Annotated in this window: 48 protein-coding genes and 1 other RNA gene (1 of these 49 running past the window's edge); 22 read left to right on the top strand and 27 right to left on the bottom strand. The window is 66.1% G+C overall.

From position 1 onward, the window contains the following. The 14 genes from HV681_RS09195 to gyrA all read right to left on the bottom strand — a co-directional run. Positions 1-463, bottom strand: a 463-nt coding sequence (locus HV681_RS09195; RefSeq protein WP_175122829.1) for a ComEA family DNA-binding protein, incomplete at its 3' end; no start/stop codon positions are given. A 222-nt stretch (positions 464-685) separates the two neighbouring features. After that, complete coding sequence (gene rfaD, locus HV681_RS09200; RefSeq protein WP_056567633.1) at positions 686-1,675, bottom strand: ADP-glyceromanno-heptose 6-epimerase; 990 nt, start codon at positions 1,673-1,675, stop codon at positions 686-688. Beyond that, entirely contained in the window at positions 1,672-2,613 is a 942-nt protein-coding gene (gene rfaE1 / locus HV681_RS09205) for a D-glycero-beta-D-manno-heptose-7-phosphate kinase (protein WP_175122830.1), read from the bottom strand. Before rfaE1 ends, rfaD begins: the two co-directional genes overlap by 4 nt. Beyond that, the gene (gene lapB, locus HV681_RS09210; protein ID WP_175122831.1) at positions 2,610-3,824 is read right to left on the bottom strand and encodes a lipopolysaccharide assembly protein LapB; all 1,215 of its coding nucleotides are present in this window, start codon (positions 3,822-3,824) and stop codon (positions 2,610-2,612) included. The genes rfaE1 and lapB overlap by 4 nt, the downstream gene beginning before the upstream one ends. A 45-nt stretch (positions 3,825-3,869) precedes the next feature. After that, complete coding sequence (locus HV681_RS09215; protein WP_062838607.1) at positions 3,870-4,184, bottom strand: LapA family protein; 315 nt, start codon at positions 4,182-4,184, stop codon at positions 3,870-3,872. A gap of 209 nt (positions 4,185-4,393) precedes the next feature. Then, positions 4,394-4,756: an integration host factor subunit beta gene (locus HV681_RS09220; protein WP_056322254.1), complete on the bottom strand. Its 363-nt coding sequence runs from the start codon at positions 4,754-4,756 to the stop codon at positions 4,394-4,396. A gap of 3 nt (positions 4,757-4,759) precedes the next feature. Continuing rightward, positions 4,760-6,472 (bottom strand): 30S ribosomal protein S1, encoded by a 1,713-nt coding sequence (gene rpsA, locus HV681_RS09225; protein WP_175122832.1) that lies wholly within the window; start codon positions 6,470-6,472, stop codon positions 4,760-4,762. 223 nt (positions 6,473-6,695) lie between these two features. Next, positions 6,696-7,376, bottom strand: a complete 681-nt coding sequence (gene cmk, locus HV681_RS09230) for a (d)CMP kinase (protein ID WP_370633081.1) — start codon at positions 7,374-7,376, stop codon at positions 6,696-6,698. Between the two features lie 21 nt (positions 7,377-7,397). Continuing rightward, complete coding sequence (gene aroA, locus HV681_RS09235) at positions 7,398-8,720, bottom strand: 3-phosphoshikimate 1-carboxyvinyltransferase (RefSeq protein WP_175122834.1); 1,323 nt, start codon at positions 8,718-8,720, stop codon at positions 7,398-7,400. 4 nt (positions 8,721-8,724) lie between these two features. Next, positions 8,725-9,627 carry a prephenate dehydrogenase gene (locus HV681_RS09240; protein ID WP_175122835.1) on the bottom strand — a complete coding sequence of 301 codons (903 nt, stop codon included), beginning with the start codon at positions 9,625-9,627 and terminating at the stop codon, positions 8,725-8,727. Continuing rightward, a complete protein-coding gene (gene hisC / locus HV681_RS09245) occupies positions 9,624-10,745 on the bottom strand; it encodes a histidinol-phosphate transaminase (protein WP_175122836.1) in 1,122 nt (373 codons plus the stop codon). The genes HV681_RS09240 and hisC overlap by 4 nt, the downstream gene beginning before the upstream one ends. A 10-nt stretch (positions 10,746-10,755) precedes the next feature. Next, the gene (gene pheA / locus HV681_RS09250) at positions 10,756-11,841 is read right to left on the bottom strand and encodes a prephenate dehydratase (protein ID WP_175122837.1); all 1,086 of its coding nucleotides are present in this window, start codon (positions 11,839-11,841) and stop codon (positions 10,756-10,758) included. Next, a complete protein-coding gene (gene serC, locus HV681_RS09255) occupies positions 11,834-12,964 on the bottom strand; it encodes a 3-phosphoserine/phosphohydroxythreonine transaminase (RefSeq protein ID WP_175122838.1) in 1,131 nt (376 codons plus the stop codon). Before serC ends, pheA begins: the two co-directional genes overlap by 8 nt. Continuing rightward, positions 12,964-15,624: a DNA gyrase subunit A gene (gene gyrA, locus HV681_RS09260; RefSeq protein WP_175122839.1), complete on the bottom strand. Its 2,661-nt coding sequence runs from the start codon at positions 15,622-15,624 to the stop codon at positions 12,964-12,966. The genes serC and gyrA overlap by 1 nt, the downstream gene beginning before the upstream one ends. Positions 15,625-16,036: 412 nt before the next feature. Between gyrA and ompA the strand changes: the two genes are divergently transcribed. The 5 genes from ompA (at position 16,037) to ssrA (ending at position 20,242) form a co-directional block, all read left to right on the top strand. After that, on the top strand, positions 16,037-16,618 hold the full coding sequence (ompA, locus tag HV681_RS09265) for an outer membrane protein OmpA (protein ID WP_056322232.1): 582 nt from the start codon (positions 16,037-16,039) through the stop codon (positions 16,616-16,618). Positions 16,619-16,766: 148 nt separating this feature from the next. Further along, positions 16,767-17,495 carry a bifunctional 2-polyprenyl-6-hydroxyphenol methylase/3-demethylubiquinol 3-O-methyltransferase UbiG gene (ubiG, locus tag HV681_RS09270; RefSeq protein ID WP_105237922.1) on the top strand — a complete coding sequence of 243 codons (729 nt, stop codon included), beginning with the start codon at positions 16,767-16,769 and terminating at the stop codon, positions 17,493-17,495. After that, a complete protein-coding gene (locus HV681_RS09275; RefSeq protein ID WP_175122840.1) occupies positions 17,492-18,166 on the top strand; it encodes an HAD-IA family hydrolase in 675 nt (224 codons plus the stop codon). Before ubiG ends, HV681_RS09275 begins: the two co-directional genes overlap by 4 nt. 418 nt (positions 18,167-18,584) lie before the next feature. Further along, positions 18,585-19,763, top strand: a complete 1,179-nt coding sequence (locus HV681_RS09280) for an MFS transporter (protein WP_175122841.1) — start codon at positions 18,585-18,587, stop codon at positions 19,761-19,763. Between the two features lie 90 nt (positions 19,764-19,853). Further along, positions 19,854-20,242: a transfer-messenger RNA gene (ssrA, locus tag HV681_RS09285) on the top strand. A gap of 75 nt (positions 20,243-20,317) precedes the next feature. On the opposite strand, the gene HV681_RS09290 is transcribed toward ssrA, so the two are convergent. The 4 genes from HV681_RS09290 to HV681_RS09305 all read right to left on the bottom strand — a co-directional run bounded on the left by HV681_RS09290 (position 20,318) and on the right by HV681_RS09305 (position 25,104). Next, complete coding sequence (locus tag HV681_RS09290) at positions 20,318-20,572, bottom strand: hypothetical protein (protein ID WP_175122842.1); 255 nt, start codon at positions 20,570-20,572, stop codon at positions 20,318-20,320. Between the two features lie 170 nt (positions 20,573-20,742). Then, a complete protein-coding gene (locus tag HV681_RS09295; RefSeq protein ID WP_254594942.1) occupies positions 20,743-23,196 on the bottom strand; it encodes a TonB-dependent siderophore receptor in 2,454 nt (817 codons plus the stop codon). 269 nt (positions 23,197-23,465) lie between these two features. Next, the gene (locus tag HV681_RS09300) at positions 23,466-24,476 is read right to left on the bottom strand and encodes a FecR domain-containing protein (RefSeq protein WP_175122844.1); all 1,011 of its coding nucleotides are present in this window, start codon (positions 24,474-24,476) and stop codon (positions 23,466-23,468) included. 31 nt (positions 24,477-24,507) lie between these two features. Continuing rightward, on the bottom strand, positions 24,508-25,104 hold the full coding sequence (locus HV681_RS09305; protein WP_414631981.1) for a sigma-70 family RNA polymerase sigma factor: 597 nt from the start codon (positions 25,102-25,104) through the stop codon (positions 24,508-24,510). Positions 25,105-25,449: 345 nt separating this feature from the next. Between HV681_RS09305 and wecB the strand changes: the two genes are divergently transcribed. The 11 genes from wecB to HV681_RS09360 all read left to right on the top strand — a co-directional run bounded on the left by wecB (position 25,450) and on the right by HV681_RS09360 (position 40,706). Then, positions 25,450-26,604 (top strand): non-hydrolyzing UDP-N-acetylglucosamine 2-epimerase, encoded by a 1,155-nt coding sequence (wecB, locus tag HV681_RS09310; RefSeq protein WP_175122845.1) that lies wholly within the window; start codon positions 25,450-25,452, stop codon positions 26,602-26,604. 36 nt (positions 26,605-26,640) lie between these two features. Then, positions 26,641-28,854: a cellulose biosynthesis cyclic di-GMP-binding regulatory protein BcsB gene (locus tag HV681_RS09315; protein WP_175122846.1), complete on the top strand. Its 2,214-nt coding sequence runs from the start codon at positions 26,641-26,643 to the stop codon at positions 28,852-28,854. 12 nt (positions 28,855-28,866) lie between these two features. After that, the gene (locus HV681_RS09320) at positions 28,867-30,561 is read left to right on the top strand and encodes a glycosyl transferase family protein (RefSeq protein WP_175122847.1); all 1,695 of its coding nucleotides are present in this window, start codon (positions 28,867-28,869) and stop codon (positions 30,559-30,561) included. Next, a complete protein-coding gene (locus tag HV681_RS09325) occupies positions 30,558-33,326 on the top strand; it encodes an NfrA family protein (protein ID WP_175122848.1) in 2,769 nt (922 codons plus the stop codon). Before HV681_RS09320 ends, HV681_RS09325 begins: the two co-directional genes overlap by 4 nt. A 34-nt stretch (positions 33,327-33,360) precedes the next feature. Beyond that, positions 33,361-34,377, top strand: coding sequence for an alginate O-acetyltransferase AlgX-related protein (locus tag HV681_RS09330; RefSeq protein WP_175122849.1), 1,017 nt, complete (start codon positions 33,361-33,363; stop codon positions 34,375-34,377). 88 nt (positions 34,378-34,465) lie between these two features. Further along, positions 34,466-35,521 carry an alginate O-acetyltransferase AlgX-related protein gene (locus HV681_RS09335; RefSeq protein ID WP_254594950.1) on the top strand — a complete coding sequence of 352 codons (1,056 nt, stop codon included), beginning with the start codon at positions 34,466-34,468 and terminating at the stop codon, positions 35,519-35,521. Between the two features lie 9 nt (positions 35,522-35,530). After that, positions 35,531-37,111 (top strand): MBOAT family O-acyltransferase, encoded by a 1,581-nt coding sequence (locus HV681_RS09340; protein ID WP_175122850.1) that lies wholly within the window; start codon positions 35,531-35,533, stop codon positions 37,109-37,111. Positions 37,112-37,135: 24 nt separating this feature from the next. Next, positions 37,136-37,375 carry an acyl carrier protein gene (locus tag HV681_RS09345; protein ID WP_175122851.1) on the top strand — a complete coding sequence of 80 codons (240 nt, stop codon included), beginning with the start codon at positions 37,136-37,138 and terminating at the stop codon, positions 37,373-37,375. A gap of 25 nt (positions 37,376-37,400) precedes the next feature. Next, complete coding sequence (locus HV681_RS09350; RefSeq protein ID WP_175122852.1) at positions 37,401-38,894, top strand: AMP-binding protein; 1,494 nt, start codon at positions 37,401-37,403, stop codon at positions 38,892-38,894. Continuing rightward, entirely contained in the window at positions 38,891-39,565 is a 675-nt protein-coding gene (locus tag HV681_RS09355; protein WP_175122853.1) for an alginate O-acetyltransferase AlgF, read from the top strand. The genes HV681_RS09350 and HV681_RS09355 overlap by 4 nt, the downstream gene beginning before the upstream one ends. A gap of 10 nt (positions 39,566-39,575) precedes the next feature. Then, the gene (locus HV681_RS09360) at positions 39,576-40,706 is read left to right on the top strand and encodes an acyl-CoA dehydrogenase family protein (RefSeq protein WP_175122854.1); all 1,131 of its coding nucleotides are present in this window, start codon (positions 39,576-39,578) and stop codon (positions 40,704-40,706) included. A gap of 64 nt (positions 40,707-40,770) precedes the next feature. Here HV681_RS09360 and HV681_RS09365 read toward each other — a convergent pair whose 3' ends face one another. The 5 genes from HV681_RS09365 to HV681_RS09385 all read right to left on the bottom strand — a co-directional run bounded on the left by HV681_RS09365 (position 40,771) and on the right by HV681_RS09385 (position 45,137). Beyond that, on the bottom strand, positions 40,771-41,772 hold the full coding sequence (locus tag HV681_RS09365) for a DUF4434 domain-containing protein (protein WP_175123343.1): 1,002 nt from the start codon (positions 41,770-41,772) through the stop codon (positions 40,771-40,773). Positions 41,773-41,775: 3 nt separating this feature from the next. Next, positions 41,776-42,189, bottom strand: coding sequence for a YidB family protein (locus HV681_RS09370; protein WP_175122855.1), 414 nt, complete (start codon positions 42,187-42,189; stop codon positions 41,776-41,778). A 141-nt stretch (positions 42,190-42,330) separates the two neighbouring features. Continuing rightward, a complete protein-coding gene (locus HV681_RS09375) occupies positions 42,331-43,575 on the bottom strand; it encodes a lytic murein transglycosylase (protein WP_414631986.1) in 1,245 nt (414 codons plus the stop codon). A 5-nt stretch (positions 43,576-43,580) separates the two neighbouring features. Beyond that, complete coding sequence (locus tag HV681_RS09380) at positions 43,581-44,297, bottom strand: MOSC domain-containing protein (protein ID WP_175122857.1); 717 nt, start codon at positions 44,295-44,297, stop codon at positions 43,581-43,583. A gap of 15 nt (positions 44,298-44,312) precedes the next feature. Then, positions 44,313-45,137: a ferritin-like domain-containing protein gene (locus HV681_RS09385; protein ID WP_175122858.1), complete on the bottom strand. Its 825-nt coding sequence runs from the start codon at positions 45,135-45,137 to the stop codon at positions 44,313-44,315. Positions 45,138-45,233: 96 nt separating this feature from the next. On the opposite strand from HV681_RS09385, the gene HV681_RS09390 reads away from it, so the two are divergent. Beyond that, entirely contained in the window at positions 45,234-46,367 is a 1,134-nt protein-coding gene (locus HV681_RS09390; protein ID WP_175122859.1) for a GNAT family N-acetyltransferase, read from the top strand. Positions 46,368-46,394: 27 nt separating this feature from the next. On the opposite strand, the gene HV681_RS09395 is transcribed toward HV681_RS09390, so the two are convergent. Together HV681_RS09395 and HV681_RS09400 are read right to left on the bottom strand one after the other, a co-directional pair. Next, positions 46,395-46,865, bottom strand: a complete 471-nt coding sequence (locus HV681_RS09395) for a cyanophycin metabolism-associated DUF1854 family protein (protein ID WP_175122860.1) — start codon at positions 46,863-46,865, stop codon at positions 46,395-46,397. Positions 46,866-46,886: 21 nt separating this feature from the next. Then, the gene (locus HV681_RS09400; RefSeq protein WP_175122861.1) at positions 46,887-49,172 is read right to left on the bottom strand and encodes a cyanophycin metabolism-associated ABC transporter; all 2,286 of its coding nucleotides are present in this window, start codon (positions 49,170-49,172) and stop codon (positions 46,887-46,889) included. Positions 49,173-49,431: 259 nt separating this feature from the next. Between HV681_RS09400 and cphA (HV681_RS09405) the strand changes: the two genes are divergently transcribed. The 5 genes from cphA (HV681_RS09405) to HV681_RS09425 all read left to right on the top strand — a co-directional run bounded on the left by cphA (HV681_RS09405) (position 49,432) and on the right by HV681_RS09425 (position 56,035). Then, complete coding sequence (gene cphA / locus HV681_RS09405) at positions 49,432-52,047, top strand: cyanophycin synthetase (RefSeq protein WP_175122862.1); 2,616 nt, start codon at positions 49,432-49,434, stop codon at positions 52,045-52,047. A gap of 59 nt (positions 52,048-52,106) precedes the next feature. Next, on the top strand, positions 52,107-54,677 hold the full coding sequence (cphA, locus tag HV681_RS09410) for a cyanophycin synthetase (RefSeq protein WP_175122863.1): 2,571 nt from the start codon (positions 52,107-52,109) through the stop codon (positions 54,675-54,677). A gap of 552 nt (positions 54,678-55,229) precedes the next feature. After that, positions 55,230-55,430: a CsbD family protein gene (locus HV681_RS09415; protein WP_006218180.1), complete on the top strand. Its 201-nt coding sequence runs from the start codon at positions 55,230-55,232 to the stop codon at positions 55,428-55,430. Between the two features lie 27 nt (positions 55,431-55,457). Then, a complete protein-coding gene (locus HV681_RS09420; protein WP_006389411.1) occupies positions 55,458-55,622 on the top strand; it encodes a DUF1328 domain-containing protein in 165 nt (54 codons plus the stop codon). 74 nt (positions 55,623-55,696) lie between these two features. Continuing rightward, positions 55,697-56,035, top strand: coding sequence for a BON domain-containing protein (locus tag HV681_RS09425; protein ID WP_056567736.1), 339 nt, complete (start codon positions 55,697-55,699; stop codon positions 56,033-56,035). A 106-nt stretch (positions 56,036-56,141) separates the two neighbouring features. On the opposite strand, the gene HV681_RS09430 is transcribed toward HV681_RS09425, so the two are convergent. Beyond that, on the bottom strand, positions 56,142-57,014 hold the full coding sequence (locus tag HV681_RS09430) for a PhzF family phenazine biosynthesis protein (RefSeq protein WP_175122864.1): 873 nt from the start codon (positions 57,012-57,014) through the stop codon (positions 56,142-56,144). A 74-nt stretch (positions 57,015-57,088) separates the two neighbouring features. Continuing rightward, positions 57,089-57,671, bottom strand: the 3' portion of a protein-coding gene (locus HV681_RS09435; protein WP_175122865.1) for a 4Fe-4S binding protein. It continues 842 nt past the right edge of the window; 583 of the gene's 1,425 nt are visible here — the last part of the coding sequence; its start codon lies off the right edge, out of view — the gene reads right to left on this strand; its stop codon occupies positions 57,089-57,091.

Consider the following 57,671-nt stretch of genomic DNA (forward strand, 5'->3'; position numbering starts at 1 on the left):
CCGGCTTTGGCGCAGCGGCCTTGCCGGGCGCGGGCCGGGCTCCGGGCGCCGCGCCGGACTGGCCTGCCGACGGCTTGGCGGCCGCACCCGCCGCGCCGATTGTCAGCCCGGCCGCCTGCAGCGCCTGAGCCTTTTTCTGGCCGATGCCCCGCACACGTTCGGTCAGGTCGTCCAGCGACTCAAAGCCGCCGCCGCGCTCGCGTTCACGGACGATGATTTCAGCGGTGCGCGGGCCGATGCCTCGCACGCCCTCAAGCTGGGCTGCGGTGGCCTGGTTGATGTCCACCGCATGCGCGGGCGGCGCGGCCACGCCCAGGCCAGCGGACAGCAGCAACGCGCCGAGCGCCCGCCGCAGGATGCGGTGCCGCTCGCGGGGGCATGCGGTCATGGCCGCGGGACGCGCGCGGCGCCACGAGACCAGAGGCAGGTTGCGGGCAACGGTGGGATGGACGAAGGGATTCATGGGGTTCTCCTGACAGTTACGGACGCGACGGTTGCCGCGCCCCGTTGCCATCATCGGGGCGGGCGGCTCGCAGCGCCGGTCCGGTGAACCAAAACATCCACCCCGGCAACTACGCGTGCAGATACCCCGGCAATGTCCCCGGCCATTGGCAGGCAACGTCGCGGGCAAAAAAAAGCCACCGCGTCGCGGTGGCCTTCGTTGTCGCCTTGCCTGCGCGGCGGATTACTTCCGGGCGCGCCAGTAGCGCACGTACTCGGCCACGCCCGTCTGCACATCGCGCATCGGCGCAGCAAAACCGGCGGCCCGAAGCTGCGTGACGTCCGCCTGCGTATAGCTCTGGTAGCGTCCCTTGAGGTCGTCCGGGAACGGGATGTAGCGGATCAGATCCAGCTCGGCCAGTTGAGCCAGCGTCAGCTCGGCTTCGCCCCGCTCGGCGCGCAGCGTGTTCACCACCGCGGCCGCCACGTCGTTGAACGGCTGCGCCTTGCCGGTGCCGCAATTGAAAATGCCCGATTGCTCGGGGTGATCCAGGAAATGCAGATTCACGGCAACCACGTCCTCGACCGAGATGAAGTCACGGCTCTGGCCGCCATCCACGTAGCCGTCCCAGCCCGCAAAGAGGCGCACGTGCCCGTGCTCCAGGAACTGGTTCATGTTGTGGAACGCCACCGAAGCCATGCGGCCCTTGTGCTGCTCGTGCGGACCGTACACGTTGAAGTACCGCAGACCGACGACCTGCGCCGTCAGGCTGTCCATGCGCTTGCGCAGCACCTGGTCGAACAGCAGCTTGGAATAGCCGTAGACGTTCAGCGGGCCTTCGTTGTCGGGATGCTCGACGTAGGTCGTCGAACCGCCGTACACGGCCGCCGAGGACGCATACAGGAACGGCACGCGGCGCGCCTGGCAGAACTCGAAGAGCTCCAGCGTGACGCGGTAGTTGTTGTCCAGCATGTAGCGGCCGTTGCGCTCGGTCGTGTCCGAGCACGCGCCCTGGTGCAGCACCGCGCGGATTTCGGGCAGGCTGCCATCGGCGACGCGCCGGCGGAAGTCGTCCTTGTCCATGTAGTCGGCGATCTTGCAGTCGACCAGATTGACGAACTTGTCGCCTTCGGTCAGGTCATCGACGGCAATGATGTCTTCGATGCCGCGGCGGTTGAGTCCGCGAACCAGGTTGCTGCCAATGAAGCCCGCGGCTCCGGTAACGACGATCATGAGGATTCTCCTGCCAATTCCGCGGCCGTGACGACGGACGTGCCCAGCTTGCCCACGGCGATGCCGCCGGCCTTGTTGGCCCAGCCCATGGCTTCGGCCCACGGCAAGCCGATGGCGCGCGTAACCGCCAGCGTGGCCAGCACGGTGTCGCCCGCACCGGACACATCGAACACCTCATGCGCTTGCGCGTCGGTGTGGTCGCGTCCCGCGTCGGAAAACAAAGTCATGCCCTGCTCGGACCGCGTCACGAGCAAGGCTTCAAGGTCCAGATCGGCGCGCAGGCGCTGCGCACGATCGGTCAATTCGGCTTCGGACGTCCAGCGGCCAACTGCCTGCTGCATTTCCGAGCGGTTGGGCGTGACCAGCGTCGCGCCGCGATAACGCGAATAGTCGTCGCCCTTGGGGTCCACCAGCACCGGGATGCCCGCGCTGCGCGCCAGCGCAATCAGCGACTCGACCCGGGTCAGCACGCCTTTGGCATAGTCCGACAGAACGACGATGTCGTGGTTGGCCAGATGCCGGGCCAGCGCGGCGTCCACCGCGTCAAGCGATGGCTGGGTGGGATGCTGTTCGAAGTCCACACGCAGCAGCTGTTGCTGACGGCCCAGCACGCGCATCTTGAGGGTGGTGTGCAGTTCGTTGTCGGCAATCAGGTCGCCCTGGATGCCGGCCTCAGTGGCCAGGCGCCGCACGCTGTCGCCGGCTTCGTCCTGGCCCAGCACGCCGACTAGGGTCACGTGGCCACCCAGGGCCGCGACGTTGCGCGCGACGTTGGCGGCGCCGCCCAGACGGTCTTCGCGTCGCGCGACCCGCACGACCGGCACCGGCGCTTCGGGCGAGATACGTTCGACTTCTCCGAACCAGTAGCGGTCCAGCATGACGTCGCCAACCACGAGCACGCGGCTACGCGAAATGGCTTCGGCGGGAAAAGAGTTCATTCAAGTTCTTCCAGACGGCGCGGCGCATAGGTTTCCCAGGCGTTGCAGCCGGGACATTGCCAGTAAAAACGACGCGCTTGAAAACCGCAATTGCGGCATGCGTAGCGATCGAGCCGTTGCGTGTGCTTGTGAATCAGGCTGCGCAGCAGCGTCAGATCGGCGCCCGGCACCGGACCGTGATCGCCGTCGCTGTCGCCGTTGGCGAGTTCGGCTTCCAGCAGGCGATCCAGCCCCAACAGCGAAGGATGGCTGCGCAGGGCGCCGCGCGCAAAGGCCCACGCGGTCGCGGCGCCCTGCTGCACCCGCAGCTCCCGGAACACCACATTGAAAAGGTCCAGGGACGCATGGCGGCCATACTGCTTTTGCAGGAAATCCAACCCCTCCGCCACCTGATTGGCATTGCGGTAATTGGCCAGCAACTGTTCGGCCACCAGCCCGGCGTATTCGGACGCGTCAGTCATGACCGACTCGAGATACAGCCGTTCGCGCTTCGGATCCTGTTCGATCAGCGCCAGGCGCGCCCGCAGCATGGCGGTGCGCACCTTGGCGCCCTTGCTCGAGGCGGCTTCGGTGGTGGACAGCGCATGGTCCGCCGCGTCCAGCGCCTTGTGCGCGGCCTCGACGTCGGCGGGCTTGGCCGCCAACGCGGTCTGGGCCTGTTCGCAGTAGTAATGCACGATTTGCGGGACGGGCTCGTCGACCAGGCCCTGCAGAGTCTTCACGGCCTCGATCGCACGCGGCCAATCGTGCTCGGATTCATAAATGCGGATCAGCGAGCGCAGCGCGGGCAAGGCGTAGCGCGTGTCCTTGAGCTGCTCAAAACCGCTTTCGGCGCGATCCAGCATCCCGGCCTTCAGGAAGTCCTGCGCCAGCTCGTGCTGCGCGTGTTCGCGTTCGGCCTGCGGCAGGTCGGAACGGTTCAGCAGGCTTTGGTGCACCCGGATGGCGCGCTCCATTTCGCCGCGGCGGCGGAACAGACTGCCCAGTGCAAAGTGCAGCTCCGTGGTTTCCGGGTCCAGCTTGGCGACTTCGACGAAGGCGTCGATGGCGCGATCAGGCTCTTCATTGAGCAGGAAATTCAGCCCGCGGAAATAGGAGTCGGGCAGGCTGCGCGTTTCCCGCAGCATCTGCCGGATGTCGAATCGCGCGGCCAGCCAGCCCAGCGCGAACAGCACCGGGACGAATATCAACCACCAAGGTTCAAAATCCACTGTTCGGACTCATGCGGTAATTCGGTGCAGAGAGGCGGCGCGATGTCACAGCGGCGACATGGGAGCGACGGCTTCGGGAGGCACGACGGGCGTCGTGCCATTGGCGGCGGCCTGAATGCGGTCCAGTTCGCGGCGCAGGCGGATGGCCTCGCGGCGGCGGCGCAGCGCGGCGGGCACCGTCAGCAGCAGGCCGAACAGCGCGCCAAGCACGAACACGACCAGCATGACGACGATCAGCGGGACATCCTGGATGACGTAGTCGGCGTAGAACTTCACGGCGACGGGGTCGGTGTTCTTCAAGGCGAACATCAACACCGCAACAAAGACGAGCAATCGCAGGGCCCAGACGAGATAGCGCATGGCGCATGCTCCAGATGATTCGAGACCGTCAATTGTAAGCGACGTCTTCATGACGAGAGAAAAAAAAGCCCCAAGGCGGAGCACGGCCCGCCCTTGCGCAAGCCGGGCGCCCGCACGAATCGGCGCCACAAAAACAAAGCCCCTTGATTTCTCAAGGGGCTTTGCTCGCGGTCCGATCTGCCCGAAGGCAGCCCTGCCTGGCCGACGCGTCAGTGCATGGCGTGCAAACCTGCCATGGAAGACGGCATCGACTCGCTCGACCCAGAGGATTGAGCGTCCTCGTCATTGCCGCCGACCAGGTCCACCCGCTCGCGCAATTCCTTGCCTGCCTTGAAGTGCGGCACCTGTTTACCAGGCACCAGCACCTGCTCGCCGGATTTGGGATTGCGACCGATACGGGGTGACCGTTGCGACAACGAGAAGCTGCCAAAACCGCGGATCTCGATGCGCTGACCCGAGGCCAGGGCCTGGGTCATTGCATCCAGTACGGTCTTGACCGCGTAATCGGTGTCGCGGGCGGCCAGCTGAGGATAGCGGGCCGCCAAGGCGGCGATCAGCTCCGACTTGGTCACGAATTAACCGTCGTTGCGCTGTTGGTCCAGCTTGGCCTTCAGCAGCGCGCCGAGGTTGGTGGTGCCGGACGAAGCGCTGGCATCGGACATGCGCTGGATCGTGTCGGCGGTTTCGGCGTTGTCACGGGCCTTGATCGACAGTTGGATCGAACGCGTCTTGCGGTCGATGTTGACGATCATGGCTTCGATGTTTTCGCCGGCGGACAGCACGGTGGTGGCATCTTCGACGCGGCCCGAGGAGATCTCGGAAGCGCGCAGGTAGCCTTCGACGTCCACGGAGAGCGTCACGACGGCGCCCTTGGCTTCGACGGACTTGATGGTGCCCGGAACGACGGCGCCCTTGTCAAACGTGGCGACGAAGTTGTTGAAGGGGTCGCCTTCCAGCTGCTTGATACCCAGCGAGATGCGTTCCTTGTCGGTGTCGATGCCCAGAACCACGGCTTCGATTTCGTCACCCTTCTTGAAGTTGCGCACGGCTTCTTCACCAGATTCCGCCCACGACAGGTCGGACAGGTGAACCAGGCCGTCGATGCCGCCGGGCAGGCCGACGAACACGCCGAAGTCGGTGATCGACTTGATGGCGCCGCGGACCTTGTCACCACGCTTGAAGTTCGTGGCGAACTCTTCCCACGGGTTCTGGCGGCACTGCTTCATGCCCAGCGAAATACGGCGACGGTCTTCGTCGATTTCCAGGACCATGACTTCGACTTCTTCGCCCAGGGTCACAACCTTGCGCGGGTCGACGTTCTTGTTGGTCCAGTCCATTTCGGACACGTGGACCAGACCTTCGATGCCGGCTTCGACTTCAACGAACGCGCCGTAGTCGGTCAGGTTCGTGACCTTGCCGAACAGGCGGGTGCCTTGCGGGTAGCGGCGAGCCAGGCCCACCCACGGATCTTCGCCAAGCTGCTTGACGCCCAGGGAGACGCGGCTCTTTTCCTGGTCGAACTTGAGGACCTTGGCTTCGACTTCCTGACCCACTTGCAGGACTTCGGAGGGGTGACGCACACGGCGCCAGGCCATGTCGGTGATGTGCAGCAGACCATCGATGCCGCCCAGGTCGACGAACGCGCCGTAGTCGGTGATGTTCTTGACCACGCCCTTGACCACGGCACCTTCGTGCAGGGTTTCGAGCAGCTTTTGACGCTCTTCGCCCATGCTGGCTTCCAGCACCTGGCGACGCGACAGCACAACGTTGTTGCGCTTGCGGTCGAGCTTGATGACCTTGAATTCGAGGGTCTTGCCTTCGTACGGGGTGGTGTCCTTGACCGGACGCAGGTCCACCAGCGAACCCGGCAGGAACGCGCGGATGCCGTTGGTCATGACGGTCAGGCCGCCCTTCACCTTGCCGGTGATGGTGCCGGTAACCAGTTCGCCGTTCTCCAGGGCCTTTTCCAGTTGCAGCCAGGCCGACAGGCGCTTGGCGCGGTCACGCGACAGGATGGTGTCGCCGTAGCCGTTTTCCAGGGAATCGATGGCCACCGAGACGAAATCGCCAGGTTGCACTTCGAGCTCGCCCTGGTCGTTCAGGAACTCTTCCAGGGGGATCAGCGCTTCGGACTTCAGGCCGGCGTTGACGACGACGAAATTGTGGTCGACGCGCACGACTTCGGCGCTGATGACCTCGCCGGACTTCATGTCCTGGCTCTTGAGGCTTTGTGCGAAAAGGTCGGCGAAGCTTTCGCCGCCGGTGGCGGTAGTGGAAACGGAAGACATGGGGTTGAAATCCATTGGGCCGAAATGGCCGTTAAGAACACACCGCAGCGGATTGCCCGCCACAGTGGAGTCAAAATACCTGCCGGCTGGCTGACCCTTGCGGGGTGGCCCGTGGGGGAGTCGCCTGGCTTGAGCAGGGCCTAATCAAAAAATGCTAAAAACTGCCGGTAGCAATACTGCCTGTAGCAACACTGCCCGTAAATTCACTTAACTTCACTTCACTTCACGGGTTGGCTTGCTGCCAGAAATCCAGGATTGCCTGCACCGTTTCCGCGATCGTCAGATTGGACGAATCCAGCACGTGTGCATCTGCTGCGGGAGCCAGCGGCGCAGTGGCGCGCCCGGTGTCGCGCGCGTCACGCTCGCGCATATCCCGCAAAAGGTCGTCTAGATTAGCAGAAATTCCCTTTTCGATCAACTGCTTACGCCGCCTCTCCGCCCGGGCGACCACGTCGGCGACCAGGAAGACCTTCAGGGACGCGTCCGGGAACACGACGGTGCCCATGTCGCGGCCGTCCGCAACCAGGCCGGGCGGCAGCCGGAAGGCGCGCTGGCGCTCGAGCAAGGCCTGCCGCACCCCTGGGAAAGCCGCCACGCGAGATGCGAAATTGCCCACCTCCTCGCGGCGGATGTCATGGCCGGCATCGGCCCCCTCGAGGTAAACGTGCGGTCCGTCGAACCTTACATCCAGCGTCTCGGCCACGCGCGCCACGGCGGGCTCGTCGTCGGCGGCAACGCCGCGGTTGATGGCAGCCAGCGCAGTCAGCCGGTAGAGGGCGCCGCTGTCGAGCACCGCCCAGCCCAGCGCCTTGGCGACGCGATGAGCCACGGTGCCCTTGCCGGACGCGGTTGGACCGTCGATCGTGATGACCGGGGCCAGGGAGGCGGAAGTTGAAGCAGTCAAAGTCATGGATGCGATGCAGCGCTAGGCCGAAACCAGGCCGGCGTAGACGTCAAAGTAACCCGGGAACGTCTTGCTGACACATCCGGGATCAAGAATGCGGACCGCCGCCGGTCCGAATGCCGCCAGCGAAAAGCACATCGCCATGCGGTGGTCGTCCCAGGTGCCGATGTGGGCATCGCGCCAGGCGTCCTGCGCCGGCGGCGTCACGCGCAGCCAATCGGGGCCGGACTCCACCTGCGCGCCCAGCTTTTCCAGCTCGGTCTGCATGGCATGGATGCGGTCCGTCTCCTTGACGCGCCAGCTGCCGATGTTGCGCAGCCGGCAAGGACCGTCGGCATAAAGGGCCAGCGCCGCGGCTGTCATCGCCGCGTCGGGGATCAGGTTGAAATCGGTATCAAAGGCCTTGAGGCGCTCGCCGTCGGCAACCTGCACGCCCGACACCTCGATCCAGTCAGGACCGTAGGTAACCTTGGCGCCCATGTCGGCCAGTGTGCTCGCGAATCCCACATCGCCCTGGATGCTGTCGGCGCCGACGCCGGTCACGCGCACCGGGCCGCCGCCAATGGCGCCCAGCGCCAGGAAATACGACGCCGTCGATGCGTCCCCTTCCACGGCGATCTGCCCCGGACTGCGATAGGCGGCGCCCGCGTCCACAACGAATCGGCTCCAGCCGTCCCGCTGCACCAGCACGCCAAAGCGCGCCATCAGGTTCAGCGTGATCTCGATGTAGGGCTTGGAAATCAGCTCTCCCAAGACCTCGATCGTGACGGGCTTGCCGCTGCGAGCAGCCTGCAAAGGCGCGGCCAGCAGCAAGGCGGTCAGGAACTGGCTGGAGACCGAACCCTGCACGCGGGTCACGGCGGTTTCAGCGATGTCGCCGCGGCCGATGTGCAGCGGCGGATAACCCGGCTGGCCCAGATAGTCGATACGCGCGCCCAGCGCGTTCAGGGCATCGACCAGGTCGCCGATCGGGCGCTCGTGCATGCGCGGCACGCCGGACAGGCGGTAGTCGCCGCCCATGAGGGCCAGAGCCGCCGTCAACGGACGGATTGCGGTGCCCGCATTACCCATGAAGAGGTCGGCGCTTTCCACCGGAAAACGGCGCACGCCCTGCACCGTGACGCGCCCGGCTTCCAGGTCGGACACCTGCACGCCCAACTGGCGCAACGCCGCCAGCATGACGCGAGTGTCGTCGGAGTCCAGCAGGCCGGTGATGACCGTCGTGCCTTCGGCGATGGCCGACAGCAACAGCACGCGGTTGGAAATGCTCTTGGATCCCGGCAAGGCCATCGCGCCCTGCGCGCGCCGCACGCGCGGCAGATCGAGGTAAGACAAAGCGCCCATTGAACTACTCCTTGCGCCAGCCGCGGCGCGCACGCGCCGCCGTGTCCAGCAGCGTCAGCAAAGCCTCGCCGTCGCCATCGGCGATGGCGCGCTCGGCCCGGTCCAGCACGCCGCGCACAGCGGCCAGCTCGGCCAGCATCGCGTCGCGATTGGACAAAAAAATGTCGCGCCACATTTCGGGCGATCCGGCGGCAATACGGGTGAAATCACGAAAGCCGCTGCCCGCCAGTTCCAGCCGGGTCGCGGCGTCGGCGGCCGTGGCCACCTGTTCCATATACACCGACGACAGCAGATGCGGAAGATGGCTGACCGACGCGAGCACGCGATCGTGTGCGTCGGCGTCCATGTCGATCACGTGCGCGCCGCAAGCCTGCCAAGCCTGGCGCACGAACGCCATGGCCGCCGCGCCGTTTTCAGGCACAGGCGTGAGGATGACGGTGCGTCCGCGGTAGAGGTCCGCATCCGCGGCTTCCGGCCCGGTGCGCTCGGCGCCCGCGATGGGATGGCCCGGCACGAACTGCCCGATGCGATCGCCCAGCGCATCGCGCGCCGCCTCGACCACTTCGGCCTTGGTGCTGCCGCCGTCGGTCAGGACGGCGCGCGGCGAGAGGTGCGTCCGCATCTGCGACAGCACATTTGTCAGGCCGCCGACCGGCGTTGCCAGCATGATGAGATCCGCCTGGGCCGCCGAGGCTTCGGCCGTCACGGCCTCGTCGATGAGGCCCAGCGCCACAGCGCGTTCCAGCGACTGCGCATTGCGCCCCACGCCCAGCACCTTGCCCACCTGCCCTGCCTGCCGCAAGGCCGCCGCGAACGATCCGCCGATCAAGCCGACGCCAACCACTGCCAATACAGGAATCAGGGGGCCCGCGGCCCCCTGATCTGAAGAAGGTAACGCGTCGTTCATGCGGTCAGGATGGCGGTCAGGGCGTCGATGAATCGGGCGTTCTCTTGAGGCAGTCCGATGGACACGCGGAGCCACTCCGGCAGACCGTCGCCCGCAACGGGACGCACGATGACGCCGCGCTTGAGGAGTTCAAGATTGATGCGAGGCGCGTCGCCCACGTGGACCAGCACGAAGTTGCCATAGCTGGGCACGTAACGCAGATTCAGCTTGTCGAACGCGGCGCACAACTGGGCCTTGCCTGCCTTGTTGGAAGCGTAGGCTTCCTCGAGGTAGTCGGCATCGCCGAGTGCGGCGATGGCTGCGGCTTGGGCCAGCGTATTAACGTTGAACGGCTGGCGCACGCGGTTTAGCAGGTCGGTCAGACCGGGCTGCGCCACCGAGAAACCGACGCGCAGGCCGGCCAGGCCATAAGCCTTGGAGAACGTGCGCGACACGATCAGGTTCGGGTACTGGCGCGCCAGCGCGGTGCTGTCAAAGCGCAGCTCCGGATCCAGGTATTCGTTGTAGGCCTCGTCCAGCACGACCGTGACGCGGTCGCCGTGCGCGGCATGCACGCGTTCCAGGAAGTCCGCAACCTTGTCGCCCGGCACGAAGGTGCCGGTGGGGTTGTTCGGGTTGGCGATGAACACCAGGCGCGTGTCGTCGGCGATCGCGTCGAACATCGCATCCAGGTCGTGGCCGTGGTCCACGGCGGGCACCACGATGTGGCGCGCGCCGCGCGCCTGCGTGGCCAGGCGGTAGACCGCAAACGAGTGCTGCGCGTACACCGCGGAAGCGCCCGGCTCCAGCAGCGCCAGCGCGGCGATTTCCAGGATGTCGTTCGAGCCGTTGCCGAGCGTGATCCAGTTCATCGGCACGCCGTAGCGTTCAGCCAGCGCCGCCTTCAGGTCAAAGCCGTTGGGGTCCGGGTAGCGTGCCAGCGATTCGGCCGCAGCCAGCATGGCCGCCTTCGCCGATTTGGGCATGCCCAACGGGTTTTCGTTGGACGCCAGCTTGACGATGGTCGCCGGATCCAGCCCGAATTCGCGGGCCAGTTCTTCGATCGGCTTGCCTGCCTGGTACGGGGCGATGGCGCTGACGTGCACGGGGGCAACGAGGGGCTTGGATGCGTGGGTCATGATGTGGGATTCACTGCGCCGGGTACGAACCCAGCACTTTGAGGTAGGCAACCTGCGCCTGCAGGGCCGCCAGGGCGCGCTCGACATTCGGGTCGTTCCGATGGCCCAGGACGTCGACGTAGAAATAGTATTCCCACTGGCCCGTGCGCGCGGGGCGCGACTCGAAGCGCGTCATCGACACGCCGTTGGCGGCCAGGGGCGCCAGCATTTCATAGACGGCGCCCGCGCGGTTCGGCACCGCCAGGATCAGGCTGGTCTTGTCCTTGCCGCTGACCAGGGGCTCGATGTTGCCGATTGCCAGGAAGCGGGTGCGGTTGTGCGGGTCATCCTGGATGCCGGCGGCGACGATCTGCAGGTTCCAGGCGGGCGCAGCCACTTCGCCGGCAATGGCCGCGATGCTCGCATCCGACGCGGCGGCGCGCGCTGCTTCGGAATTGCTGGAGGCGGCCACGCGCTCGACGTCGGGATAGTTGCGCGTCAGCCAGCCCTGGCACTGGGCCAGCGCCTGCGGGTGCGCGGAAATGGTCTTGATGCCGTCCATGCCGCCCGATTGCGACATCAGGCAATGGCGGATGACGAGCGAACGCTCGCCCAGGATCTTGACCGGCGTGTTCAGCAGCAGGTCCAGGCTGCGGTTGACGGCGCCTTCGGTGGAATTTTCCACCGGCACCATCCCCACGTCGGCCTGGCCGGCTTCCACGGCGCGGAAGACCTCGTCGAACGAGGCGCAAGGCAGCTTCTGGACCGCATGGCCAAAGTGTTCCAGCGCGGCCTGCTCAGAGAAAGAACCCTGCGGTCCCAAAAACGCGACGGTCATGCCGCGCTCCAGGCCCCGGCATGCGGAGATGATTTCGGTCCAGACCGACGCCACGCCGGCGTTCGGGAACGGACCGGGATTGATCTGCTGCAGGCGGCGGATGACCTCGGCTTCGCGTTCGGGACGCAGCACGGGTCCATCGGCGTGCGCGGCATGCTTGGCCTCGCCCACTTCCAGCGCGGCGCGCGCGCGCTGCGACAGAAGATCGAGAATCTGCGCATCGAGGTCGTCGATGCGCTTGCGCAGGGGAAGCAGCTTGCGCTGCAGCTCGTCATCCATGGCGGCGCTCGAATTCCTTCAGGTACTCGACCAGCGCCGCCACGCCTTCGAGCGGCAGCGCGTTGTAGATGGAGGCGCGCATGCCGCCCACGCTCTTGTGGCCTTTCAACTGCGTGAGGCCCGCTGCCTCGGCGCCCTTCAGAAAGGCGTCGTTGAGCGACTCGTCATGCAGCACGAACGGCACGTTCATGCGCGAACGCACGGGTGCGTGAATGGGATTGCGGTAGAAGCTGGTGCTGTCCAGGTAGCCGTACAGCAGATCGGCCTTCGCCTTGTTGGCGGCTTCCATGCCGGCCACGCCGCCATTGGCCTTGACCCACTTGAACACCAGGCCCGCGATGTAGATCGCGAAGGTAGGCGGGGTGTTGTAGCGCGAGTGTTCGGCCGCTACGTTGGCGTAGTCGAACGCCGAGGGGCAGATCGGCAAGGCCTGGCCAATCAGGTCGCGGCGCGCGATGACCATGGTGACGCCGGCCGGGCCAGCGTTTTTCTGCGCGCCGGCGTACATCATGCCGCAGCGCGACACGTCCATCGGGCGCGACAGGAAGTGCGAAGAGGCGTCGATGACCAGAGGCACGTCGGGTGCACCGAGGTCAGCGGTGTCGGGCCAGTCCAGGAATTCGACACCGCCAATGGTTTCGTTGCTGCACAGGTGCAGATAGGCCGATTCCTTGCGCACCTGCCAGGTATCGGCAGGAGGCACCCAGGTCAGCGGCGCCTGTTCGCGGCCGTCAATCTGGGTGGCGTGGTCGGAGCTGGCCGCGACGTGCGTGCTGCCGTAGCGGCCGGCTTCCTTGTACGAACGCTTGGACCAATGGCCCGTCACGACGAAATCCGCGGCTGGCGCGCCGCGGCGTCCCATGAGATTCATGGGAACGATGGCGTTTTCCCCGGAACCGCCGCCTTGCATGAACATGACGGCGTAATCGGCCGGCAGGCCCAGCAAGTCGCGCAGATCGGACTCTGCTTCATCGCAGATCTGCACGAAATGCTTGCCGCGATGGCTCATTTCCATCACGGACATGCCGCTGCCGTGCCAGTCCAGCATTTCTGCAGCGGCTTGCTGCAGCACCACCTCGGGCAAGACCGAGGGGCCGGCCGAGAAGTTCCAGGGGCGGGCCATTATTGCTCCGTAGGTTCCGTCGAATCTGCTGCGTCGTTGCTGTCGTCGCCACCGGTTTGCTGGCCGTCTTCGTCCAGTTCGCCGTCATCGTCCGCGTCGCTTTCGACGACACGGCGCACGCCGGACAGCGTGCTGCCGTCGTCGACGTTGATCAGCGTGACGCCCTGCGTCGCACGGCCCATTTCGCGGATTTCCGCGACACGGGTGCGCACCAGGACGCCGCCGGTGGTGATGAGCATGATCTCATCGGTAGGCGTGACCAGCACCGCCCCCACCACCTTGCCGTTACGCGAGGTGGTCTGGATGGCGATCATGCCCTTCGTGCCGCGGCCATGGCGCGTGTACTCCGCGATCGGCGTGCGCTTGCCGTAGCCGTTTTCCGTGGCGGTCAGCACCGTCTGCGTTTCGTCGCCGGCGACCAGCAGCGCGATGACCGTCTGCGTGTCCTCGAGCATCATGCCGCGCACGCCGCGGGCGTTACGGCCCATCGGACGCACGTCGTTTTCGTCGAAGCGCACGGCCTTGCCGGCGTCCGAGAACAGCATGACGTCGTGCTTGCCGTCGGTGAGATCCGCGCCGATCAGGTAGTCGCCATCGTCAAGGTCGACGGCGATGATGCCGGCCTTGCGCGGGTTGGAGAAGTCGGACAGCGGGGTCTTCTTGACCGTGCCGCGCGAGGTCGCCATGAAGACATAGTGGTCTTCGCTGAATTCCTTGACCGGCAGCACCACCGTGATCTTCTCGCCGTCGGCCAGCGGGAACATGTTGACGATCGGCTTGCCGCGCGAGTTACGCGTGCCTTGCGGCACTTCCCAGACCTTCAGCCAGTACACACGGCCGCGATTCGAGAAGCACAGCAGGAAGTCATGCGTGTTGGCGATGAAGAGCTGGTCGATCCAGTCGTTTTCCTTCATGGCCGTCGCCTGCTTGCCGCGTCCGCCACGCTTTTGCGAGCGGTACTCGGACAGCGGCTGGCTCTTGATGTAGCCGCCGTGCGACAGCGTCACGACCATGTCGGTCGGCGTGATCAGGTCTTCGGTATCGAGTTCCGTCGCGTTCAGTTCGATTTCCGAACGGCGCGAATCCTTGGCGCCGGTCGAGAACTCGGCCTTGATGGCCTGCAGCTCTTCGCTGATGATCGTCGTGATGCGCTCGGGACGGGCCAGGATGTCCAGCAGGTCGGCGATGGTGGACATGATGTCCTTGTACTCGCCAACAATCTTGTCCTGCTCCAGCCCGGTCAGGCGTTGCAGGCGCATGTTCAGGATTTCCTGGGCCTGCGTATCGCTCAGGCGATACAGGCCGTCGCCCTGAAGACCGAACTCGACGCCCAGATCGTCCGGACGGAAAGCCGCGCGGCCGCCCGGCGTGTCGCCGTCGGCGCGCGACAGCATTTCGCGCACCAGCGACGAATCCCAGGACTTCGCCATCAGTTCCTGACGGGCGACAGGAGGAGTCGGGGCCGCCTTGATGATCGCGATGAAATCGTCGATGTTTGCCAGCGCCACCGCCAGGCCTTCCAGCACGTGGCCGCGCTCGCGGGCCTTGCGCAACTGGAAAACCGTGCGGCGCGTGACCACTTCCCGGCGATGCTGCAGGAAGTAGTCGATCATCTGCTTCAGGTTGAGCAGGCGGGGCTGGCCGTCGACCAGCGCCACCAGGTTCATCCCGAAGGTGTCCTGCAGCTGGGTGTTCTTGTAGAGGTTGTTCAGCACGACCTCAGGCACTTCGCCGCGCTTGAGCTCGATGACAAGGCGCATGCCGTCCTTGTCCGACTCGTCGCGGATGTCGGAGATGCCTTCGATCTTCTTGTCGTTGACCAGCTCTGCGATGCGTTCCTGCAGCGTCTTCTTATTGACCTGGTAGGGAATCGCGTCGATCACGATCGCCTGGCGATTGCCCTTCTCCATGTCTTCGAAGTGCGTCTTGGCGCGCATGATGACGCGGCCGCGACCCGTGCGATAGCCTTCGCGCACGCCGGACATGCCATAGATGATGCCGCCCGTGGGGAAGTCCGGCGCCGGGATGAGCTCGATCAGCTCATCGACCGTGCACGCCGGATTGCGCAGGCAGTACAGGCAGCCGTCGACCACTTCCTGGAGGTTGTGCGGCGGAATGTTGGTCGCCATGCCCACCGCGATGCCGGAGCTGCCGTTGACCAGCAGGTTGGGCAGGCGCGACGGCAGCAGCAGGGGTTCCTGTTCGCTGCCGTCGTAGTTGGGTCCGAAGTCGACGGTTTCCTGGTCGATGTCGGCCAGGAGCTCGTGGGCGATCTTGGCCAGGCGGATTTCGGTGTAACGCATCGCCGCGGCGTTGTCGCCGTCGATGGAACCGAAGTTGCCCTGGCCGTCGACCAGCATGTAGCGCATGGAGAAATCCTGCGCCATGCGGACAATGGTGTCGTACACGGACTGGTCGCCGTGGGGGTGGTACTTACCGATGACGTCCCCGACGATACGCGCTGACTTCTTGTAGGCGCGGTTCCAGTCGTTGTTCAGCTCGTGCATCGCGTAGAGCACGCGCCGGTGGACAGGCTTCAAGCCGTCCCGCACATCCGGTAGCGCCCGACCGACGATCACGCTCATCGCGTAATCGAGGTAACTGCGGCGCATCTCTTCTTCCAGCGATACCGGAAGCGTCTCCTTGGCAAAGGAATCCATATATATAACGACAGAATCGTGTAAGGAGGAACCCGGGCCGGGTAAACAGGAAATTCTATCATTCGATTGGGGGACCGGTCCGATGGGCCGTCCGAAGGCGCCGAAAGCGGGCCGCGACGGACCGATCAGAAACGCCGCCCGGCCACGCCCACCCGCGCCCTGCGGCCCTGTTGTCAAAAACCAACATGGGAAACGGCAGGAGTGCCGAAAACGTCATATCCAGCATTAATGCGCCTGTCCAGGGAAGCCAAAGCCCCCCAAATGCCTTAAGATTGTTTCCAGCACGCAGGAAACCCAGTAGCTATTCCTTTGAACCAGCTCTTGGCGTTGCTATACTGGCCCCGTTTTCCTGATATGCGGCGGGGGTTCGCTGCGAGTCACTTATCCAGCTTCAAGCTCAACGAGGAGAAACATGAACAAACCCTCCAAATTCGCTCTGGCGCTCGCCTTCGCCGCCGTCACGGCCTCTGGTGTAGCTTCCGCGCAAACCGTGGACAACTGGCGCAACCCGTTCGGTAACGTTTGGAAGAACGGCACGAACGAACTGTGCTGGCGCGATGCCTTCTGGACCCCGGCCACCGGTATCCCCGGTTGCGACGGCGTCCCGGTTGCCCAACAGAAGGCGAAGCCGGCCCCGATGGCGGCAAAGGTCGTGTTCAATGCTGACACGTTCTTCGACTTCGACAAGTCGACCCTGAAGCCCGAAGGTCGCCAACTGCTGCAGCAAGTCGCTCAGCAAGCCAGCACCATCGATCTGGAAACGATCATCGCCGTCGGCCACACCGACTCGATCGGTACCGAACAGTACAACCAGAAGCTGTCCGAGCGCCGCGCCGCTTCGGTCAAGGCTTACCTGGTCAGCCTGGGCATCGACCCCAACCGTATCTACACGGAAGGCAAGGGCGAACTGCAGCCGATCGCTTCCAACAAGACGAAGGAAGGCCGCGCCCAGAACCGTCGCGTTGAGATCGAAATCGTGGGTAGCCGCAAGTAATTGCCGGACTAGCTACAATAAGGGGGCCTCGCATAGCGAGGCCCTTTTTTTCGCCTGCGATGCACCCCTCTGGTGCATCGGCAAGCCCCTTCCTCGCCTAGCGCGCTGGACCCCTCTATATATAGAGCAGCTTTACGCCGGACCGCCCATGAACACGCAAACTCACGACACCGCGCAAGCCTCCGTCAACGCCGATCAGGCCGAAATCGACAAGTTCAGCGCCTTGGCCAGCCGCTGGTGGGACCCCGAAAGCGAGTTCAAGCCGCTGCATGCCATCAATCCGCTGCGGCTGGAGTGGATTCAGGAATGCGCCGGCAGCCTAGCCGGCCGCAAGGTGCTGGACGTAGGTTGCGGCGGCGGCATCCTGTCGGAAGCGATGGCCCGCAGCGGCGCCGATGTAACCGGCATCGACCTGGCCGACAAGTCCCTGAAGATCGCGCGCCTGCATGGCCTGGAATCGGGCGTGAAGGTGGAGTACCGCAAGGTGCCCGTCGAAGAACTGGCTGCCGAGCAGCCGGGTCAGTACGACGTGGTGACCTGCATGGAAATGCTGGAGCACGTGCCGGATCCGGCCTCGATCGTGCGCGCCTGCTCGACGCTGGTGAAACCTGGCGGCTGGGTGTTCTTTTCCACGCTGAACCGCAACGCCAAGTCGTTCGTGTTCGCGATCATCGGCGCGGAGTACGTCCTGCGCCTCCTGCCCCGCGGCACCCACACCTACGACCAGTTCATCAAGCCCAGCGAGCTGTCGGCGGCGGCGCGCGGCGCGGCCCTGGAACCGGTGAGCATGCGCGGCATGGAATACAACCCGATCACCCAGATCTACTCGCTGACTTCCGACACCTCGGTCAACTATCTGATGGCAACCCGTAAATGAGCGCCCTGATCCTGTTCGATTTCGACGGCACCCTGGCCGACACCGCCCCCGACCTGGCAGCCGCCGCGAACCGTCAGCGCACCCGCCGCGGCTTGGAGCCGATGGCATACGAGGCGCTGCGTCCCGTGGCATCTCAGGGCGCGCGCGGACTGTTGCGCGTCGCGCTGAACCTGCAACCGGGCGACGCAGACTATGAGCCCACCCGCCTGCAGTTTTTGGAAGACTACGCCGCCAGCTCGACGGTTCACAGCAAGCTGTTCCCCGGGATCGAAGACCTGCTGGCCGACATCCGCAACCGTGGCATGTCCTGGGGCATCGTCACCAACAAGGTCACCTACCTGACCCTGCCCATCGTCGAATTCCTGGACCTGACGCGCGACAGCGCCGTGCTGGTCTGCGGCGACACCACTGCCCACGCCAAGCCGCATCCCCTACCCTTGCAGCACGCCGCGCGCGAAGCGGGTTTTGAGACCGACCGCTGCGTCTACGTCGGCGATGACCTGCGCGATATCCAGGCCGCCCACGCGGCGGGCATGCCCGCTGTCGCCGCGGCCTATGGTTATGTCGGCGAAGACGACAACGTCATTGCCTGGCAGGCTGAAACCTGCGCGAATTCGCCAGAGGAACTCTGGTCCGCCATCGAGCCGCTGCTGCCCCGCGACTTGCGCTAAATTTCGAGGATGGGCCCTTTGCCCGTCCGCCCCGCCTTCGGTCACGCCCGCCTTCGGTGATGACGCACCTTCCAACGCGGCATTCTCGCTGATGACGCCGCAGCTGCCCGCGATTGTTCGGCCGAATTAGTGCAGCAGGCCGAACAATCTATCCGGATGCCGGGGGTTTATCCGGCCGGCGATCTCCCCTAAAGTGTGAACCGTGCATCGCGATCCGGGTTGTCCGGATCGCTCCGTTTCCGGCTCATGCCGGCGTTGCAGCCTCTCGCAGGCGGCGACGACATCTCCGTGCTGGCGGACCTCCGCGTCCCGCCGCACCGTGCCCGCTACGTTGACGCGGCGCACGCCCGACCTTTTGACCTTGCCTTCAACTCCCTGCCCGCGCGGCGCCATCCGGCCTCGCGTCCAAGGAATGCCTATGCTTTTGCCCATCCTGCTACTTTCCGCCGCCGGCTTCACCATCCTGACCACCGAGTTCCTGATCGTGGGGCTGCTGCCCGGGCTTGCCCGCGATCTGGACGTGACCGTTTCCCAGGCAGGCCTGCTGGTGACGCTGTTTGCCTTTACGGTCGCGGCGACCGGCCCCCTGCTCACCGCCCTGATGGCCAACATGGAGCGCAAGCGCCTGTTCATCGGGGTGCTGGTGCTGTTTGGCCTGTCCAACGCGCTGGCCGCCGTGGCGCCCAACATCTGGATCATGGCGATCGCGCGCTTTGTGCCGGCGCTGGCCCTGCCGGTGTTCTGGTCGCTGGCCAGCGCCACCGCCGTTGAACTGGTGGGCCCCGCGCGCGCCGGACGCGCCATTTCGACGGTGGCGTTCGGCATCGTGGCCGCCACGGTATTCGGCATTCCGATCGGTGTGCTGATCTCGGACGCGTTCGGGTGGCGCGCCGCGTTCTGGGTGCTGTCCGTGGTGGCGTTTGCCAAGGCCCTGCTACTGCTGCTGACCTTCCCCAGCACGCGCATCCGCGCCGACAGCGTGCGCCTCGTCACGCAGCTGCGGATCCTGCGCAAACCCATCGTTGTGAGCCATGTGGTGCTGTCGCTGCTGGTTTTCACCGGCATGTTTACGGCCTATACCTATCTTGCCGACATGCTGGAGCGGCTGGGCGGCTTTGACGGCGAGACCGTCGGCTGGACGATGATGGCGTTTGGCGCCGTTGGACTGGTGGGCAACACGCTGGGCGGACGCCTGGTGGACCGCAGCCCGCTCGGCGCCACGGCGCTGTTCTCGTCGCTGATGGCGGTTGGCCTGGCGTTCGTCGCGCCGGTCATGCAGTCGCACGGCCTGCTGGCTGTCGCGCTGGGCATCTGGGGAATCGCGCAGGCCGCACTTTTCATCGTCTGCCACGTACGGCTGATGAAGTCCGCCCCCGAGGCGCCCGCGTTTGCCGCGTCGCTGAACATCTCCGGCGCGAACATCGGCATCGGCCTGGGCGCGGTGGTTGGCGGACATGTGATCGACCACTATGGCCTGGCGACGCTGGGCGGCGCCGCGGCCGTCATCGTGGCGGTTTCCGTAGGGTTGGCCGCGCTAATGATGGCGGCGTCCCGGGGCCGGCGGCAATCCAAGGCGGCGTGCGCCAACGCGGCCTGACGCCAAGCTTGTCTCGCCCCCGCCACGCTTGACACCGCTTGGGTTTACAGGATGGCAGGCGCTTGCATTTGCAGTACAATGGAAGGTCTTGGGGCCGATCCGGATTCGACGTGGGTCGCGAAACAACTCAGGGCATGCCGAGCACCAGTACGCTCGTTAAACCACTGGAACACTACAAACGCCAACGACGAGCGTTTCGCTCTCGCCGCTTAAGCGGTGAGCCGCTGCACTGATCTGTCCTTGGGTCAGGCGGAGGAAGGCAACTTCCTAGGGGGGTAACCCTCGAACCGCAGCAGCGACATTCACAAGGAATCGGTCTGCGCTGGGGTCACACGGCTCAGATTTAAATTACGTGAATCGCTTTGGTCCGGCCTGTCGGTTGGCTAAGTCCAAAGTTAAAACCAAATAAATCGACTACGCATGTAGAACTGGTTGCGGAGGGCTTGCGGACGGGGGTTCAATTCCCCCCGGCTCCACCAAATTCCGTTCAGCAACGTCAGCTGAAACCAAAAATCCTCAAGGGTGCAGACCCTTGAGGATTTTTTTCGTTTGGGTCACTGCCGGTTGACCCAGTCCTGGGCTCCTTCGATGAACCAGGGGAGATTCAGGCGTTCGCCCTCGCCCGATTGAATCGTCAGACGCTGGCCGGACGGGTTGGCGTTGTTGTTGGAACCCGCCGGCGAATCCAGCGGCCGGCTGCGGTAGTCCACGTTGTTTCGCGGTTGCTGCGGGGTCTCTGCGCAGGCGGCGAGGGCTGCGATGGCCGCCCCGGCGAGCAGTAGGCGCAGCGCTGCGTGATGAATCTTCATGGTGTTCGGTTCCTGCTGGGGGCACAGGCCGGCGTGCCAGGCGAAACGGCCTTTCCCGTACCTTACTCGCATTAGGGTGGCCGCGTCAGGCAGCTCCGGTCGCCTGGCCGCCCACGTCAGCCTTCCCCCCTCCCACCGAAGCAGGTCGGGCGCGGGCGCGGCCTCCCAGGTCAGAACTGATACTTCAATGTCAGCATGGCGTGGCGGGTAGGCGCGTAGATCCCGGTGTAGAAGGTGGTGTCCAGCCCCTGCAGGTATTTCTTGTCGAACACGTTGTTCAGGTTCAGCGTGGCCGAGAGCTGGCGGTTGAAGTCGTAGCGCGCCATCAGGTTGGCGACGGCGTAGGCGGGCTGCTCGCCTTTGAGGGTGACGCCCGGCAGGGACCAGGTGGTGGCGCTGTAGTAGATGCGGCTTTGCCAGTTGACGCCGCCGCCCACAGTCAGGCGGTGCCAGTCGCCGGGCAGGCGGTAGGTGGTCCACAGCTTGGCCATGTGGCGCGGGAAGATCGTTCGGATAGTCCCGCCCTCGCCGTCTTTGGTGATGCTGTAGCTGTAACTGAGTGCGGCTTGCCAGCCGCGGGCCAATTCGCCGTTGAACTCGATATCCAGGCCCGACGTTTTGGCGCCGCTGACGGCGCGGTAAGCCGGTTCCCGCACGGTGCCGGGCACGAACTGGCCTTCGTCGACTTCGGCAAGGTTGTCCTGGCGGATCTGATAGAGCGCGATGGCGCTGGTGAGGCGGCCGCCAAAGTAGTCGCTCTTCAAGCCGATTTCGTAGTTGTCGCCGGTGCGCGGGTCCAGCACGTTGCCATTGCGATCGCGGGCGCTTTGCGGCTTGAAGATGCTGGTGTAGCTGGCGTAGACAGAATGCTGGTCGTTCAGGTCGTAGACGATGCCGGCGTAGGGCGTGACAACGCCGCTTTCGCTCATCTCGGTGATCTTGTTGTTTCGCGCCAGCGCGGGCGACGTGTAGATCTGCGAGAGCTTGTAGCGGTAGTTGCTGACGCGCGCGCCCACGATGACGGCGAGGTCGTCCGTGGGCTTCAGGCGCAACGCGGAATAGACGCCCTGCTGCTTTTGCCAGCCGTCGTAATCCATGAGTTTCTGGCCTGACGCGGTAGGCCCTGCAGTGTCGTTGCCCCAGGTGTAAATGTTGACGTCACGGCCTTCGATGTCGTCGTCGGCCGGCTCGTGATAGTTATTGAACTCCGCCCAATTCATTCCCACGACGAACTCGTGCTGCCTTCCCCACAATTCGAATGGTCCGGCCGCCTGCACGTCGAAGCCGGTCTGGCGCTGGCGGGCGCTGCCCAGGCCGCCATAGAACTGCACGCCGTCGCCCGTGTTGCGCTCGACGAAACCCCAACTGGCGTCGGCCGACGAAAACTCGCGCTTGCCGTGAAGGTAGTTGCCCGAAAACTTGAGCTTCCAGTCGTTGGCGAACTTGTGCTCGAGGTTGAGGAAGGCGTTGTAGACCTTGAGCTCGTCGGTGTTCCAGCGTGCCCCGGCGTTGTCGGACGCCTTGAAATCGGTCTGCTGACCGTCAGCGTAAAAGAGCGGCAGTCCGGTCGACGACTGTCCGCGCGGATCGTTGTTCTGGTAGTCCAGGCCCGCCGTGAGCATCGTGTTCGGCGTAAGGTCCGCCTCCAGCACGCCGTAGAAAACCGTCTTGTTTTCCTTGTAGTAGTCGATATGCGTGTTGCCCTGCTCGTGCGCAGCGACGAAGCGGCCGCGCAAGGTGCCGGCGTCGTTGATCGGCCCGCCCACGTCGAGTTCGCCGCGGCCGCGGCCCCAGGTGCCTGCGCCCACGCTGGCATAGCCCTGGAATTCGCGCGTGGGCTTCTTGCGGATGAGGTTGACGGTGCCCGAGGGATCGCCCGCCCCCGTCATCAGCCCCGTTGCGCCGCGCAGGACCTCGACGCGGTCATAGATGGCCAGGTCCGTCTGGCTCTGCGGGATGTTCTGCGACACGATGTCGGTCGCGGTCAGGACGCCATCAAACTGATAGTTATCGATGTTGTAGCCGCGCGAAAGAATCGAGAACCGTCCTGTGCCGATGTTCTGCACCGAGATGCCCGGCGTGCGGTCCAGCAGTGCCTCGATGCTGTCGACGCCCTCGTCCTCGATGCGCTGGCGCGTCATGACGCTGATGGTCTGCGGCGTTTCGCGCTGCGTGAGCGGCAGGCCGGTGGCGAAGGACAAGGGGCCGGTCATGGCGTAGCTGTTCGAACCCTCCGTGGCGCCAAAGCCGTCGGCTTGGACGGTGACGGGCGCCAGCGTGGCCACACCGCCAGCGGGCGCCGCGCGGTGCAGCACATAACTGCCGCCCTCTGCCGGCGATGCAGCCAGGCCGGTGCCCGCCAGCAAGGCATTCAACGCGGCGCGCGGGTCCAGGTCGCCCGACACGCCCGGGCTTTGCTTGCCCTGCGCGAGTCCGCCTGCGCCGGCGACCAGCACGCCTGACTCGCTGGCGAAGCGGGCGAGCACCGTGCTCAACGGGCCAGCGGGGATGTCGTAGTGCCGCGTTGCGGCCGCTGCAGGTTGTTGAACGCCTGCGGTCTGCGCGATGGCGTCCGGCGCGTCGACGGCCAGGACCGCCACGCCGCCCGCGATCGCCAATTGCACGAGACGCGCCGAGCAGGTCAGGCGGGAACGGCCCGCGAGGCGGCGGAATGAGTGGGGCGGCCGCTTAGCGGCAAGGACTGAATGACGGGGCATGACGAACTGGGTTCCGATGAGGTTTATCTACGAGCCGTGCGATTGAATTCGCTCTCATTAGGGGAATCGAACGAGAACCTCAAAAGCGGAACCGGGCGGGAGAAAAATTGTTGCGATGCCGTGCGAATCGCGATGAATCGCGGACGGGCGGGTGGCGGGAAAGGGTGAGGATCGCGTCAGCGGCTGCCGACCGGACCGCCTCGCGGCTGGATGCTGACCCACCACGGCAAGGTCCGCTGGATGCGGATGGGCAGAACGCCTTCGAGCATGGCCAGCGCCCGATCGGGGTCGGTGGCCGGATAGCTGCCGATGACCGGCAGGTTGGCGATCTCGGGCGCCACGCGCAGCACGCCGCCGCGATAGCGCTGCAGCTCGCTGGCGACATCCGCCAGCGGAGTGTTGTTGGTGACCAGGATGCCGCGCGACCAGGCCTCGCGCGCGGGGTCGGCGGATTGCGTGACGGCCAGCATTGCATCCGTGAAGCGCATCTGCTCGCCCGTCTGGATAACGCGCGTGCTGCCCGTGACGGCGGTGCGCGCTTCGACGGCGCCCTTGTAGACCGCCACCAGCGTCTCGTCGCCGTCGAGCCGCACCGTGAATCGCGTGCCGAGGGCGCGCACCCTGCCCTGCGGGGTATCGACGACAAACGGGCGTGCGGGATCGGCCGCGGTCTGTATCAGTATTTCGCCTGCCAAGAGGCGAAGCCGGCGCAGGCCGCCGCTGTAATCCTCGTCGAAGGCGCTGCCGGTGCCGAGCCAGACAACGGAACCGTCAGCCAGTTCGATCTGCCGGACCTCGCCGGTGGCGCTGCGGTGATCGGCCGCCCAGGCCAGCACCACGCCGGGCAGAGGCGTGAGGCGCCACGCCGCCAGCCCGGACAGGCCCGTGCCGGCCAGCGCCGCCAGGCCGAACAACATCTGACGCCGGCGCGCCATGCGGCTGTTGGCCATGCAATAGCCCTTGGCGACGGCGTCGCGGCCGGGGCTGGACTGGACGGGTTGGAACTGGCTGCTGATGCGCTCGACGTAGCCCCAGGCGGTCCGGTTTTCCTGCGCGCGTTCAAGCCAGGACTGCCAGCGCCGGCGCTCGTCGGGCGTGGCCTCGCCGGAGCGCAGCAGCGCAAACCATTCGGCAGCCTGCTCAAGCGCCTGGTGCGTGGGCTCGGCGGCGGATTGCACAGAGGTCATGTTGCGCCTCGAACGCGGAAATCCCAGCCTGTCATGCCGAACCGGTCCCCACGGGCGCGGCCGAATTCACATGGATCGGCGGTTCGATGGCCACCGACCGCGCCTCCAGCATCAGGCAGTGCAGCATGGCCTGGGCGACGTACTTGCGAACCATTCGGGTGGACACACCCAGCTCCTGCGCCACTTCCTTGTCGGACATCTCGCACGCGACCGCCATGACGAAAGCATTGGCGGCTTTGACCGGCATGCTGCGCAGCATGCCGTCAATTTCCAGCAGCGCCTGGATGACGATCACCTGATGTTCAGCCGACGGGGCCACGGCCTCGGGCCGCGCGGCCAGCTCTTCCAGCCACATCTGCTCGATCTGGCGGCGCCGCCACAGGTCCACGCACATGCCGTTGGCCATGGCGCGCAAATACGCCCGAGCCTCGGGAGCGCTGTCGAAGCGGCGCGGCTTCTGGATAAGGCGCACAAAAGCGTCGTGCGCCAGGTCGGCCGCGTCACACGAATTGCCCAGGCGCCGGCGCAACCACCCATGAAGCCATCCGTGATGGTGGGTGTACAGGAATTCGATTTGTGAGGACGGCGCGTCGCTGGCCACGGCGGTAGAAGGACCTCGGGCCATCATGGAACGCCCGGAAATCTAAATAAGAATTACTCGTGATTATGCGCACAACGGCCCCGTTTTGCAACGCGGCATTTCCGTTGGCGCGAATCGGCGCGTTTAAAGCCCGGCGTTCATAACGGAAATTTATTGTTTCGTGCTTTATCTTGGCCGTTGTAACAGCCACAGGTGAATTGACCCCAAATTCCGGATGAAACCTGCATCTCCCCTGTGATGCGATCGCGCGAAGCGAGGCTTTACCACGCGCCTGATGCCAGGAAAGCTCGACATATTCCGACACATATTACGAATGCTTTCAAGACAAAATAGCCGCAAGAAAATGCCACCGGCGCTGGGGGCCACACCGTCATGAAAGTCCTGTCGATTTTCGGCACGCGTCCCGAAGCCATCAAGATGGCTCCGCTGGTCACCGCGTTGCAGAACGAGCCACAGATCCAGAGCGTGGTCTGCGTAACCGGGCAGCACCGGGAAATGCTGGATCAGGTGCTTGCGCTCTTCGAATTGAAGGCGCAGCACGACCTGGACATCATGGTGCCCAACCAGACGTTGAATGGCCTGTACGCCCGGTTGATCAGCCGCGTGGATGGCGTGCTGGAAGCGGAGAAGCCGGACTGCGTGCTGGTGCATGGCGACACGAGCACGGCATCGGCGTGTGCGCTGGCCTCGTTCCACCGGCGCGTGCGCATCGGTCACGTCGAGGCCGGGCTGCGCACCGGTAACCTGGCGATGCCGTTTCCCGAGGAAATGAACCGCCGCGTGGTCGACGCGATCGGCGACCTGCTGTTTGCGCCCACCGAGGAGTCGCGCGGGAATCTATTGCGCGAAAACCTGGCGGGCAGCATCACGGTAACCGGCAATACGGTGATCGACGCCCTGGCCATGACCTGCGCCAAGCTGACCGCCGGTAGCGCCCTGACCCGCATGTTGCAGACCCGATACGCATGGCTGGACCCGAACCGCCGGCTGCTGTTGGTCACGGGCCACCGGCGCGAGAGCTTTGGCGAGGGCTTTCGCAACATCTGCGCCGCGCTGGCCGATCTGGCCCGGCGCGCGGACCTGCAGATCGTGTACCCGGTCCACCTGAATCCCCAGGTGCGCGGCGTCGTGATGGCCGAGCTGTCCGGCCTTGCCAACGTGCACTTGATCGACCCGCTGGATTACCTGGATTTCGTGTGGTTCATGCAGCGCGCGCACCTGATCCTGACCGACTCGGGCGGGGTGCAGGAAGAGGCGCCCTATCTGGGCAAGCCGGTGCTGGTGATGCGCGACGTCACGGAGCGTCCGGAAGCGGTGCGGGCGGGCACGGTGGCGCTGGTCGGCACCGATACGCGGCGCATCGTCACCGAGGTCAACCGACTGCTTGATGACCCGGGGCTGCACAGCGCCTTCTCGCGGCGGATCAATCCATACGGCGACGGCAAGGCCAGCCAGCGCATTGTCGATGCGCTCTGCGGCCGCGCCGTATCAGAATTTTCTCCCCACGGCGCCCCCTCCTCTCTCTGACTATCTGCCGCGATGCCTATCTTGCCTGGAGCTTTCATGCCCTCCTCCTTACAAGCCACCGATGTCCGTACGTTGTGCCGCGCCCTGGTCGCGGCGGGGCTGCTGGCGCCGCTGGCCGCGCTGGCCAGTCCGGCCGGCGACGCGCTGCGCCGGCTGCAGAGCGACGACATGGTGACGCGCAGCACCACGCTGGAAGACCTGGGCATCACCGAGCCCGTCGTCCTGTCCAACAGCGATGCGCGGCAGGAGTTCTATCTGCCGGTGCCGCGCGGTGTGCCGGTCACGGACGCGCGGCTGGATTTCGACGCGCGCTACACCAAGGGCGAGCCGGGCCGGACCAGCATGGTGCTGTGGCTGGACGGCGTGCCGCAAACGGCGCAGCGCGTCGCCGATGGCGAAGGCTCGGCCAGCCGGACGCTCGCCGTCGAACGCCGCACGCGAGAGTCGGGTTTCTTGCGCTTGGGCGTGGACTGGCAGTCCGACATCGCGCTGCGCCACTGCGAAAGCAACCGCGCCACGGGCAATGCCCTGACGATCTCGCCGCAGACGCGGCTGAGCTACCGCTATGACGCGTCGGCAATCAACAGCCTGGACGACGCCTGGGGCTCGCTGCCGGGCAAGCCCGTGTTGATGGTCGCCAGCCGCAAGCTGGACCAGCAGGCCTTCGACAGCGCCTGGCGCCTGGGCGTGGCAATGGAGCGCAGCGGCAAGCGCGTGGCGGTCCGGGCCTTCCCGGCGGTGGGCGAAGCGGTCGACACGCGCGGTCTGCAGGCCCCGGCGGGACTGGGACAGGTGCCGGCGTTTGCCGCGCTGACCGGCAAGGAAACGCACAAGCTCGCCAACCCCGCCGAGATCGGCGCCCTGCTGGTGATGGGCGCGCCGGCCGTCGCCGGAGACGTGGTGATTGCCGATGCCGCGCTCAGCACGAAGTACAACGAAGCGCTGGACGCGTTGCAGGCGCAGCTTGCGTCCGATCCCGATGCGGCGGACGCCTTCAAGGCGTGGCGCCAGCAGCGCATGCCGCTGGCGGGCGCCGGTCTGGCGTCCAAGGAGATCCGCCTGGTGTCGCTGGGCCGCCAGGCGGTGATCGCCGTCGCAGCCGACGCGGGCGCGCAAGGCGCCGGCGTTTTCGACACGGCCTGGCGCCGCATCCTGGCAAGCCGCCAGGTGCAGGTGCAGACCGCCCTCCCCCCGCAGTCCATGCAGGATGGCGGCGTGCGCCTGTCGACGCTGGGCGGCTCGTCGGCGAGCTTTGACGTGGTGGCGCGCGGGGACTGGAACGCGTCGTTTCCGCTGGCCGCCGTGACTACCGACGGCCGCGTGCCGGATGAACTGATCATGGACGTGGCAGCGGCGCCCGGGGCCTCGTCCACGCGCCCTGTTGCATCCGTCTTCTGGAACGGCATCCTGTTGGGCGCCAAGCAGTTGGAAGCCGACGGACGGCCCGAACGGCTGACGGCGCGGGTGCCCGGCTATGCACTGGGCGTGACGAACGCGGTGCGCGTGACCTTCCAGCGCCAGCCCGTGTCGGTGGACTGCAATGAGATTCCGCAGGGCTATCCCGTGAACGTGCTGCCGACCAGCTACGTGAAGCCCGGCAAGGCGCAGCCCGACGGCACGTTCGTGGGCCTCTTGCCGCTGATGGCGGGGTCGCCGCAGTTGCTGATTCCGGACAGCTATCTGGCCGATGCGCCCGACAACATCAAGCGCGTCATCGGCATCGCCGCAGCCAGCGGCGTGTCGGCCTCGCGTGCCGAGCTGTCGGTGTCGCCCGCCGGCCAGGCCGTCAAGCCGGCCCGCGCGTTCCTGGCGATGGAGTTGCCGGTCGACGGCGCCAAGCCCGCCGTTCAGGTCAATGAACGCAAGCAGCTCAAGGTGGCCGGCAAGGACACGACGTTGCTGGACATCTCGGGGCTGACGCAACTGAGCACCGCGGAAGTCGTCAGCGCGGGCGGCCAGGAGGGCGTGCTGTGGCACACGCTGGGCGAGCAGCCCGGCATGACCGATGCGCCGTTTGTGCTGAATCGCGGCAACATCGCGATCATCGGCGCGGCGGGGCCCGTCGCGTGGATCGACAGCGCCAACCCCGACGCGAGCCACCCGCCGGGCGCGGGGGAAAGCGCCTTCTTCGAATGGCGGCGCTACATCTCGTGGAGCGTGCCGGCCATCAGCATCAGCCTGCTGGTGCTGCTTCTGTTCCTGATCTTCGCCATGCGCGTCGCCCGCAGGAATCGCAAGGATCCCCATTAAGGCCACGGCGTCATGTCCTCGCTCTACTGGCCCTACCTGATCGCGGATTACTACCGCGGACTGGAGGTTGTGACCGCCGTCGTCGGCGTGATCATCCTCCTGTCCAGCCTGGATGACCTGTTCATCGACGGCTGGTACTGGGTGCGCGAGCTGTGGCGGTCACTGACCATCAAGCGCCGCTACACGCCGCTGACCGCCGCGCAGCTTCGCGCCAAGGAAGAGCAGCCGCTTGCGATCATGGTGCCGGCCTGGCTGGAGTACGACGTGATCGCGTCCATGCTCGAGACGATGGTGTCGACGCTGGAATACAAGAACTACATGATCTTCGCCGGCACCTACCAGAACGACGAGCGCACGATCAACGAAGTGGAACGGATGCGGCGCCGCTACCGGCAGCTGGTCCGTGTGGAGGTGCCGCATGATGGCCCGACCTGCAAGGCCGATTGCCTGAACTGGATCGTGCAGGCGATCTTCGCGCAGGACGCCAAGCAGCCCGTGCCCTTTGCCGGCGTGATCCTGCATGACAGCGAAGACGTGCTGCATCCGCTGGAGCTGAAGTACTACAACTACCTGCTGCCGCGCATCGACTTCATCCAGCTGCCGGTGACCTCGTTGGAGCGCCATTGGTACGAGCTGGTGGCGGGCACCTACATGGACGAGTTTGCCGAATGGCACACCAAGGACCTGGTGGTGCGCGAGAGCCTGTCGAAGATGGTGCCGTCGGCGGGCGTGGGCACGTGCTTTTCGCGCCGCGCCTTGGTGGAGCTGGCGGCCGAGACGAACAATCAGCCGTTCAACACCGACACGCTGACCGAGGACTACGACATCGGCGCGCGCCTGGCCCAGCGCGGCATGCGCCAGATCTTCGGCAAGTTCCCGGTCGAGTACGTGACGCGGCGCCAATCGTGGTTCGGCCTGGGCAAGGAACAGGTCGCACATCTGCGCATGCCGCTGGGCGTGCGAGAGTACTTTCCCAACACCTTCCGCACCGCGTACCGGCAAAAGGCGCGCTGGACGCTGGGCATCGGGCTGCAGGGCTGGCAGCAGGTGGGTTGGACGGGGTCACTCGCGACCAAATACCTGCTCTTTCGCGATCGCAAGGGCCTGGTGACGTCCTTCATCGCCATCCTGGCCTATGTGCTGCTGGCCAATTTCTTCGTCTTCTATCTGGCCGACCTGTTTGGCTGGTGGACGGTGTACTACCCGTCGTACTTCCGGCCCGGCGGCTGGCTGGTGACGCTGATGTGGGCCAATGCCGTCGCCCTGCTGCTGCGCGTGGTGCAGCGCGCGTACTTCGTCGGCCGCATGTATGGCTGGGAGCACGCGCTGCTGTCGATTCCGCGGATGATCGTCGGCAATTTCATCAACGCCATGGCGGCGGCCCGGGCGTGGCGTCTGTTCATCGGCCATCTGATTACGGGCAAGCGGCTGGCGTGGGACAAGACCATGCACGACTTCCCGTCGACGGATCAGTTGGCGCAGCAGCGCCAGCGCCTGGGCGAGCTGCTGCTGTCGTGGCAGGCCATCGACCAGACCACGCTGGAGCAGGCCCTGGAAATCCAGGCGCGCGAGAAAAAGCCGCTGGGCCAGATCCTGACGGAACAGGGCTGGCTGGACGAAGGCACGCTGACCGAAGCCATCCAATTCCAACAGGCCGGACAAGGCGAGCCCCCGGCCGCGCCCGCCACCAAACCTTCACCCCCATGATGTCCTTTCCTCGCTCGCTCGTTCTGTCCGCGGCCCTCGCCTGTGCCTGGGCTGCGGCGCCTGTTGGAGCGCAAACGCAGCCTGGGGCCGAAGCGCCGTTGGAAGGCGCGGCGTGGCAGTTTGCCGACGAGGGCTACAAGAACTACGACGCCGGCAACTATGCGCTGGCGCAGCAGCAGGCGGAATCAGCCATCGTGCTGCGCCCGGACGTGGAGCGCCTGCGCCTCTTGCTGATCTACGCGCTGCAAAAGCAGGGCAAGCTTGCCGAAGCCGACAAGGCCGCAGCCGACGCCATCGCCAGCGGGCTGGACTCGCCGGCCCTGCGCCAGGCGCGCGCCAACCTGCGCCCTGCCGCCGCCACCCGGCCTGGCACCCAGCCCGCCGCCTCGCCGGCCGCGCCCCGGACCAGCAGTGCCTACCAGCGCGGCTTTCCCATCGCCACCCGCGCCTATGCCGATTACAACCGCGCGGACTATCCCGCAGCCGAGCGCGGCGCCGAACGCGCGTTCCGGATCGATCCCAAACAGGGCGCATGGGCCATGCTGTGGCTCGATGCGCTGGAAGCGCAGGGCAAGTACGCCGAGGCCGAAGCTGCCGCGGCCAAGGCCGTGTCGCTGGGCGCGCCAAACGGCAACGACCTGGCCGCGCGGCAGCAGACGCTCAAGCGCCGGATGGCAGTCAAGCCGGCCGAGGAAGGCTATCAGGCGCTGATCGCCAACCGCCCCGGCGACGCCGTGCCTCTGGCGCGGCAGGCCGTCGCGCTGGCGCCCGAAAGTCCCAGCCATCGCCTGCTCCTCATCACGGCCCTCATGCTGGACAACCAGCTCGCCGCCGCCGAGGAAGCCGCCACGGACGCCATGCGGCAGGACGATGAGAACACCGTTGCGCTACTGATGCGCGGCTACCTGCGCCAGCGCCAGGGCCGGACGCAAGAAGCAGACGCGGACTTCGATGCGGCGCTCAAGCAGGACTGGCTGGACGACGAACAGCGGCGCAACGTGCGCCTGATCGCGGCCGACGCCGCCCTGGCCGCGGGCGAAAACGCACGCGCGCTGGCGCTGGTCGAACCGCTGGGCGGCAAGGATGAGGCGGCCGCGCAGCGCATCAAGCGCGCGAGCGCGCGCCCGGCCATCCCCGCCACGCTGACGCTGGCGAACTATCCCGCGCCGGTGCAGGACTGCCGCGACACGCCCTACGGCACCTCGTGCGAACTGCTGCCGTCCGATGCCGCAGGCAGCGGCGGCCCTGCGTCACTGGCCTATGCCGCGTACGCGCGCGAGGATTACCAGGAAGCCATCAGCCAGGCGCGCAAGGCTGCCGAGCAGGATCCCGCCAACAAGGAGTACCAGCGCCTGCTGACCACCACGCTGGCGGCCGGCAACGCCGCGCAACTGGCCGAGGCCAACACGCGCATGAGCGCCGCGCTAGCGGCGCAGCCCGACGATCCAACGCTCCTGATGCAGCGCGGCTACCTGCACCAGCGCATGCGTCAGCCCAAGCTGGCGCTGGAGGACTTCCAGGCGGCGCGCGCCACCGGCAAGGCGCCGCCGACCGTGATCCTGGATGAAGGCTATGCGCTGGCCGGCGTCGGGGACAAGCGCGGCGCGGTGGATCGCCTGAAGGAGGCGATCGACGAGAACGACGCCGGCAAACTTGAGCTCACGCCGCAGCAGCGCTTTGACACGCGCAACGCGGTCGGCGGGCTGTCGCGCGAATGGGGCGGGTACTTTTCCGCGGGCTACCGCGGGGCGCGGCCTGCATCCTCGGGATTAGGCGGCGCGGCCATCACCGTGCCAGGCGACGCCGTGTTCAGCACCGCCGAGATCTTCTGGCGGCCGTCGGACTTCCTGAATTCGTCGACGCGGACCTTTGAACTGTACGGACGCCTGTCGAACACGCTGTACGACAAGGGTAGCCGGACCGCGAGCCAGACGGTGTCGAACCCTTGCCAGAGGACGGGCGACAATTCCCAACCATCCACCATCGATATCGCTGGATCATCTAATCCGGGCATTTCAGGCCTTCCCACCACCATCGGGTCGCTCGGCATGCGATTCACGCCGTCCACCGAAGTGGGTCTGACGTTCGGCCTGGAGCGTCAGTTCAACCTGGGCAGCGCTACGCGCCGGGGCACATTCAGCCCTGAACCGGCGGCGCTGCGCTGCGGAGACGACCTCCGCGACAAGACCGCGCACTACCAGACGGACGCCGGCAGCGGCGGCTGGCTTGCCTACGTGACCTACGGCCTGTACGAAGGCACGACGCTGCGCATCGACCGCCCCGACTGGTTCACGATGGAAGGCTATGTACAGGCCGGCTATTCCTGGCAGGACATGCCGGCCAAGTTCTGGCTGCGCGACAACGCGACGGGCGTCGACGGCGAGAAGTCGTCGGGCCGGCTGAAACGCGACCAGGCGTTCGGCGCCGGCGAACTGCGCGTGGGCCGCAGCTATCGCGTGGACGCCATCAGCGAACGGCTGGTGTTCTTTCCCTATGCGGTCATCGGCGCGGACTGGCTGTGGAACAAGAACCGTGTTACCGGCTTTGACATCGATGGTTCGGATTCCTACCGGCTGCTGGGCGACACCACGTCGTGGTCGATGGGCGCCGGCCCCGGCTTCAACCTGCGCTACTGGTTCCGCGAAGGCCATTACACCGCACCCATGTCCTACCTGGATCTGACGACGCAATACCGCTTCAACATCGGCGGCGGGCAGGCCGATCGGGCCAAGGGCCTGTTCATCAACCTGACCCTGTCGTACTGACGGCACGCCGATCCGCAATACAAGGAGTTCACCCATGCACACCGCAACCCGTCTTCCGAAGCGCACCCTGCCGGGCCTTTCCGGCCCGCTGGCCCGCGCGCTGGCATCGGCCGCCCTGATGGCGGCGTGCGCCACCGCGGCGCAGGCGCAGCAGGCCTCGTCCATCGTGATTCAGGGCAAGGACAACTGGCTCTTTCCCGGCTGGGGCAGCCTGACGCAGGTGGATATGCGTGGCATCGACGCATCCACGCAGTTGGTGCGCGAGACGCGTGACGCGCTGGCGGCCAAGGGCATTCAGCTTGAGGTGCTCGTGCTGCCCGACAAGACGCTTTTCTATCAGGACAGGCTGCCGGACGGCAAAGCGCTCAGCGCCGACGTTAAGAAGCGTTATCAGACCATCCAGGACAAGCTCAAGCAGGCCGGCGTCGCGACCATCGACGACGAGGCCGTGCTGCAGCGGGTCAAGAGCAGCGGCCAGGAAGTCTTTTACCGCACCGACCAGCACTGGACGCAGGCCGCCGCAGACGCCACCGCCGATGCGCTGGCGCAGCGCATCAAGCAGGACGTAAAGACGCTGGCCGGCAAGCCCGGCACCGGCATGGCGCTGGGCAGCGTGGTCAACGAGCGCCGCTATGGCGACCTGGCCGAGCTTTTCCTCACGCCGGACCAGCGCAAGCAGGCGGGCCGCGAGACCTTCACGGTGCGGCGCCAATCCGATAGCCAGAGCCTCGTGGACGACACGCCGGCGCCCGTGCACGTCACCGGCCACAGCATGGTGCAGCCCTACTTCGGGTTTCCGCAGAAGCTGTCCAACGCGCTGGACCGTCCCGTTTCCGTCAACTGGAAGCCCGGCAACGTGGGCCACTGGGTGATGCTGCTGGAGTATCTGGAATCGCCCGCCTTCAAGCAGAACAAGCCGCAGGTGCTGGTCTGGCAGATGTTCGAACCCACCTACGCGCAGGGACCGGAGGCCCGCGGCCTGTGGGACAACGCCTCCATCATGAGCGCCGACACCTGGCGTTCGCGCATGAAAGCGGCTATCGGGAAGTAGGCACGTGAGTACGCCGGACACGACGCACGCCGCCGGAGGCCGGGGCACCGGAAGTCCCGGCGCCGGCCGCCCGGACGCCAACCATCGGCTGACCGCCTGGGTGGTCGCCGTGCTGCTGGCCGTCGGTCTGGGCTGGGGCGGGTGGCGGTTGATGCAGGCGCGCGTCGGCGCCGTCGCGATGTCGCCGTCAGCGTGGCTGGATGGCTCGGCGGGCGCCGCGCTGAACAAGGCGCTGGCGTTGCCGCGCCAGGCCGACGTCGACACCTGGAATGCCGCGCTGCGCTATCGATTGTTCGGCGACCTGGGCGAGCAGGTCGCGATGGGCTGCCCTGGCTGGCTGTTCTACCGCGACGGATTGCGGCCGCCGCCCGGCGTGCACGTCTTCGACGAACGCCTGCGCCTGATGCGGCATTGGGTGCGCGAACTGCGCGCCAAGCAGGTGCAGGTGCTGGTGGTCGCGGTGCCGGACAAGTCGCGCATCGAGTCCGCCCAGCTTTGCGGCCTGCCCGTGTCGCAACCGATACGCCAGACGCTGGACACCTGGCAGGCCGCGCTGCGCGCGGACGGCGTGCCCTTCGTGGACCTGCGCGACGCGCTGATGGCGGCCCCCGCGCCCCGCTTTTTCCGTACGGATGTGCACATGAATGCGCAAGGTGCGCAGGCGGCAGCCTCGCGCGTGGCCGAAGCGGCGTTGCCGCTTTTGAACGGCAAGGGGACGCAGGCGTTCAAGACGGAACCGGCCTCTGCGCCGCAGCCGCGCATGGGCGACCTGATCGTGCTGGCGGGCCTGGAGCAGGCGCCCGCCGGATGGCGGCCGGATCTGGAGCAGGTGTCGGAGGAGAAAATCGAACCCGTGCGCAGCGGCGGCCTCCTGGACGAACCGCCCCCGGTAGAAGTGCTGCTGGCGGGCACCTCCAACGGCCGCCGCAGCCAGTTCGGGGAGCGCCTGGGCATGGACCTGGGGCGCGAAGTCTGGAACATGAGTCTGGACGGCGGACAGTTCTCGGGCGCGCTGACGATGGCGCTGGGACAGCGCGCGCAATGGCCCGCCAGCCTGAAGCTCGTGATCTGGGAGTTCTCGGAGAACGCCCTGTCGCTGCCGCTGACCGCAGACGAACAAGCCCTGCTGGCGCGCATCCCGTAGCGAACCAAGATGCTATTCAACTCCTACCTGTTCCTGTTCATCTTCCTGCCCGTGACGCTGGCGGTGTACTACGCGCTGGGACCGCTGAACGTGCGGCTGGCGGCGCTGTGGCTGTGCCTGACCTCGCTGGTGTTCTACGGCTGGTGGAATCCGCAGTTCGTCGTGCTGCTGGCCGGCTCCATCGCCTTCAACTACCTGGTCAGCCAGTTGATCCTGCACAACGCTGCACGCCCCCGGCTGCAGGGCCTGATCGTGGGACTGGGCGTGGGCGCAGACCTGGCGCTGCTGTTTCACTACAAGTATTTCGTGACGCTGCTGAACTTCCTGAATGACTTGGGCATGACGGCGGCAACCGCGGACGACATCATCCTGCCGCTGGGCATTTCGTTCTTCACGTTCACGCAGATCGGTTATCTGCTGGACTGCAAGGCGGGCGTCGTGAAAGAGCGCAGCCTGCTGAGCTACGTGCTGTTCGTGACGTTCTTTCCGCACCTGATCGCCGGCCCGATCCTGCATCACAAGGAAATGATGCCGCAGTTCGCGCAGCCGGAGAATTACCGCTTCAAGGCCGAGAACCTGTCGGTGGGCGCGATCCTGTTCGTGATCGGCCTGGCCAAGAAGGTGCTGCTGGCCGATGGCATCGCGCCGTACGCCGACGCGGGGTTCGCAGCGCCGGGCGAGCTGCAGTTCTTTGGATCGTGGGGCGCCAGCCTTTGCTATGCGCTCCAGCTTTACTTTGATTTCTCGGGCTATTCGGACATGGCGCTGGGCCTGGCGAAGATGTTCGGCATCCGCTTCCCGCTGAATTTCAACTCGCCCTACAAGGCGGGCAACATCATCGAATTCTGGGCGCGCTGGCACATGACGCTGACGCGCTACATCACCGCGTATCTGTATTACCCCGTGGCGGTGGCGGTGAACAAGTGGCGCACGAACCGCAACCTGCCGGTGGGCTCGGCCGGGCTGAAGACGCTCGGCGGCTTTGCCGGCAGCATCGCGCTGCCCACGCTGTTCACGATGACGCTGGCGGGCGTGTGGCACGGCGCGGGCTTTCAGTTCGTGGTGTTCGGACTGCTGCACGCCATGTATTTGTCGGTGAACCATGCCTGGCGCATCTTCGTCGTGGGCCGCAAGCCCGCCGCTGCGCGCAACACGCTTGCCGCCACGCGCGCGCTGTGCGTGCTGATCACGTTTGTCGCGGTGCTGGTGGCGCAGGCGTTCTTCCGCGCCCACGGCGTGGGCGACGCGATGCTGCTGGTGCAGGGCATGACGGGCGCGCGCGGCATCGAGCCGCTGGACATGTCCGCGCATGTCGCGGGTCTGGCCTTTGGCGACGCCTGGCGCGTCATCGCCGGCCACCACATGCAGCTCATCTATGCCGTCGTGCTGCTGGGCATCGCATGGTTCGCGCCCAACTCGCACCAGATCCTGGGCCGCTGGTCGCCCGCCCTGTTCAAGCCGAGCGAGGCCCCACAGACGTTCATGCGCTGGCGTCCCAATGTCGCGTGGCTGGCGGTCATGCTCGTGCTGCTGGCTTTCTGCCTGGTGAACCTGCACAAGGAAGCCCGGTTTCTCTATTTCCAATTCTGATCCCACGGGGTCGCGGAGCAAGACATGGACATCAACGCTATCGAAGCCAAAGTGGCGCAACTCGTCGAAGACATCATCCTCACGCAGGTGGATCCCGACACGCTGCTGATCGAATCGGGGCTGGTCGACTCGTTGGCGGCCGTCGACGTGGCGCTGGCGGTCGAGCGCGAATTCGGCTGCAAGATCCCGCCCACCGAGATCGACGTGCATCTGGAATCGGTGCATACGCTGGCCGCCTTCATCGCGGAACGGCGCGGCGCCTGACGCGCAGCCACGGGAGGGCAGGACCATGCGCTTCGACTTCACCACATTCGATTTCGCGGACACGCAGACTGACGCCGACGCGATCGCGGTCGTGGACGCGCGCGGGGCCACGTCGTGGCGCGCGCTGCGTGCCGCCACCGAGGCCTGGGTACAGGAAGCGCGGGACGCGGGCGCGCGACCCGATACGCCGCTGGTGATTTCCGGCCACAAGGAGACGGCGTTTCTGGTGGCGATACTGGGCTGCCTGCGGTTGGGCGTGCCCTTCGTGCCGGTGGATGTCATCAACCCGCCCGAACGCATTGCACGCATCGGCGAGCTGGTGCGCGCGGATCTGCGCTACGACGCGCAGGCCGCGCAATTCGTTTCCACGGGCGGTAAGGCCGTGCCGCTGGAAGAGAAAAGTCTGGCCTACATCATGTTCACGTCGGGCAGCACCGGCGATCCGAAAGGCGTGCAGATCGGCCGCGAAAGCATCGGCCTCTTTGCCGGATGGATCCGCGACTGCCTCGCGCTGGGCGCGGCGCCGGTCTTCATGGACCAGATGCTGTTCAGCTTCGACTTTTCGCTGTTCAACTGGGTGGGCGCGCTGACGCTGGGCGGCACCTGCGTGCTGTGCCCGCGCGAGACCATCGCGCAGCGCGACGCCTTTGTGCAGTATCTGGCCTGCAGCCGCATCAGCGTCTGGGCCTCCACGCCCTCGTTCGTGCGGCAGCAATTGTTCAACCCTGAGTTCAACCACGCCCACCTGCCCGATCTGCGCGTCTTCGTGTTCGGTGCCGAATCGCTGACGCCCGCATTGGCCGAGGAACTGTGGCAGCGCTTTCCGCAGGTGCGCATCGTCAACTCCTACGGCCCGACCGAAGCGACGTGCTCGACCACCTGGGTTGAGATCGACCCGGCGTTGCGCGCGGCGGCGCCCAATCCATTTCCCATTGGCCGCGCCAAGCCCTATGCCGGGGTCTTCATCGAAAACGGCGAGATCAGCATCGCGGGCGACCACGTCATGCGCGGCTACCTGAACCGCCCCGACCTGAACGCCACGCGCATGTTCACGCGCCACGGCAAGCGCGGGTATCGCAGCGGCGACCTGGGCGAGATCGACGCGCAGGGACTCGTCACCTTCCGCGGCCGCATCGACGATCAGATAAAGCTGCATGGGTACCGCATCGAACTGGCGGAGATCGACGCGGCCATCGCCGCCCTGCCTGGCGTGCGTGCCGGCGCCACGGTGGCGCTGCGGCGGCCCGATGGCGCTATCGTCAGGCTGATCGGCTTTGTCGAACCCGCCGCAAACGGCCAGCGTACGCACTCCCCTGCCGTCGGCCTGCAACCGCTGCCCGCTGATCTGACAGACTGGAAGGTCACGCTGGGCCGGCGTTTGCCGCCGTACATGATTCCGTCAGAACTGGTGGCGTGCCCGCACTTTCCCACGACCAGCACGGACAAGGCGGACCGCAAGCAGCTCGAACGCCTGTATCTTGAAACGCGCCTCAGCAAGAAACCGGAGCCGCAAACATGACTCGCACAACCTTTCGTCTCGCCCTCGCCCTGACGCTGGCGGCCTGCTCCGCCAGCGCCGCCGCCGAAGGCGTGCTGGCGCAACTGTATGCCGCCCGCCCGCCGGCGGGTTCCTCGTTCGTGCGGGTGGTCAATCCGCACGTGAACCCGCTGCAGGCGCAGGTCGCTCAAGGGCCGGTCCAGGAGATCGGACCGGACCGGCAGGCCACCACCTACGCCATCGTGAAGGGCAATCAGCCCTTCGACGTGCGCATCGACGGCAAGCTTGCCGGCACGCTGCAGGTGGCGCCCGACACGTTCAGCACGCTGGTGCCGCGGCGTGACGGCGGCAGGCTGTCGTTCAGCGTCATCGACGACAACGCCGGCGCGCAGGACGCGCTGAAGGCCGAGCTGCGCTTCTACAACCTGGCGACGGATTGCCCCGCCGGGCAGTTGTCCGTCAGTCCGTCCGGCCCGGTCCTGTTCAAGGACGTCGAGCCCGGCGCGTCCGCCGCGCGCGCGATCAACCCGGTCAGCGCGACGCTGGCCGCCGGCTGCGGCACGGCCGCGTCGCAGGCGCTGCCGCTGCCGGCCTTGCAGCCGGGCGACCACTACAGCCTGTTCCTGACCGGGACGCCCGAGGCCCCCGTGCTGCGTGGCCAGACCAGCGGCACGGACGCGTACAAGAAATAGGGAGGCCATCATGCGCCGCGTTTTCCGGGACGACCACGAACTCTTCCGCGACCAGGTCAAGCGCTTCATCGAGAGCGAGATCGCGCCCCGCTATGCCGAATGGGAAGACGCCGGCGTGACCCCGCGCGCGCTGTGGCGGCGGGCCGGCGACGAGGGGCTGCTCAATTGCGCGCTGCCGGATCCGTATGGCGCGGGCGGCGACTTCGGGCATTCGGCCGTGGTGATCGAGGAGCTGGCGCGCGCCAATTTCCTGGGCATCGGCTTTTCGATCCACTCCGACATGGTCGCGCCGTATCTGCTGAACGTCGGCACCGACGCGCAGAAACAGCGCTGGCTGCCCGACATGGCGCGCGGCGAGACCATCGGCGCCATCGCGCTGACCGAGCCGGATGCGGGCAGTGATCTGAAGGCCGTGCGCACGCGCGCGCGGCGCGATGGCGAACACTTCGTGCTCAATGGTCAGAAGACCTTCATCACCAACGGCGTGAACGCGGGCCTGGCCATCGTACTGGCCAGCACCGATCCCGATCTGGGTGCGCGCGGGCTGTCGCTGTTCTGCGTCGAGGAAAACCTGCCGGGTTACACGAAGGGCGCCCCCCTGCACAAGATCGGCCAGCACAGCCAGGACACCTGCGAACTGTTTTTCAACGACGTGCGCCTGCCCGCCGACTGCCTGCTGGGTCCGCTGAACAATGCGTTCGAGATCATGACGCGCGAGCTGGCGCGCGAACGACTGGCAATCGCGCTGCGCGCAGCGGCGTCGCAGGAGGGCATGCTGGACCAGGCGGCGCAGTACACGCGCGATCGCAAGGTGTTCGGGCGCCGCGTGATCGACTACCAGAACACGCGCTTCAAGCTGGCGAATGCGCGCGCGCAGAGCGCCATGCTGCGCGTCTTCCTGGACGATTGTCTGGCGCGCATGATGGAAGGCGAGCTGGACGCGACGACGGCAGCCATCGCCAAGCTGAATGCGACGGAGATGCAGGGGCGCATTCTGGACGATCTGCTGCAGCTTTACGGCGGCTACGGCTACATGGCGGAATACGGCATCGGCCGCGCGTGGGCCGACGCGCGGGCATTGCGCATCTTCGGCGGCACCAACGAGGTCATGCTGGAAATCATCGGCCGCAGCTTCAACTGACGCGGCGCGCCTGACGCCGCGCATTCCAGAGGCGCACTGCGGGGCCGCGCAGCCAAAGCGAACTTCAGAGCCGGGCGTCCATCCAGGCCTGCATCAGCGCGCGAGCCTCCGGCGTGTCGTCGATGACCCACGGGTCCAGCGCAAAGGCCACGATGCGCTTGGCGCCGTAGCCGCGCGCCACCTCCCACTGCTCACGCACCCGCTCAAAATCGGCGGACCGCGCCTTGAAGGTCGAGCCATCGGTGGCGCCCGACGGCAGTTCCTCGAACAGTTCCAGGATCAGGTCGAAAGACGCGTGGCGCGCCAGCAGCATGTCGTGCAGCGGTTCCAGCGCCCGCAGGTTCTCCAAGCCGGCCACGCCGACGCCGTCCTGGATCATGGGGTGTATGCCCACGTGGTCCAGAACATGGCTCCACAACTTCACCAATGATCCGTCGCCCGGCAGGCGGCTGTGATACGTCGAGATGCACGGCACGCTGCTGCTGGTCTCTTGCGCCTCGCGCGACAACGCGTCCAGCCATGGCACCAGCAGCGCCTGCCGATCGGCGGGCGCCCAGTTGTACTGTTCCAGCTCGTACGGCAGATACCATCCGCGAAACGCGCGGCGCTGATTCCAGCCGGACTCCCGCATGTACGCGGCGCCGCGTTCGCGCGTCTGGTCCAGAAAGGCGGCCAGCGCGGGCGTGTCGGCGCGGGCCAGCACGTCCCACCAGCGCTGGTCGTACGGCAGGCCCACGTGGATGCCAATGCCCTGGTGCGCGGCTTCGTCGAACAGGTTCGCAAGAAGCGCTCCGGGGGCCATCCAGTCGTCCGGCCGCCCGCCTTCCAGTCCGGTCCATTGCAGGAAGATCTCGCGGCAGCCCAGCCGCCGGAAGCTGCGCAGCCGCTGGCGCCAGTCTTCGGGCGTCAGGTCCGCGTGGCTGCGCCAGAGCTGCAGGAAGGTGGCGTTCAGGGAAAGCGGCGGCGAACATGCCGCCAGCGGCGCCAGGGCGCTTAACGCCAGCGCCTGAAAGAGGCGCCGGCGCAGGGGGGATTTGAGCTGCGGGGGTATCAGGGGACTGCCCAGCCTTTATCCGCGGTTGCCGAACATGCCGGACAGCGAGCCCAGCAGATCGGCGGGGTTGAATGGCTGGCCGGGCTGCACCGCGCCTTCCGGCGTGGCCTTGTCGACCAGTTGCGGCAGCAGGGCCGACAGCGAATCCAGCACCGAAGTGGTGTCCTGCCCCGTCTTGGCCGCCAGTTCGTTCACGACGCCGGGATCCAGCACGGAACCGAGCTGGTCAGGGCTGACGGGCAGATTCTGCCCCGTGCCCACCCAGGACGCCACCACTTCGCCCAGCCCGCCCTTCTGAAAGCTGGCGATCAGACCGGTCAGACCGCCCGGATACTTGTTCAGTTGCTCGATCAGCGCGGGCAGCAGCGAGGCCGAACCGCCCTGCTGACCACCGCCGGCCATCGAGGCCAAAGTGTCCAATAGACTCATTGCCGCGCTCCTGAAAAAGTCGGGAAATCAGTATAGGCCGATGAAAAGCGCGGTGTGCGGCAATGCTGTTGCCGCCCGCGACGACTTTGCAAAAGTTGTAAATCGCGCGGGCGGCTCATGCTTTTGGATAGGTCTTTCGGTTCATCCCTTCGGCGTGGCTGCCGACGTCCTGAGCGTCTTAAGTGCCTTCTGGCCGGCGCGTCCGTCTGGCGGCAGGCCGAGTTCGCGTTGGGCGGCCTGCAAGGCCTGGCGCGTGCGAGCGCCGATCATGCCGTCGGGCTCGCCCAGCTCATAGCCCCGCGCGATCAGCAGGCGCTGCAGTTCGCGCCTTTCGGCGCGCGACAGCCCGGGATCGTCCGTGGGCCAGGCCTGGGTCAGCGGGCCGCCGCCGCGCAGGCGGTCGGACAGATGCGCAATGGCCAGCGCATAGCTTTCGGCAGCGTTGTAGGAATACAGGGCATCGAAATTGCGCGTCACCAGAAACGCCGGACCGTTGCGGCCCGCCGGCAGCAGCAGACCCGCCGGCATATCGCCGCCTGGCAGCGCCTCTCCATCCACGCGCGTCACGCCCTGTTTCACCCACGACGACATGGGCCGCTTGTTCTTGCGGCCCGCGCCGGACGTGTCCAGTTTCGCGGGCAACCTGACCTCGTAGCCCCAGGCCAGCGCCGGGTTCCAGCCCGCGCGCTTCAGGAAATTCGCCGTGGATGCCAGCGCGTCCGGCACGCTGTCGACCGGATCGCGCCTGCCATCGCCGTCAAAGTCCACCGCCAGCCGCAGATAGGTCGACGGCATGAACTGCGTCTGGCCAAACGCGCCGGCCCACGAGCCAACCAGGCGCTCGGGCGCGATGTGTTCGTCCTGGATGATCTTCAGCGTGGAGAAGAATTCGCCCCGGAAATACGCCTGGCGCCGGCCATAGCACGACAGCGTCGACAAGGACGTCAACAGCGGCCGTCCGCCCAGCGTGCGGCCAAAGTTGCTTTCCACGCCCCACACCGCGGCAATCGTGGCCGGGTCCACGCCGTAACGCTGCGACGCCCGGTCCAGTTCGGCCTGCCACCGCGCCATGCCGGCCTTTCCATCTGCCACGCGCTCGTCGTCCACCAGGCCCGCCATGTAGTCCCAGATGGGCGTCTTGAACTCCGGCTGCGCGTCCAGCAGGTCGATCACCGCCATGTCGGGTGAGAGGTTTGCGGTGTGCGTGTCGAACGTCGCCGCCGACACGCCGGCCTTCAAGGCGGGCGCGCGCAACTGCGACAGGCAGGCGGCAAAATCGCCGGCGGCCAGCGCCGCCGGCGCCGGCACAATCAGCGCGGCGGTCGTGATCGCGGCGGCGGTCAACGCGCGAGTTACAGCAGTGTTTGACCGCGAGCGGCGCAACAGGGATTTCATGCTTGGGATTCCTTGGGAGGTGCGATGGCCGCATCGCCTTGCAGGCGCCGCGTCCAGTCTTCGACTTCGCCGGCGCGCGCGCGCTTTTCAAAGAGCGCGCGCCAGTTCGGCGACAGCTCGGGCAGCGCGGCCAGCGCGTGCAGCACGTCCGGGTCCAGCACGCGGCGGTTCAGGATGTCCTGCACCCGCGCCAGCGACCACTGCGGATGCAGCCGCTTTTGCAGCGTCAGCGAGTCGCCGGGCGCCAGCCAGCCGGTTTGCAGCACGCGGTAATACCAGCCCGTCATGCCGCTGGCCTGCACCTGCGCGGCCATGCCCTTGTGCTGGAAACGGTGATCCAGCTTCCAGCACGGCTGGCGCGCCTGCGACACCTGGATCAACGCGGTGCCCGCGCGATAGACGTCGCCCACGCACACGTCGCTTTCGGTCAGACCGGTGGTGGAAAGGTTTTCGCCGAACGCGCCGGGCGCGCGCAGCACCGCGCGTTCGCCCAGCGTCTGCAGCCAGGCGGGATAGTGGTCGCGCGCGTAGTGGTGCAGCGCCTTCTCCGGCCCGCCGTGAAAGCGCCGGTCCGCCTGCGCGTCGCCGTCCAGTCCTTCCAGACCGAGCCAGCGCCGCTCGGCGACCGGGTGCTTGTCGATGCCGCTGTCGCGCCCCGAATCGCCCAGCGGCCGCACGGCGCCCGTCAGCAGCGCGTCGATTGTGATGTCCATTTTCCCGTCGTCCATTCAGCCGGCCTGCAGCGCGGCAAGCTCGTCGTCGTCGAATCCGGCGGCGCGCCGCGCCTCCAGGTTGAAGGGGCCGCGCAGGCGCGGCGCCTGATAGCGCGCCGCCAGTTCGGCATAGCAGGCCACCGGCTCCTTGCCCGCCTGCGCGCACTGCTGCTTGTACCAATGGTTGCCGATGGCGACGTGGCCGATCTCGTCGCGCAGGATGATGTCGACGATGGCGGCGCTTTGCGCGTCCCCCGCGCCCGCCAGCTTGTTGCGGATCATCGGCGACGCATCCAGGCCGCGCGCTTCCAGCGTGCGCGGCACGAGGGCCAGGCGCGCCAGCAGGTCGTCCTGCGTGCGCTCGGCCATATCCCACAATCCGTTGTGCGCGGGGAAGTCGCCGTAGGCATAGCCCAACGTGTCCAGGCGCTGACGCAGCAGGTCGAAATGCAGCGCTTCTTCGCGCGCCACGCGCAGCCAGTCGCGGTAGAACGCCTCGGGCATGCCTGCGAACCGCCACATGATGTCCAGCGCAAGGTTCACGGCGTTGAATTCGATGTGGGCCAGCGCGTGCAGGAGCGCTGCCCTGCCTTCCGGCGTGGCCATGGACCGCTGTCTGACCTCGCCCGGCGCGACCAGTTCGGGCGTTGCGGGGCGGCCGGGCAGTCCCGCAACGGGCGCAAGAACGCGCTCGCAATCCAGCCGGGCGTCGTCGGCAATGGCGCGCACGCGCGCCAGCTTGTCGGGCCATGCCGTGGCGGCAAGCGCCGCCAGCGCCTGCTCGCGCATGCCGTGCGCATCGTCATCCTGCCCGCCGGGGGCAGTCTTGCTGCTGTCCATATTGCCGTCGTTCCCGGGCGCCGCGTGGACGCCTCAAATCCCTGTCGTTGCCATGGCTTGCACGCCATGCGCTGCCGAAGACTTTATCATTCGCGGATGGATCCCCTGCGCCTTACCTTGGAAACCGATCTGTCCCGCATCGACGCCCGGCAATGGGACGCGCTGGCCGGAGACCAACCCTTTCTGCGGCACGCCTTTCTGCTTGCCCTGCACGACACGGGCTGCGCGTCGCGACAGACGGGTTGGGCGCCGCATTTCATGGCGCTGTGGCGCGACGACGTGCTGGCAGGCGCGGTGCCGCTTTACCTGAAGTCGCATTCGCGCGGCGAGTACGTGTTCGATTACGCGTGGGCCGACGCCTTCCAGCGGCACGGCATGCGCTACTACCCCAAGCTGTTGTCGGCCATTCCGTTCACGCCGGTCACCGGCCCGCGGCTGCTGGCCGCCAACGACGAAGACCGCGCAACGCTGGTGCGCGGCCTGGTCGCGTTTGCCGAAGAGGTCAACGTGTCGTCGTTGCACCTGCTGTTTCCGGCCGACGCAGACGTGCGCGCGCTGCGCGAGGCGGGCTTCATGATCCGCGAGAGCGTGCAGTTCCACTGGACCAACGCGGGCTACGCCGACTTCGACACGTTCCTGGCCACCATGAGCCATGACAAGCGCAAGAAGATCCGCCAGGACCGCAAGAAGGTCGCCGCCGCAGGCCTCACCTTCCGCTGGCTGCGCGGCGCCGAGATCGGCGCGGAGGAACTGGAATTCTTCTACGGCTGCTATTGCCGCACTTACTTCGACCACGGCAACCCGCCCTATCTGAGCCGCGAGTTCTTCGAACAGGCATACCGCGACCAGCCCGATGCCTTCGTGTTGATCCTGGCCGAACGCGACGGCGTGCCGGTCGCGTCGGCGCTCAACCTGGCGGGCGGCGACGCGTTATATGGCCGGTATTGGGGCGCGACGGAATACGTACCGGGGCTGCACTTCGAGACCTGCTACATGCAGTCCATCGCCTATTGCATCGCGCATGGCATTGCGCGCTTCGAGGGCGGCGCGCAGGGCGAACACAAGATGGCGCGCGGCCTGCTGCCCACGCCGACGTGGTCAGCGCACTGGGTGGCGCACCCGGGGTTCGCCGAGGCGATCCAGAATTTCCTGGATGAGGAAACCGCCGCGGTGACGGACTATCTGGGGGAACTGGAATCGCACACGCCGTTCAAGGGGCGGGGTGTCTGACACCGGCGTTGTACGACCGCCTTGCCGTCAGAGAAAGCGGTCCAGCAGCTTGCGGCTGTGCTTATCCAGCGACTGGATGTCGCGCACCAGATAGAAGATGCCGTGGTTGTCGGCAATAAGCAGCGTCTGGGCGGACAGGCGGCGGATGTCTTCTTCGCCGCGTAGCGTGAACGACGTTGGACCGCGGTCGGTATCCACCTTCCAAACGCTGGGCGTGGCGTAGGTGGACACGCTGGACAGCTTGCGGATTTCGGGCATGAACTCGCGGCTGGCGAGTTCTTCTTCGATCAGCGCACGCGGCTCGGCGGGGACGTCGGACAGATGTTCGATCCACAGCAGCTCGTGCCCGTCGCTGGTCACCAGCGACAGTCCGCGCCCGGCCTCGCTGATCGGGAAGGCGCGCACCGGGATGACACCTTCATGCGATTCGCCGTCGGCCGACTGGAACTCCAGGCGGCCGAAGGCGTTGCGGCGCAATTGAAAGAACGGCAAGGTCATGGCGAGAGTTCCGTTTCCGCGTCAGGCCACGGCGGCCATGTCTTCGCTGCCCGACGCCTGCGCGTCGGCTTCCGCCTGGCGCGCCTGCGCCTGATACAGGCGATAGTAGGCGCCCTCGCGGGCCATCAGTTCTTCGTGCGGCCCCTGCTCCACGATCTGGCCGCGGTCCAGGACCACCAGCCGGTCGGCCTTGCGCAGGGTGCTCAGGCGGTGCGCAATCGCAATGGTGGTGCGGCCGCGGACCAGGTTGTCCAGCGCCTTCTGAATTTCTTTCTCGGTCGTGGTGTCCACCGACGACGTCGCTTCATCAAGAATCAGGATGCGCGGGTCGATCAACAGGGCGCGCGCAATCGAGATGCGCTGGCGTTCGCCGCCGGACAAGGCCTGGCCGCGCTCGCCCACCAGCGAGTCGTAGCCGTGCGGCAGGCGCAGGATGAATTCGTGCGCATGCGCGGCGCGCGCCGCAGCCACGATCTCGTCGCGAGTGGCGTCCGGCCTGCCGTAAGCAATGTTCTCGGCAATGGTGCCAAAGAACAGGAACGGTTCCTGCAGCACCAGCCCGATATTGCGCCGGTAGTCGGCCACGCGGACCGAACGGATGTCCGCGCCATCCACCATCACGGCGCCTTCGGATACGTCGTAGAAACGGCAGATCAGGTTGATCAGCGTGCTCTTGCCCGAACCGCTGTGGCCCACGAGCCCGATCATTTCGCCCGGGGCGATCGTCAGATTCAACCCGCGGATGACCTGGCGGTTGCCGTAGCGAAAGCCCACGTCGCGCAGCTCGATGCGGCCGTTGATATGCGGCAGCTTGGCGGGGTTTTGGGGTTCCGGCACGCTGGACACGTGGTCCAGGATGTCGAAGATGCGCTTGGCGCCGGCCGCGGCCTTTTGCGTGACCGACACGATACGGCTCATGGAATCCAGGCGCATGTAGAAGCGCCCGATATACGCCAGGAACGCAGCCAGCACACCCACGGTGATCTGCTTTTGCGACACCTGCCAGATGCCGAAGATCCACACCACCAACAGGCCAACTTCAGTCAGCAGCGTGACCGTCGGCGAAAACAACGACCACGTCGTGTTGACGCGATCGTTCACTTCCAGGTTGCGGTTGTTGGCTTCGCGGAAACGCGCGACCTCGCGCTTTTCCTGCGCAAATGCCTTGACCACGCGGATGCCGGGAATGGTGTCGGCCAGCACGTTCGTGATCTCGGACCAGATGCGGTCGACCTTTTCGAAGCCGTGCCGCAAGCGGTCGCGCACCGCGTGGATCATCCAGATGATGAACGGCAGCGGCACCAGCGTGACCAGCGCAAGCCACGGATTGATGCTGATCAGAATGACCGCCGTCATGGCGATCATCAGAATGTCGGTGGCGAAGTCCAGCAGGTGCAGCGACAGGAATACGCAGATGCGGTCGGTTTCGCTACCAATGCGCGAAATCAGATCGCCGGTGCGCTTGCCGCCGAAATACTCAAGCGACAGTTGCTGCAGGTGCGCGTAAGTGGTGGTGCGCAGATCCGCGCCGATGCGTTCGCTGACCCACGCCAGAATATACGTGCGCGCCCAACCCAGCCCCCACGCCAGAATGGCCGATCCCAACAGGCCACCCAGATAAAGCCGCACGAGGCTGTAATCAATGGGCGCGCCGTTCTGGAACGGAATCAGCACATCGTCCATCAGCGGCATCGTCAGGTACGGCGGCACCAGCGTGGCCGCGGTGCCGAGCAATGTCAGCAGAAACCCGGCAAACAGCGGGCCGCGGTAGGGCCGCGCAAAACGCCACAGCCGCAAGAGCGCCCAGGTGGTCGACGGCGCGGCCTGTTCCTGATTGCAAGTCGGGCATTCTTCCTCGCCCGCGGGAATGACGTTATTACAGATCGTGCAGGTGCGTTCTTCCAGGGCTTCGGCCGGCTTGCCCGACAGACGAATCGACTGCTGCGTCTCAAACTGGGCCAACAGCCGCAGCGCCGCGGGATTGCAAGCCAGCGTGAATCGCCAGACGCCCAGACGGCCGGTGTCGTCGTGCAGCTCCAGCACGGCGGCGCCGGCATGATCGCTGAGGGATAGCTTCAATTGAGGGCCGTATGGCCAGGATTCCCAACCGGAATCGTCGGGAAGGCGGGCGATCAGCCGTTTATCGGTCACGGCGACCAGACCCGGCTGGAATTTCAAACGCTGATCGAGGTCTATTTCAACCCAGGCCAGAAGGGTTTCGTCATCCGCCACTTCGGTGCGGATTTCATCCCGCCAGCGGGCAGGAAATGCGTCGGCAAGGCCGGAAAGCAGGTGTGGTTTTTTCATTGGAACGCATACCGGGCCAGGACTCTGCCCTACTAGGCGGCAACCGGTTTGACGCCATCGGCGGCAAACGTGTCCCTTCCTTACAACACAACGAGTTCACGCCATGAAGGCGTCGTATAGTATCAGCCGATTTTTCTAATTAGGAACATCTGGGATCCCCCACTCGTTGGCATTATTCTTAAGGCGCAACCCCAATAAAATCGCGGTCTTGCATAGGGGCGTCCGCGCGTGCCAACCTGCTTCTCGAGCGAATTAAAACATGAAAAAGAAAGACATTGAATTTATCGATGTCGTGGCTTTGCGCGGCCCGAACATTTGGACGTATCGTCCGGTCCTTGAAGCATGGGTGGATATCGGTGAACTGGAGGATTACCCCTCCAACACGATTCCCGGATTTTATGAGCGCCTGACGGAATGGCTGCCGACGCTGATCGAACATCGATGCAGCCCCGGCGTGCGGGGCGGTTTTCTTGCCCGCCTGAAAGAAGGCACGTGGCCCGGCCACATTCTTGAACACGTCACGCTTGAATTGCAGAACCTGGCCGGCTTGCGCGGCGGCTTCGGCAAGGCTCGCGAAACCTCCAAGCGCGGCGTCTACAAGGTCGTCGTGCGCGCCTGGCAGGAACAGGTCACCCGAACTGCATTGAACGAAGCGCGCGACCTCGTCATGGCCGCCATCGAGGACCGGCCGTTCGACGTGCCCGCCACCGTGGCCAAGCTGCGCAGCCTGGTCGACCGCCACTGCCTCGGCCCCAGCACGGCCTGCATCGTCGATGCGGCCGATGATCGCGATATTCCGTATATCCGTCTTTTTGAGGGCAACCTCGTCCAATTCGGCTACGGCTCGGCGCAGCGCCGCATCTGGACGGCCGAAACCGATCGCACCAGCGCCATCGCCGAAGGCATTTCACGCGACAAGGACCTGACCAAGGAACTGCTGTCGACCTGCGGCGTGCCGGTGCCCGAGGGGCGCCTCGTTGAAAGCGAGGAAGACGCGTGGGACGCCGCCGAGGATATCGGCCTGCCCGTGGTGGTCAAGCCCTACGACGGCAACCATGGCCGCGGCGTCTTCACCAATCTGACGACGCGCGAGGAAGTGGTCTCGGCCTATCGCGTCGCGGTGGACGAAGGCAGCGGCGTCATCGTCGAACGCTTCGTGCTGGGCAACGAACACCGCCTGCTGGTGGTGGGCAACCGCATGGTCGCGGCGGCCGCCGGCGAACCGGCGTGGGTGACGGGCGACGGCAAGTCGACCATCACCGAACTCATCGACAGCCAGATCAATACCGACCCGCGCCGCGGCCGTACCGAAAACCATCCGCTCAATCCCGTGCGCCTGGATTCCGCCGCCCGGCTGGAGATCGCGCGCCAGGGCCTGTCGGAAGACAGCGTGCCGCCCGAAGGCCAGCGCGTGCTGGTGCAGCGCAGCGGCAACGTCGCGTTCGACGTGACCGATCGCGTCCACCCCAGCGTGGCCGCCACCGTGACGCTGGCCGCGCGCATCGTCGGCCTGGACATCGCCGGCGTGGACCTCGTGGCCGAAGACATCACACGCCCGCTGGATGAACAGCGCGGCGCCATCGTCGAAGTCAACGCCGGACCTGGCCTGCTGATGCACCTGAAGCCCGCCGACGGCACGCCGCGTCCCGTGGGCCGCGCGATCGTCGACCACCTCTTCCCCGAGGGCGACGCGGGCCGCATTCCTATCGTCGGCGTGACCGGCACCAACGGCAAGACCGTCGTCGCCCGCCTGGTGGCGCGCTTGCTGCACCTGTCAGGCAAGCGCACCGGCCTCGCGTGCAGCGAAGGCCTTTACCTGGACCGCCGTCTCGTGCAAAAGGGCGACCGCGCCGACTTCGCGTCGGGCACGCGCCTGCTCATGAACCGCAACGTGGACGCCGCCGTCATCGAGAACGACAGCGGCGTGATCCTCGGCCAGGGCCTGGCCTACGACCGCTGCCAGGTCGGCGTGGTCACCAACATCGACGACGGCGATCATCTCGGCGACTTCGACATCAACGAAACGGAACGCCTGTTCAACGTGTTCCGCACGCAGGTGGACGTAGTCCTGCCCGATGGCGTGGCCGTGCTGAACGCGCGCGATCCGCGCGTGGTCGAAATGGCCGAGCTCTGCGACGGCGGCGTGATCTTCTTCGGCATCGATCCCGCCCTGCCCGCCATCGTCCAGCACCTGGCCCAGGACGGACGCGCGGTGTTCGTGCGCGACGGCAGCATCGTGCTGGCACAGGGCAGCCAGGAAGAACGCCTGGCCGACGTCGCGGCCATCCCGCTGACACATGGCGGCCGCGTGGCCTTCCAGGTTGAAAACGTGCTGGCAGCCGTGGGTTCGGCGTGGGCGCTGGACATCCCGGTGGAACTGATCCGCGCCGGCATCGAGACCTTCGACATCGACCAGGCCGACGCGCCGTGGCAGTTCACGCTGTTCGAGCGCAATGGCGCCACGGTGGTCGTAGACGACGTGCACAACGCGTCCGCGCTGCGCCCGCTGATCACGGCCATTGATCAGTTTCCGTCCGCCAAGCGCGCCGCCGTGTACTCGGCCGGCGCAGACCGCCGCGACGCGGACCTGATCGAACAGGGCAAGCTCCTTGGCGACGCGTTCGACCGCGTGGTTCTGTATGACGACGCGACCGTGCGCAGCAAGCGCCCCGACGGCGAAGCGCGCGCGCTGCTCCGCCAGGGCCTGGGGCAAGGCAGCCGCGTCAAGGACATCCAGGACGAGCCCGACCACGGCAAGGCCATTGCCAGCGTGCTGGACGGCATCGGCGCCGGCGACTTCGCGCTGCTGCAGTCCGACGAGGCGTTCTCCGGCCCGACCATCGATCTGGTCCGCCGCTGGATCCAACAAAACTGACCTTATTAGGCGCGCGGCCGCCCCCGGTGGACGCGCGCCAGACGACAGGAAACCCTGCCATGGAAGTCTCCCGAATCCGAGCATTGCGCGGCCCCAATCTGTGGAGCAAGAACACCGCCATCGAGGCCATCGTGTCCTGCGGCGATGCCGAATGCTCCATCGACAACCTGCCCGAGTTCGAAGCCCGCCTGCGCGCGCGGCTGCCGCAAACCGGCCTGCTGCGCCCCGAAGGTCACCAGGGCGCGGTGTCCATCGCCCACGTGCTGCAGATCGTTGCGCTGACGATGCAGGCGCACGCCGGCTGCCCCGTCACGTTCGGCCGCACCGCCTCCACCATCGAACCGGGCGTGTTCCAGGTCGTGGTCGAGTACAGCGAAGAAGAAGTCGGCAAGCTGGCGATGGAACTGGCGCAGGACCTCGTGCGCGCCGCGCTCGATGACACGCCGTTCGACATTGCCGACGCCCTGAAGCGTCTGCGCGAGCTGGACGAAGACGTGCGTCTGGGGCCGAGCACCGGCTCCATCGTGAACGCCGCCACCGCGCGCAACATCCCCTACCGCCGCCTCACGCAAGGCAGCATGGTCCAGTTTGGCTGGGGCAGCAAACAGCGCCGCATCCAGGCCGCCGAAACCGACCTGACCAGCGCCATCTCCGAATCCATCGCGCAGGACAAGGACCTGACCAAGATGCTGCTGGACGCCGCGGGCGTGCCGGTGCCGATGGGCCGTTCGGTGACCACCGCCGAAGAGGCCTGGGAAGCGGCGCAGGAACTGGGCGGTCCGGTCGTGGTCAAGCCGCGCGACGGCAGCCAGGGCCGTGGCGTCGCGGTCAACATCGAAACCCGCGAGCGCGTGATCCAGGCCTTTGAAGTGGCCGAAGAGATCAGCTCCGAGGTCATCGTCGAACGCTACATCCCGGGCCACGATTTCCGCCTGCTGGTGGTGGGCGGCGCGCTGGTCGCGGCGTCGCGACGCGATCCGCCGCAAGTCACGGGCGACGGGCAGCAGACCATCCGCCAACTGGTGGACCAGGTCAACGCCGACCCGTTGCGCGGCGACGGCCATGCCACCTCGCTGACGAAGATCCGTTTCGACGACATCGCCCTGGCGACGCTAAAAAAGCAAGGCTTTGACGCCGATTCCGTACCGCCCGCCGGCACGCTGATCTTCCTGCGCAACAACGCCAACCTGAGCACCGGCGGGTCCGCAACCGACGTGACCGACGAGGTCCACCCCGAAATGGCGGCGCGCGCGGTGTCCGCGGCCCGCATGATCGGCCTGGACATCTGCGGCGTGGACGTGGTGGCCGAAACGGTGCAATACCCGCTTGAAGAGCAGCACGGTGGCGTCGTGGAAGTCAACGCCGCGCCTGGCCTGCGCATGCACCTGAACCCCTCGTTCGGCAAGGGCCGCGCGGTGGGCGAAGCCATCATCGCCAACATGTTCGCGGACGGCGACGACGGCCGCATTCCGGTCGTGGCCGTCGCGGGCACCAACGGCAAGACCACCACGGTCCGCCTGACAGCGCACCTGCTGGGCGCGGCCGGCAACCGCGTGGGCATGACGAACTCCGACGGCGTGTACGTCGACAATCTGCGCATCGACACCGGCGACTGCAGCGGCCCGCGCAGCGCGCGCAGCGTGCTGATGCACCCGGACGTGGACGCCGCGGTGTTTGAAACCGCGCGCGGCGGCATCCTGCGCGAAGGCCTGGCGTTCGACCGCTGCAACGTCGCCATCGTCACCAACATCGGCATGGGCGACCACCTGGGGCTCGGCTACATCAGTACGGTCGAGGACCTGGCCGTGGTCAAGCGCGTCATCGTGCAGCACGTGCATCCGTCGGGCATGGCAGTGCTGAACGCGGCCGATCCCATCGTGGCCGAGATGGCCGCAAGCTGCCCGGGCTCGATCACCTACTTTGCCGAAGACCGCAACCATCCCGTGCTGGCCACGCATCGCGCGCAGGGCCTGCGTTCGGTCTACCGCGATGGCGATGCCATCGTGGCGGCACAAGGCGCCGACGAGGTGCGTTTCCCGCTGGCCGAGATCCCGCTCACGCGCAACGGCACGATCACCTTCCAGGTCGAGAACGCGATGGCTTCCATTGCGGCGGCATGGGCGCTGGACCTGGGCTGGGATGTCGTGCGCCGCGGCCTGGCCACGTTCGTCAACGACGCGCAGACGGCTCCTGGCCGCTTCAACGTGTTCGACTACCGCGGCGCCACGGTGATCGCCGACTATGGCCACAACCCCGACGCCATCCAGGCGCTGGTGCGTGCCGTGGACGCCATGCCGGCCAAGCGCCGCTCGGTCGTCATCAGTGGCGCGGGCGACCGCCGCGACGAAGACATCCGCATGCAGACCGAGATCCTGGGCGCCGCCTTCGACGACGTGCTGCTCTACCAGGACCAGTGCCAACGCGGCCGCGCGGACGGCGAAGTACTGGCCCTGCTGCAGCAGGGTCTGGTGGGCGCCAGCCGCACCACGCAGATCGATGAGATCCATGGTGAGTTCGTGGCGATCGACACGGCGCTGGCGCGCCTGAATTCGGGCGATCTGTGCCTGATCCTGGTCGATCAGGTCGAAGAAGCGCTGGACCACATCGCCAAGCGCATCGCCCAGCCCTGAACGGCTTGGCGGAAATGCGGACGGGGCGCTCAGGCGCCCCGTTTTTTTTCGTCTTGCGATGCCATCAGCCGTGCGGGGATGCGATGGGCGCCGAGGCCTGATACCGGTCCGTCACGTGCGTGCACCCCACGGCCGCCATGGCGCCAAGCGCCAGCAAGATGGCGCTGCAAAGTCGTTTCGTCATGCGAGCTTTTCTCCCTTTACGTGGCGAACCGCCAGCCGGTTCCGTGTGGACTATACCGGCATGCGCCCTGCCCGGCCAGCCGCGCCAGCAGTGGGTTTCGAGAGCGGATCGGTTACTAGCCACGCACAAAAGGGGTCAAATGGTTGCTCAAATGTAACTCGACCTTCGTGCGCCCGGAACGCGTTTTCTCGTCTCAAACCCGGGGCATTTTCAGAGGCGGCGCAGTTACATTTCTCCACAGCGTGGTTTGACAGCCCCAGGGGGCGACTCGTAGCTTAGAACCTAGCTGATCAGTTCCCAACACACCGCGTTCCGGCAGCTTCATAGGCCATGAACCTGCCGCCGCACGAAACCAGAGAGAGGTCACCATGAACAACGACATCATCGCCGGAAAGTGGAAGCAACTGACGGGCAAGGCCAAGGCGGCTTGGGGTGAACTCACCGACGACGAACTGACCCGCACCGAAGGCAACGCCGAGCGTCTGGCTGGTCTGATCCAGGAACGCTACGGCAAGACCAAGGATGAGGCGCAAAAGGAAGTCCGCGACTTCTTCGACCGCAATCCCTGATTCCCATAACCACCAGGAGAAGCTGACATGTTGCATTACGCCGTAGTTTTCTTCGTTATCGCGATCATCGCGGCTGTCCTGGGGTTCGGCGGCATCGCCGCCGGCGCCGCGGGGATTGCCAAGATCCTGTTCTTCGTCTTTCTGGTCCTGGCTCTCCTGTCCATTCTGGGCGGCGCCTTCCGCAAGAAATAGAACCCGCATCTGAGCTTTAGTAGATCGTCATAGCGTCACGAACGCGCTGAACACCAATAAAAAGGAGCATTACTATGGAAATTCGCAAGCTGATCGCCGCCGCCGCACTGGGTACGGGCGCTGTCTTCACTTCCATGGCTTTTGCCGCCGATGACGGCAAGCCGAAACAGTCCGTGGGTGAATACGCGTCCGACGCCACCGTGACCACCAAGGTCAAGGCCGCCTTTGTTGCCGACAAGCAGCTGAGCGCCCTGGAAATCGCCGTCGAAACCAACAACGGCGAAGCCACGCTGACCGGCACCGTCGGCACCGCTGCCGAAGCGGATCACGCCGCCAAGGTCGCCCGTGGCGTTGAAGGCGTGAAGCAGGTCAAGAACAACATCAAGGTTGATCCGGCCAAGAACCGCAAGTAATCAAGGCATTGATGTAGTTGACGCCTGATTTGAAAACGGCGCCTGTGCAAGCAGGCGCCGTTTTCACGTTTGGCTTTTACATGCTCGCTTTGGGATTTGCGTTCTGCTATAGCGTGACGGCGCCGCGGCCGATTTCCTGCGCGCGTCCGCCCACCTGGATGCGGCCATCGGTCGACACATCCAGCTGCAGGCGGCAGGGGCGGCCGGTCTGGTCGCCCTGCTCCACCAGCACGCTGGCGGGCCGCGCGGCCTTGCGATGCAGGAGCCAGCCGCCGAGATTGGCGCAAGCCGAACCGGTGCCGGGATCTTCGTTGATCGCACCGCCCGGCGTGGCGTAAAAGTAGCGGGCCACGACGACCTGTCGGCCCGCCTGGACATTGCCTTCGTCAAACGCAAACAGATAGAGCGACTTGCGTTCGAGGCTGCTGGTCTGCCAGCGGCTGAGCAGCGACGCGTCCGGCTTGGCCCGGCGCACTGCGTCCACGCTGGCAAGCGGCACGAGCAACTGGTCCGCGCCGGTATCCACCCAGATCGGGTCGGCCAGCAGGTCGTTTTCGCCCAGGCCCACCAGCCCGGCGATGCCGGCGGGATCCAACTTGGGTGCGGCGGTGCGCACCCCGCCCGGACACGGCGCGGTGAAGGTCCACGCGTCGCCACTGGCGGACAGCGGCACGACACCAGCCTGAAATTCCAGCGTCAACGCGTCGCCGGTCTGCCGTAGGTCGCGCACGATCTGCGCGGTGCCAATGGCCGGATGCCCGGCGAACTTCATTTCAAAGCCCGGTGTAAAAACGCGCACCCGCGCGTCGGCTTGATCCGAAGGCAGGATGAACGTGGTCTCGGACAGATTGAATTGCGCCGCAAGATTGAGCATGGTGGCATCATCCATGCCGCGCGCGTCTTCAAACACACAGAGCTGATTGCCGCTGAATGTGGACGAGGCAAAAACGTTGAGTAGACGAAATGCGTAGGAAGCCATGGCGGATAGCAGTGAGGAAAATGCCGGCGGCGCCGGATAAGCCCCCACTGTATCGCAGCGGCCCCGTCAAACGCTTACCAGACCGCGAAGAACAGCACCCACGCAATGCAGAACGGCGCGAGGCCCGCGGCCAGCACAAGACCCGCGCCAACCTTGCGCGCCATGCCGACCGGACGCGCATTCAGGAGGCGCGCGTAAAGACGCAGCGTCCACAGCACCGCCAGGGTCAGCAGCGTGAACCGGACCGGCGTCGCCCATGCCGCCTGCACGCCTTCATGCTTGAGCAGCGTGATCGTCGTGGCGGACAGGCCCAAAAACACGCCAATGCCAGCCGACGGAATCAGCGCCTGCGCCAGCTTGTGCAGACCGGCCCGCCCCCAGCGCGATACGGGCGCATGGGCGGCATGGGAATTGACGGGCGCCGGCGGCACGGGTGCGGCGGGCGCAATGCGGTCGGCGAGCCACAACGACAGGAAGGCCGCGCCGCCCACGCATATCGTGGCGCCGACGACAAAGAGCAGAATGCCGGCGCCGTCCAGCCACGAGAAGCTGTCGTTCACGTCCGGGTAGTGCGTCAGGATGAACCACGGCGCGTTGTCCATCAGCGGCCATAGGATGTCGTGCTCGACCAGCCAGGTCGCGGCCCATTGCTTGGCC

This window comes from Achromobacter animicus, from assembly GCF_902859585.1.
GTDB lineage: Bacteria > Pseudomonadota > Gammaproteobacteria > Burkholderiales > Burkholderiaceae_B > Achromobacter > Achromobacter animicus.

What these genes read in the sequence shown, in the direction of transcription:
- HV681_RS09280 (WP_175122841.1), top strand. Translation starts at nt 18,585, where the DNA reads ATGCTTTTGCCCATCCTGCTACTTTCCGCCGCCGGCTTCACCATCCTG.
- HV681_RS09305 (WP_414631981.1), bottom strand. Translation starts at nt 25,104, where the DNA reads ATGATGGCCCGAGGTCCTTCTACCGCCGTGGCCAGCGACGCGCCGTCC.
- wecB (WP_175122845.1), top strand. Translation starts at nt 25,450, where the DNA reads ATGAAAGTCCTGTCGATTTTCGGCACGCGTCCCGAAGCCATCAAGATG.
- rpsA (WP_175122832.1), bottom strand. Translation starts at nt 6,472, where the DNA reads ATGTCTTCCGTTTCCACTACCGCCACCGGCGGCGAAAGCTTCGCCGAC.
- HV681_RS09350 (WP_175122852.1), top strand. Translation starts at nt 37,401, where the DNA reads ATGCGCTTCGACTTCACCACATTCGATTTCGCGGACACGCAGACTGAC.
- rfaE1 (WP_175122830.1), bottom strand. Translation starts at nt 2,613, where the DNA reads ATGAACTCTTTTCCCGCCGAAGCCATTTCGCGTAGCCGCGTGCTCGTG.
- HV681_RS09340 (WP_175122850.1), top strand. Translation starts at nt 35,531, where the DNA reads ATGCTATTCAACTCCTACCTGTTCCTGTTCATCTTCCTGCCCGTGACG.
- HV681_RS09425 (WP_056567736.1), top strand. Translation starts at nt 55,697, where the DNA reads ATGGAAATTCGCAAGCTGATCGCCGCCGCCGCACTGGGTACGGGCGCT.
- HV681_RS09240 (WP_175122835.1), bottom strand. Translation starts at nt 9,627, where the DNA reads ATGAACGACGCGTTACCTTCTTCAGATCAGGGGGCCGCGGGCCCCCTG.
- HV681_RS09360 (WP_175122854.1), top strand. Translation starts at nt 39,576, where the DNA reads ATGCGCCGCGTTTTCCGGGACGACCACGAACTCTTCCGCGACCAGGTC.
- HV681_RS09385 (WP_175122858.1), bottom strand. Translation starts at nt 45,137, where the DNA reads ATGGACAGCAGCAAGACTGCCCCCGGCGGGCAGGATGACGATGCGCAC.
- HV681_RS09400 (WP_175122861.1), bottom strand. Translation starts at nt 49,172, where the DNA reads ATGAAAAAACCACACCTGCTTTCCGGCCTTGCCGACGCATTTCCTGCC.
- gyrA (WP_175122839.1), bottom strand. Translation starts at nt 15,624, where the DNA reads ATGGATTCCTTTGCCAAGGAGACGCTTCCGGTATCGCTGGAAGAAGAG.
- rfaD (WP_056567633.1), bottom strand. Translation starts at nt 1,675, where the DNA reads ATGATCGTCGTTACCGGAGCCGCGGGCTTCATTGGCAGCAACCTGGTT.
- ompA (WP_056322232.1), top strand. Translation starts at nt 16,037, where the DNA reads ATGAACAAACCCTCCAAATTCGCTCTGGCGCTCGCCTTCGCCGCCGTC.
- HV681_RS09430 (WP_175122864.1), bottom strand. Translation starts at nt 57,014, where the DNA reads ATGGCTTCCTACGCATTTCGTCTACTCAACGTTTTTGCCTCGTCCACA.
- cphA (WP_175122862.1), top strand. Translation starts at nt 49,432, where the DNA reads ATGAAAAAGAAAGACATTGAATTTATCGATGTCGTGGCTTTGCGCGGC.
- HV681_RS09380 (WP_175122857.1), bottom strand. Translation starts at nt 44,297, where the DNA reads ATGGACATCACAATCGACGCGCTGCTGACGGGCGCCGTGCGGCCGCTG.
- HV681_RS09390 (WP_175122859.1), top strand. Translation starts at nt 45,234, where the DNA reads ATGGATCCCCTGCGCCTTACCTTGGAAACCGATCTGTCCCGCATCGAC.
- HV681_RS09325 (WP_175122848.1), top strand. Translation starts at nt 30,558, where the DNA reads ATGATGTCCTTTCCTCGCTCGCTCGTTCTGTCCGCGGCCCTCGCCTGT.
- HV681_RS09330 (WP_175122849.1), top strand. Translation starts at nt 33,361, where the DNA reads ATGCACACCGCAACCCGTCTTCCGAAGCGCACCCTGCCGGGCCTTTCC.
- HV681_RS09395 (WP_175122860.1), bottom strand. Translation starts at nt 46,865, where the DNA reads ATGACCTTGCCGTTCTTTCAATTGCGCCGCAACGCCTTCGGCCGCCTG.
- HV681_RS09420 (WP_006389411.1), top strand. Translation starts at nt 55,458, where the DNA reads ATGTTGCATTACGCCGTAGTTTTCTTCGTTATCGCGATCATCGCGGCT.
- HV681_RS09320 (WP_175122847.1), top strand. Translation starts at nt 28,867, where the DNA reads ATGTCCTCGCTCTACTGGCCCTACCTGATCGCGGATTACTACCGCGGA.
- ubiG (WP_105237922.1), top strand. Translation starts at nt 16,767, where the DNA reads ATGAACACGCAAACTCACGACACCGCGCAAGCCTCCGTCAACGCCGAT.
- pheA (WP_175122837.1), bottom strand. Translation starts at nt 11,841, where the DNA reads ATGGATGACGAGCTGCAGCGCAAGCTGCTTCCCCTGCGCAAGCGCATC.
- HV681_RS09415 (WP_006218180.1), top strand. Translation starts at nt 55,230, where the DNA reads ATGAACAACGACATCATCGCCGGAAAGTGGAAGCAACTGACGGGCAAG.
- HV681_RS09355 (WP_175122853.1), top strand. Translation starts at nt 38,891, where the DNA reads ATGACTCGCACAACCTTTCGTCTCGCCCTCGCCCTGACGCTGGCGGCC.
- HV681_RS09300 (WP_175122844.1), bottom strand. Translation starts at nt 24,476, where the DNA reads ATGACCTCTGTGCAATCCGCCGCCGAGCCCACGCACCAGGCGCTTGAG.
- aroA (WP_175122834.1), bottom strand. Translation starts at nt 8,720, where the DNA reads ATGGGCGCTTTGTCTTACCTCGATCTGCCGCGCGTGCGGCGCGCGCAG.
- HV681_RS09315 (WP_175122846.1), top strand. Translation starts at nt 26,641, where the DNA reads ATGCCCTCCTCCTTACAAGCCACCGATGTCCGTACGTTGTGCCGCGCC.
- serC (WP_175122838.1), bottom strand. Translation starts at nt 12,964, where the DNA reads ATGGCCCGCCCCTGGAACTTCTCGGCCGGCCCCTCGGTCTTGCCCGAG.
- HV681_RS09215 (WP_062838607.1), bottom strand. Translation starts at nt 4,184, where the DNA reads ATGCGCTATCTCGTCTGGGCCCTGCGATTGCTCGTCTTTGTTGCGGTG.
- HV681_RS09345 (WP_175122851.1), top strand. Translation starts at nt 37,136, where the DNA reads ATGGACATCAACGCTATCGAAGCCAAAGTGGCGCAACTCGTCGAAGAC.
- cphA (WP_175122863.1), top strand. Translation starts at nt 52,107, where the DNA reads ATGGAAGTCTCCCGAATCCGAGCATTGCGCGGCCCCAATCTGTGGAGC.
- HV681_RS09370 (WP_175122855.1), bottom strand. Translation starts at nt 42,189, where the DNA reads ATGAGTCTATTGGACACTTTGGCCTCGATGGCCGGCGGTGGTCAGCAG.
- hisC (WP_175122836.1), bottom strand. Translation starts at nt 10,745, where the DNA reads ATGACCCACGCATCCAAGCCCCTCGTTGCCCCCGTGCACGTCAGCGCC.
- HV681_RS09275 (WP_175122840.1), top strand. Translation starts at nt 17,492, where the DNA reads ATGAGCGCCCTGATCCTGTTCGATTTCGACGGCACCCTGGCCGACACC.
- HV681_RS09290 (WP_175122842.1), bottom strand. Translation starts at nt 20,572, where the DNA reads ATGAAGATTCATCACGCAGCGCTGCGCCTACTGCTCGCCGGGGCGGCC.